This is a genomic window from Haemophilus parainfluenzae, from assembly GCF_003253005.1.
GTDB lineage: Bacteria > Pseudomonadota > Gammaproteobacteria > Enterobacterales > Pasteurellaceae > Haemophilus_D > Haemophilus_D parainfluenzae_M.
In genome coordinates, this window is record NZ_QEPZ01000005.1 from 1 (window position 1) to 57,671 (window position 57,671).

General features: G+C 39.7%; 56 protein-coding genes, 3 tRNA genes and 1 riboswitch (1 of these 60 running past the window's edge). Of the genes, 24 read left to right on the forward strand and 35 right to left on the reverse strand.

All coding sequences use genetic code 11. The features are described from left to right. The 4 genes from DPV97_RS06695 to rpsL all read right to left on the reverse strand — a co-directional run. The coding region (locus DPV97_RS06695; RefSeq protein WP_111382931.1) for a GTP-binding protein at positions 1 to 463 on the reverse strand (463 nt) is incomplete at its 3' end. Between the two features lie 65 nt (positions 464 to 528). Beyond that, the gene (gene fusA, locus DPV97_RS06700) at positions 529 to 2,631 is read right to left on the reverse strand and encodes an elongation factor G (protein ID WP_070713500.1); all 2,103 of its coding nucleotides are present in this window, start codon (positions 2,629 to 2,631) and stop codon (positions 529 to 531) included. Positions 2,632 to 2,715: 84 nt separating this feature from the next. Beyond that, entirely contained in the window at positions 2,716 to 3,186 is a 471-nt protein-coding gene (gene rpsG / locus DPV97_RS06705) for a 30S ribosomal protein S7 (RefSeq protein ID WP_005699184.1), read from the reverse strand. Positions 3,187 to 3,332: 146 nt separating this feature from the next. After that, complete coding sequence (gene rpsL / locus DPV97_RS06710; RefSeq protein ID WP_005543325.1) at positions 3,333 to 3,707, reverse strand: 30S ribosomal protein S12; 375 nt, start codon at positions 3,705 to 3,707, stop codon at positions 3,333 to 3,335. 258 nt (positions 3,708 to 3,965) lie between these two features. On the opposite strand from rpsL, the gene DPV97_RS06715 reads away from it, so the two are divergent. Then, the gene (locus DPV97_RS06715; protein ID WP_070713496.1) at positions 3,966 to 5,351 is read left to right on the forward strand and encodes a chloride channel protein; all 1,386 of its coding nucleotides are present in this window, start codon (positions 3,966 to 3,968) and stop codon (positions 5,349 to 5,351) included. A 3-nt stretch (positions 5,352 to 5,354) separates the two neighbouring features. Continuing rightward, on the forward strand, positions 5,355 to 6,341 hold the full coding sequence (gene dusA / locus DPV97_RS06720; protein WP_070713492.1) for a tRNA dihydrouridine(20/20a) synthase DusA: 987 nt from the start codon (positions 5,355 to 5,357) through the stop codon (positions 6,339 to 6,341). Between the two features lie 70 nt (positions 6,342 to 6,411). Here the strand turns inward: dusA and ribB are convergent, their stop codons facing one another. Further along, the gene (gene ribB, locus DPV97_RS06725; RefSeq protein ID WP_070713490.1) at positions 6,412 to 7,059 is read right to left on the reverse strand and encodes a 3,4-dihydroxy-2-butanone-4-phosphate synthase; all 648 of its coding nucleotides are present in this window, start codon (positions 7,057 to 7,059) and stop codon (positions 6,412 to 6,414) included. Between the two features lie 88 nt (positions 7,060 to 7,147). Continuing rightward, a riboswitch (FMN riboswitch) is annotated at positions 7,148 to 7,322 on the reverse strand. A gap of 97 nt (positions 7,323 to 7,419) precedes the next feature. On the opposite strand from ribB, the gene nadR reads away from it, so the two are divergent. After that, complete coding sequence (gene nadR, locus DPV97_RS06730) at positions 7,420 to 8,559, forward strand: multifunctional transcriptional regulator/nicotinamide-nucleotide adenylyltransferase/ribosylnicotinamide kinase NadR (protein WP_410002435.1); 1,140 nt, start codon at positions 7,420 to 7,422, stop codon at positions 8,557 to 8,559. Position 8,560: 1 nt separating this feature from the next. Then, positions 8,561 to 9,241 carry a metallophosphoesterase family protein gene (locus DPV97_RS06735; RefSeq protein WP_070713489.1) on the forward strand — a complete coding sequence of 227 codons (681 nt, stop codon included), beginning with the start codon at positions 8,561 to 8,563 and terminating at the stop codon, positions 9,239 to 9,241. A 52-nt stretch (positions 9,242 to 9,293) separates the two neighbouring features. On the opposite strand, the gene DPV97_RS06740 is transcribed toward DPV97_RS06735, so the two are convergent. The 7 genes from DPV97_RS06740 to waaA all read right to left on the reverse strand — a co-directional run bounded on the left by DPV97_RS06740 (position 9,294) and on the right by waaA (position 13,780). Further along, positions 9,294 to 9,370, reverse strand: a tRNA-Arg gene (locus tag DPV97_RS06740). A 53-nt stretch (positions 9,371 to 9,423) separates the two neighbouring features. Beyond that, positions 9,424 to 9,500 (reverse strand) — tRNA-Arg (locus tag DPV97_RS06745). A gap of 23 nt (positions 9,501 to 9,523) precedes the next feature. Then, a tRNA-Ser gene (locus DPV97_RS06750) sits at positions 9,524 to 9,617 on the reverse strand. Between the two features lie 159 nt (positions 9,618 to 9,776). Continuing rightward, the gene (rep, locus tag DPV97_RS06755) at positions 9,777 to 11,789 is read right to left on the reverse strand and encodes a DNA helicase Rep (protein ID WP_070713487.1); all 2,013 of its coding nucleotides are present in this window, start codon (positions 11,787 to 11,789) and stop codon (positions 9,777 to 9,779) included. A gap of 13 nt (positions 11,790 to 11,802) precedes the next feature. After that, positions 11,803 to 12,015, reverse strand: coding sequence for a lipoprotein (locus DPV97_RS06760; RefSeq protein ID WP_049364162.1), 213 nt, complete (start codon positions 12,013 to 12,015; stop codon positions 11,803 to 11,805). After that, positions 12,012 to 12,488, reverse strand: coding sequence for a pantetheine-phosphate adenylyltransferase (coaD, locus tag DPV97_RS06765; RefSeq protein ID WP_070713484.1), 477 nt, complete (start codon positions 12,486 to 12,488; stop codon positions 12,012 to 12,014). The genes DPV97_RS06760 and coaD overlap by 4 nt, the downstream gene beginning before the upstream one ends. Next, a complete protein-coding gene (waaA, locus tag DPV97_RS06770; RefSeq protein ID WP_070713481.1) occupies positions 12,485 to 13,780 on the reverse strand; it encodes a lipid IV(A) 3-deoxy-D-manno-octulosonic acid transferase in 1,296 nt (431 codons plus the stop codon). Before waaA ends, coaD begins: the two co-directional genes overlap by 4 nt. Before the next feature lie 61 nt (positions 13,781 to 13,841). Here waaA and DPV97_RS06775 point away from each other — a divergent pair, with 61 nt between their 5' ends. Next, a complete protein-coding gene (locus DPV97_RS06775) occupies positions 13,842 to 14,600 on the forward strand; it encodes a glycosyltransferase family 2 protein (protein ID WP_049374418.1) in 759 nt (252 codons plus the stop codon). Positions 14,601 to 14,685: 85 nt separating this feature from the next. Here the strand turns inward: DPV97_RS06775 and DPV97_RS06780 are convergent, their stop codons facing one another. Next, positions 14,686 to 18,960, reverse strand: a complete 4,275-nt coding sequence (locus DPV97_RS06780; RefSeq protein ID WP_111382932.1) for a YadA-like family protein — start codon at positions 18,958 to 18,960, stop codon at positions 14,686 to 14,688. A 306-nt stretch (positions 18,961 to 19,266) separates the two neighbouring features. Between DPV97_RS06780 and DPV97_RS06785 the strand changes: the two genes are divergently transcribed. Beyond that, on the forward strand, positions 19,267 to 19,590 hold the full coding sequence (locus DPV97_RS06785) for a DUF4298 domain-containing protein (protein ID WP_049381934.1): 324 nt from the start codon (positions 19,267 to 19,269) through the stop codon (positions 19,588 to 19,590). Positions 19,591 to 19,673: 83 nt separating this feature from the next. Here DPV97_RS06785 and tpiA read toward each other — a convergent pair whose 3' ends face one another. After that, positions 19,674 to 20,465, reverse strand: coding sequence for a triose-phosphate isomerase (gene tpiA / locus DPV97_RS06790; protein WP_049381935.1), 792 nt, complete (start codon positions 20,463 to 20,465; stop codon positions 19,674 to 19,676). 199 nt (positions 20,466 to 20,664) lie between these two features. Here tpiA and DPV97_RS06795 point away from each other — a divergent pair, with 199 nt between their 5' ends. Together DPV97_RS06795 and xerC are read left to right on the forward strand one after the other, a co-directional pair. Further along, positions 20,665 to 21,099, forward strand: a complete 435-nt coding sequence (locus DPV97_RS06795; RefSeq protein WP_049364169.1) for a GNAT family N-acetyltransferase — start codon at positions 20,665 to 20,667, stop codon at positions 21,097 to 21,099. Continuing rightward, positions 21,099 to 21,986 carry a tyrosine recombinase XerC gene (gene xerC, locus DPV97_RS06800; RefSeq protein ID WP_070713478.1) on the forward strand — a complete coding sequence of 296 codons (888 nt, stop codon included), beginning with the start codon at positions 21,099 to 21,101 and terminating at the stop codon, positions 21,984 to 21,986. The genes DPV97_RS06795 and xerC overlap by 1 nt, the downstream gene beginning before the upstream one ends. A gap of 81 nt (positions 21,987 to 22,067) precedes the next feature. Here the strand turns inward: xerC and lptD are convergent, their stop codons facing one another. From lptD to DPV97_RS06830, 6 genes are read right to left on the reverse strand one after another with little or no spacing between them, the layout of a single operon-like run. Next, positions 22,068 to 24,410, reverse strand: coding sequence for an LPS assembly protein LptD (lptD, locus tag DPV97_RS06805; protein WP_070713476.1), 2,343 nt, complete (start codon positions 24,408 to 24,410; stop codon positions 22,068 to 22,070). 46 nt (positions 24,411 to 24,456) lie between these two features. Next, entirely contained in the window at positions 24,457 to 25,014 is a 558-nt protein-coding gene (locus DPV97_RS06810; RefSeq protein ID WP_070713473.1) for a DNA-3-methyladenine glycosylase I, read from the reverse strand. Continuing rightward, entirely contained in the window at positions 25,011 to 25,829 is an 819-nt protein-coding gene (gene aroE / locus DPV97_RS06815) for a shikimate dehydrogenase (protein ID WP_070713472.1), read from the reverse strand. Before aroE ends, DPV97_RS06810 begins: the two co-directional genes overlap by 4 nt. 3 nt (positions 25,830 to 25,832) lie before the next feature. Then, positions 25,833 to 26,384, reverse strand: coding sequence for an L-threonylcarbamoyladenylate synthase type 1 TsaC (gene tsaC, locus DPV97_RS06820; protein WP_070713469.1), 552 nt, complete (start codon positions 26,382 to 26,384; stop codon positions 25,833 to 25,835). 15 nt (positions 26,385 to 26,399) lie between these two features. Further along, entirely contained in the window at positions 26,400 to 26,936 is a 537-nt protein-coding gene (locus DPV97_RS06825; RefSeq protein ID WP_046949393.1) for a DNA topoisomerase family protein, read from the reverse strand. A 9-nt stretch (positions 26,937 to 26,945) separates the two neighbouring features. Beyond that, positions 26,946 to 28,862: an ABC transporter ATP-binding protein gene (locus DPV97_RS06830; protein ID WP_070713466.1), complete on the reverse strand. Its 1,917-nt coding sequence runs from the start codon at positions 28,860 to 28,862 to the stop codon at positions 26,946 to 26,948. A 172-nt stretch (positions 28,863 to 29,034) separates the two neighbouring features. Between DPV97_RS06830 and DPV97_RS06835 the strand changes: the two genes are divergently transcribed. Further along, positions 29,035 to 31,719, forward strand: a complete 2,685-nt coding sequence (locus DPV97_RS06835) for a YadA-like family protein (RefSeq protein ID WP_070713463.1) — start codon at positions 29,035 to 29,037, stop codon at positions 31,717 to 31,719. A 71-nt stretch (positions 31,720 to 31,790) separates the two neighbouring features. Here DPV97_RS06835 and glpE read toward each other — a convergent pair whose 3' ends face one another. From glpE to ilvY, 3 genes are read right to left on the reverse strand one after another with little or no spacing between them, the layout of a single operon-like run. Then, positions 31,791 to 32,108, reverse strand: coding sequence for a thiosulfate sulfurtransferase GlpE (glpE, locus tag DPV97_RS06840; protein ID WP_070713461.1), 318 nt, complete (start codon positions 32,106 to 32,108; stop codon positions 31,791 to 31,793). After that, positions 32,109 to 32,987 (reverse strand): EamA family transporter RarD, encoded by an 879-nt coding sequence (gene rarD, locus DPV97_RS06845; protein ID WP_070713459.1) that lies wholly within the window; start codon positions 32,985 to 32,987, stop codon positions 32,109 to 32,111. 30 nt (positions 32,988 to 33,017) lie between these two features. Next, on the reverse strand, positions 33,018 to 33,896 hold the full coding sequence (ilvY, locus tag DPV97_RS06850) for an HTH-type transcriptional activator IlvY (protein ID WP_070713457.1): 879 nt from the start codon (positions 33,894 to 33,896) through the stop codon (positions 33,018 to 33,020). A 552-nt stretch (positions 33,897 to 34,448) separates the two neighbouring features. On the opposite strand from ilvY, the gene ilvC reads away from it, so the two are divergent. Further along, on the forward strand, positions 34,449 to 35,927 hold the full coding sequence (gene ilvC / locus DPV97_RS06860) for a ketol-acid reductoisomerase (protein WP_111382934.1): 1,479 nt from the start codon (positions 34,449 to 34,451) through the stop codon (positions 35,925 to 35,927). Between the two features lie 75 nt (positions 35,928 to 36,002). Continuing rightward, the gene (locus DPV97_RS06865; protein ID WP_410002437.1) at positions 36,003 to 36,716 is read left to right on the forward strand and encodes an rRNA large subunit pseudouridine synthase E; all 714 of its coding nucleotides are present in this window, start codon (positions 36,003 to 36,005) and stop codon (positions 36,714 to 36,716) included. A 2-nt stretch (positions 36,717 to 36,718) separates the two neighbouring features. Here DPV97_RS06865 and DPV97_RS06870 read toward each other — a convergent pair whose 3' ends face one another. Together DPV97_RS06870 and DPV97_RS06875 are read right to left on the reverse strand one after the other, a co-directional pair. Further along, positions 36,719 to 37,528: a hypothetical protein gene (locus DPV97_RS06870; RefSeq protein ID WP_070713450.1), complete on the reverse strand. Its 810-nt coding sequence runs from the start codon at positions 37,526 to 37,528 to the stop codon at positions 36,719 to 36,721. A 64-nt stretch (positions 37,529 to 37,592) separates the two neighbouring features. Then, positions 37,593 to 38,276: a 2,3-diphosphoglycerate-dependent phosphoglycerate mutase gene (locus DPV97_RS06875; RefSeq protein ID WP_070713449.1), complete on the reverse strand. Its 684-nt coding sequence runs from the start codon at positions 38,274 to 38,276 to the stop codon at positions 37,593 to 37,595. Between the two features lie 186 nt (positions 38,277 to 38,462). Here DPV97_RS06875 and envC point away from each other — a divergent pair, with 186 nt between their 5' ends. Together envC and DPV97_RS06885 are read left to right on the forward strand one after the other, a co-directional pair. Next, positions 38,463 to 39,695 carry a murein hydrolase activator EnvC gene (gene envC / locus DPV97_RS06880; protein WP_070713447.1) on the forward strand — a complete coding sequence of 411 codons (1,233 nt, stop codon included), beginning with the start codon at positions 38,463 to 38,465 and terminating at the stop codon, positions 39,693 to 39,695. Then, positions 39,695 to 40,537 carry a divergent polysaccharide deacetylase family protein gene (locus DPV97_RS06885; protein ID WP_070713444.1) on the forward strand — a complete coding sequence of 281 codons (843 nt, stop codon included), beginning with the start codon at positions 39,695 to 39,697 and terminating at the stop codon, positions 40,535 to 40,537. Before envC ends, DPV97_RS06885 begins: the two co-directional genes overlap by 1 nt. Positions 40,538 to 40,586: 49 nt before the next feature. Here the strand turns inward: DPV97_RS06885 and DPV97_RS06890 are convergent, their stop codons facing one another. Then, positions 40,587 to 41,216, reverse strand: a complete 630-nt coding sequence (locus DPV97_RS06890; protein ID WP_005694852.1) for a response regulator — start codon at positions 41,214 to 41,216, stop codon at positions 40,587 to 40,589. A 181-nt stretch (positions 41,217 to 41,397) separates the two neighbouring features. Continuing rightward, positions 41,398 to 43,902 (reverse strand): class I adenylate cyclase, encoded by a 2,505-nt coding sequence (locus DPV97_RS06895; protein ID WP_070713441.1) that lies wholly within the window; start codon positions 43,900 to 43,902, stop codon positions 41,398 to 41,400. A gap of 136 nt (positions 43,903 to 44,038) precedes the next feature. On the opposite strand from DPV97_RS06895, the gene hemC reads away from it, so the two are divergent. The 8 genes from hemC (at position 44,039) to DPV97_RS06935 (ending at position 51,461) form a co-directional block, all read left to right on the forward strand. Next, entirely contained in the window at positions 44,039 to 44,971 is a 933-nt protein-coding gene (gene hemC / locus DPV97_RS06900) for a hydroxymethylbilane synthase (protein ID WP_049366645.1), read from the forward strand. A gap of 9 nt (positions 44,972 to 44,980) precedes the next feature. Beyond that, complete coding sequence (locus DPV97_RS06905) at positions 44,981 to 45,742, forward strand: uroporphyrinogen-III synthase (RefSeq protein WP_070713438.1); 762 nt, start codon at positions 44,981 to 44,983, stop codon at positions 45,740 to 45,742. Positions 45,743 to 45,751: 9 nt separating this feature from the next. Further along, positions 45,752 to 47,050: a uroporphyrinogen-III C-methyltransferase gene (locus DPV97_RS06910; protein ID WP_070713437.1), complete on the forward strand. Its 1,299-nt coding sequence runs from the start codon at positions 45,752 to 45,754 to the stop codon at positions 47,048 to 47,050. 9 nt (positions 47,051 to 47,059) lie between these two features. Next, a complete protein-coding gene (locus DPV97_RS06915) occupies positions 47,060 to 48,346 on the forward strand; it encodes a heme biosynthesis protein HemY (RefSeq protein WP_070713434.1) in 1,287 nt (428 codons plus the stop codon). 173 nt (positions 48,347 to 48,519) lie between these two features. Then, on the forward strand, positions 48,520 to 49,179 hold the full coding sequence (locus tag DPV97_RS06920; RefSeq protein ID WP_049364192.1) for an amino acid ABC transporter permease: 660 nt from the start codon (positions 48,520 to 48,522) through the stop codon (positions 49,177 to 49,179). Further along, positions 49,169 to 49,837, forward strand: a complete 669-nt coding sequence (locus DPV97_RS06925) for an amino acid ABC transporter permease (RefSeq protein WP_049364193.1) — start codon at positions 49,169 to 49,171, stop codon at positions 49,835 to 49,837. Before DPV97_RS06920 ends, DPV97_RS06925 begins: the two co-directional genes overlap by 11 nt. 18 nt (positions 49,838 to 49,855) lie before the next feature. Continuing rightward, positions 49,856 to 50,620, forward strand: coding sequence for an amino acid ABC transporter ATP-binding protein (locus tag DPV97_RS06930; RefSeq protein ID WP_070713431.1), 765 nt, complete (start codon positions 49,856 to 49,858; stop codon positions 50,618 to 50,620). Continuing rightward, positions 50,604 to 51,461, forward strand: a complete 858-nt coding sequence (locus DPV97_RS06935) for a cysteine ABC transporter substrate-binding protein (protein ID WP_070713428.1) — start codon at positions 50,604 to 50,606, stop codon at positions 51,459 to 51,461. Before DPV97_RS06930 ends, DPV97_RS06935 begins: the two co-directional genes overlap by 17 nt. 53 nt (positions 51,462 to 51,514) lie before the next feature. On the opposite strand, the gene DPV97_RS06940 is transcribed toward DPV97_RS06935, so the two are convergent. After that, the gene (locus DPV97_RS06940) at positions 51,515 to 51,913 is read right to left on the reverse strand and encodes a pyrimidine dimer DNA glycosylase/endonuclease V (RefSeq protein ID WP_070713425.1); all 399 of its coding nucleotides are present in this window, start codon (positions 51,911 to 51,913) and stop codon (positions 51,515 to 51,517) included. 157 nt (positions 51,914 to 52,070) lie between these two features. Between DPV97_RS06940 and DPV97_RS06945 the strand changes: the two genes are divergently transcribed. Then, entirely contained in the window at positions 52,071 to 52,559 is a 489-nt protein-coding gene (locus DPV97_RS06945; RefSeq protein WP_049364198.1) for a YbaK/prolyl-tRNA synthetase associated domain-containing protein, read from the forward strand. Positions 52,560 to 52,626: 67 nt separating this feature from the next. After that, the gene (locus DPV97_RS06950) at positions 52,627 to 53,028 is read left to right on the forward strand and encodes an HI_0559 family membrane protein (protein ID WP_049364199.1); all 402 of its coding nucleotides are present in this window, start codon (positions 52,627 to 52,629) and stop codon (positions 53,026 to 53,028) included. Here the strand turns inward: DPV97_RS06950 and DPV97_RS06955 are convergent. From DPV97_RS06955 to fkpA, 5 genes are read right to left on the reverse strand one after another with little or no spacing between them, the layout of a single operon-like run. Further along, the gene (locus DPV97_RS06955; protein ID WP_049364200.1) at positions 53,023 to 53,310 is read right to left on the reverse strand and encodes a DsrH/TusB family sulfur relay protein; all 288 of its coding nucleotides are present in this window, start codon (positions 53,308 to 53,310) and stop codon (positions 53,023 to 53,025) included. The genes DPV97_RS06950 and DPV97_RS06955 overlap by 6 nt on opposite strands. Positions 53,311 to 53,318: 8 nt before the next feature. Further along, entirely contained in the window at positions 53,319 to 53,678 is a 360-nt protein-coding gene (gene tusC, locus DPV97_RS06960) for a sulfurtransferase complex subunit TusC (RefSeq protein ID WP_049364201.1), read from the reverse strand. After that, a complete protein-coding gene (tusD, locus tag DPV97_RS06965) occupies positions 53,675 to 54,055 on the reverse strand; it encodes a sulfurtransferase complex subunit TusD (protein WP_049364202.1) in 381 nt (126 codons plus the stop codon). The genes tusC and tusD overlap by 4 nt, the downstream gene beginning before the upstream one ends. Next, entirely contained in the window at positions 54,055 to 54,720 is a 666-nt protein-coding gene (locus DPV97_RS06970) for a helix-turn-helix transcriptional regulator (RefSeq protein WP_080349560.1), read from the reverse strand. The genes tusD and DPV97_RS06970 overlap by 1 nt, the downstream gene beginning before the upstream one ends. Positions 54,721 to 54,779: 59 nt before the next feature. Then, positions 54,780 to 55,502, reverse strand: a complete 723-nt coding sequence (gene fkpA, locus DPV97_RS06975; RefSeq protein WP_070713420.1) for an FKBP-type peptidyl-prolyl cis-trans isomerase — start codon at positions 55,500 to 55,502, stop codon at positions 54,780 to 54,782. Between the two features lie 94 nt (positions 55,503 to 55,596). Between fkpA and DPV97_RS06980 the strand changes: the two genes are divergently transcribed. Further along, entirely contained in the window at positions 55,597 to 55,818 is a 222-nt protein-coding gene (locus DPV97_RS06980; protein WP_049364204.1) for a SlyX family protein, read from the forward strand. A gap of 70 nt (positions 55,819 to 55,888) precedes the next feature. On the opposite strand, the gene DPV97_RS06985 is transcribed toward DPV97_RS06980, so the two are convergent. Together DPV97_RS06985 and DPV97_RS06990 are read right to left on the reverse strand one after the other, a co-directional pair. Further along, the gene (locus DPV97_RS06985; protein WP_070713417.1) at positions 55,889 to 57,274 is read right to left on the reverse strand and encodes an SLC13 family permease; all 1,386 of its coding nucleotides are present in this window, start codon (positions 57,272 to 57,274) and stop codon (positions 55,889 to 55,891) included. A gap of 155 nt (positions 57,275 to 57,429) precedes the next feature. Next, on the reverse strand, positions 57,430 to 57,671 hold the 3' portion of the coding sequence (locus DPV97_RS06990) for a hypothetical protein (RefSeq protein ID WP_049375130.1). The gene runs 175 nt beyond the window's last position; only the last 242 of its 417 coding nucleotides appear in the window; its start codon lies off the right edge, out of view; it ends in the stop codon at positions 57,430 to 57,432.

The window sequence follows — 57,671 nt, forward strand, 5'->3', positions numbered from 1 at the left end:
GAACTTCCATTTCTACTAATTCTAATAACTCTTCGTCATCTACCATGTCGCATTTGTTTAAGAATACGATGATGTAAGGTACACCTACTTGGCGACCTAATAAGATGTGCTCACGAGTTTGTGGCATTGGACCATCTGTCGCTGCTACTACTAAGATAGCACCGTCCATTTGCGCCGCACCGGTAATCATGTTTTTAACATAGTCCGCGTGTCCTGGGCAGTCAACGTGTGCGTAGTGGCGAGTTGGAGTATCGTATTCAACGTGTGAGGTGTTGATGGTGATACCACGCGCTTTTTCTTCTGGCGCGTTATCGATTTGGTCAAATGCACGAGCTGCACCACCGTAGTGTTTTGCTAATACGGTTGTGATTGCTGCTGTTAAAGTTGTTTTACCGTGGTCAACGTGGCCGATTGTACCCACGTTTACGTGCGGTTTTGTACGTTCAAATTTTTCTTTAGACATTTGTTTAGTTTCCTAGAAAATGCTCTATAAGCCATTCGACTTATAGAGCGGATTGTTACAAAAAATTATTTTTTACGCGCTTCAATTACTGCAGCAGCAACACTTGTTGGAGCTTCAGCATATTTTAACGGTTCCATTGAGTATGATGCACGACCTTGAGTTTGTGAACGTAAGTCAGTTGCATAACCGAACATTTCAGAAAGTGGAACTTCTGCATCGATTTTAACAACGAATTCGTTCGCTTCTTGACCGTTAACCATAGCACGACGACGGCTTAAGTCACCGATTACATCACCAACATACTCAGGTGGCGTTTCTACTTCAACTTTCATGATTGGCTCAAGTAGAACTGGGTTTGCTTTAGCGAACGCTGCTTTAAATGCTAAAGAAGCCGCTAATTTAAACGCTAATTCTGATGAGTCAACATCATGGTATGAACCGAAGTGTAAACGTACACCAAGATCTACTACTGGGTAACCCGCTAATGGACCAGATTTAAGCTGTTCTTGGATACCTTTATCAACTGCAGGAATATATTCACCAGGGATTACACCACCTTTGATTTCGTTTACAAATTCGTAACCAGGACCTTCTGGATCTAATGGATATAAGTCAATAACAACGTGACCATATTGACCACGACCACCAGATTGTTTTGCGTGTTTACCTTCCACATCGTTAACACGAGTGCGAATAGTTTCACGGTAAGATACTTGTGGTTTACCGATGTTAGCTTCCACTTTGAACTCACGTTTCATACGATCAACGATAATGTCTAAGTGTAACTCACCCATACCAGAAATAATGGTTTCACCAGATTCTTCATCAGTGTGAACACGGAATGAAGGGTCTTCTTGAGCAAGACGACCTAATGCAAGACCCATTTTTTCTTGGTCAGCTTTAGTCTTAGGTTCTACTGCTACAGAGATTACTGGCTCTGGGAATTCCATACGCTCAAGGATGATTGGTGCATCGACAGCACATAATGTATCACCCGTAGTTACATCTTTTAAGCCGATTGCTGCGGCGATATCGCCCGCACGAACTTCTTTGATTTCTTCACGTTTATTAGCGTGCATCTGTACGATACGACCAAAACGTTCACGTTTTTGACGTACAGAGTTTAATACTGTATCACCAGAGTTAATTACACCTGAGTACACACGGAAGAAGGTTAAGTTACCTACGAATGGGTCAGTTGCAATTTTGAATGCTAATGAAGAGAATGGCTCATCATCGCTTGCGTGACGTTCACCTTCAGTTTCATCTGGATTGATACCTTTGATTGCTGGAATATCAGTCGGTGCTGGTAAGTATTCAACAACCGCATCAAGCATTGCTTGAACACCTTTGTTTTTGAATGCAGAACCACAAGTTACCAAAATGATTTCGTTTGCTAATACGCGTTGACGAAGACCTGCTTTGATTTCTTCTTCGCTTAACTCTTCACCACCAAGATATTTTTCCATTAATTCTTCAGTTGCTTCAGCTGCTGCATCAACAAGGTTTTGACGCCATTCTTCACAAGCTGCTTGCATATCTGCAGGAATATCTTCATAAGTGAAAGTCATACCTTGGTCTGCTTCGTTCCAGTTGATCGCTTTCATTTTGATCAAATCAACAACACCAGTGAAGTTTTCTTCTGCACCGATTGGAAGTTGAAGAGGAATAGCATTAGCACCTAAACGAGTTTTAAGTTGTTCAACAACACGTAAGAAGTTAGCACCAGTACGGTCCATTTTGTTTACAAACGCGACACGTGGAACTTGATATTTGTTAGCTTGACGCCATACAGTTTCAGACTGAGGTTGAACACCACCAACCGCACAGTAAACCATTACCGCACCATCAAGAACACGCATAGAACGTTCTACTTCAACAGTAAAGTCTACGTGTCCCGGGGTATCGATAACGTTGATACGGTGTTGTGGGAACTGTTGTGACATACCAGACCAGAATGCGGTAGTTGCCGCAGAGGTAATGGTAATACCACGTTCTTGTTCCTGTTCCATCCAGTCCATTGTCGCTGCACCATCGTGTACTTCACCAATTTTGTGACTTACACCAGTGTAGAATAAGATACGTTCAGTGGTAGTAGTTTTACCAGCATCAATGTGCGCACTAATACCGATATTACGATATCTTTCAATAGGGGTTGTACGAGCCATTATTATAACCTTGTTAAGTTTAATATCTGTTTATATAAGGGTAAGGCTTCATCGAGGATGAAGCCCTTAGATTTTAAAAGCGTATTACCAACGGAAGTGAGCAAATGCTTTGTTAGCTTCAGCCATACGGTGAACGTCTTCACGTTTTTTCACTGCTGCGCCTTTGTTATCTGATGCATCAGATAATTCATTTGCAAGACGTAAAGCCATTGATTTATCACCGCGTTTACGTGCCGCTTCAACGATCCAACGCATACCTAATGCGTTACGACGAACTGGACGTACTTCAACTGGCACTTGGTAAGTAGAACCACCAACACGACGAGATTTAACCTCAACAGTTGGGCGAACGTTTTCAAGTGCAATTTCAAATGCTTCTAAAGGTTCTTTACCTGTGCGTTCTGCAAGTTTGTCTAACGCACCGTAAACGATGGTTTCAGCAACGGATTTTTTACCGTCTACCATTAATACATTAATAAATTTTGCAAGTAACTCTGAACCGAACTTCGGATCTGGAAGAATCTTGCGTGGTTCAACACTACGACGACGTGGCATTGCGAATTTCTCCGTATATTTAATCTTCAGGATATCCAAAACTCTATAAAAATTAACCGCACTTTAAAGTGAGCTAATGTGATACTGGAGTTTCTGATTTAAATTTTTACTAATTTAGACGTTTGGCCTTACTTAACGGAGTTCCATTAAGCTTTAGGACGTTTAACGCCGTATTTAGAACGACCTTGTTTACGATCTTTAACGCCTGCACAGTCTAATGCGCCGCGTACAGTGTGGTAACGCACACCTGGTAAGTCTTTAACACGACCACCACGGATAAGCACAACACTATGCTCTTGAAGGTTGTGACCTTCGCCGCCGATGTAAGAAGTTACTTCAAAGCCATTAGTTAAACGAATACGACATACTTTACGTAATGCTGAGTTCGGTTTTTTAGGTGTAGTTGTGTATACACGAGTGCACACACCACGTTTCTGCGGGCAAGCCTCTAATGCAGGAACGTTACTTTTTACAACCTTTTTCACACGCGGTTTGCGTACTAGCTGGTTGATAGTTGCCATTAAAAAAGCTCCAGTTTAAATGTTATTCATAATAGAATGTTTGTTACAAAATCTATCCCTCCATCCAATAGACAGAAGAAATAGACGCTGAATTCTAATGGTTTCACCTCATATTGTCAATATTTAAACAGAAATAGGATCGCAAAGGATCGCTTAGCAAAAAATCCAGATGAAATAGACCGCACTTTGTCAAATCAATTGCCTGTATGTAGCCAGGGTTTTATAATTTCAAGCAGAATTATTCTGTTGGCAATCATTATGTTACGTTCATTCATTTTTCATTTACGTTATTTCTACCATAAAAAACTTCGACAAACCCATCGTATCTCTCATAAAACACTCGAATTTGTATGTTTACTGATTGGTGCGACATTTGTTGCCCTATTTTCCTTTGGATTTGCGAAACTCGCCGACATGGGGCTTGAATTTAATGCCTATTGGTCTGCTAAATATCCTCTCACCGTTTGGATCATTTTACCGCTTGGTCTTGCTTTTCTCACCTGGTTTACCGCCAAATACACACCTTATGTTGGTGGCAGCGGTATTCCACAAGTTATTGCCTCCATTAATCTTCCTTACAATGGCTATAAAACGAAACTTGTTAAATTTCGCCAAACCATTTGGAAAATTCCACTTACTTTCTTTGCAATGGTTATCGGTGCGTCTGTTGGACGTGAAGGACCTTCTGTTCAAGTGGGTGCAGCGGTTATGCTCGCTTGGGGAAATTTCTGTCGTAAATATAACTTCGCTTTCCGTGGCTTAAGTACGAATGAACTCATCGCAACGGGTGCAGCAGGCGGTCTTGCTGCCGCCTTTAATGCCCCTTTAGCTGGAGTCATTTTTGCCATTGAAGAACTTGGTCGTGGCGTGATGTTACGCTGGGAACGCCGTGTGTTGCTCGGTGTATTAGCGGCCGGTTTTATTTTAGTGGCGATTCAAGGCAATAGCCCTTACTTTCCAGCCTATAAAGGTGCGACTTCTATTCCTTATTTATATCTTTGGCTTGCCATTTGTGGCATCGTCTGCGGTGTACTGGGTGGTATATTTGGACGACTCCTTGCCAAAGGGCTCGCGGGACTTTCTCCACTTAAATGGCGTGACTGGATCCGCAAACACCCAATTTACATTGCTTTATTACTCGGTTTAGTACTTGCCGCAATGGGTACCTACAGCGAAGGGCAAACTTATGGAACGGGCTATAATGTGGTTGCAAGAGCATTAGAAGGACAACTCGTTTCACCTGAAGTGGGAATACTAAAACTCTTCGCAACGGTTACGACTTATTGGAATGGCATCGCGGGCGGAATTTTTACGCCATCTCTCACTACTGGTGCGGGTATCGGCACTATGTTATGGGAAATCAGTAACGGCATGGTCGATCAACGTTTCTTGGTCATTTTATGTATGGCAGCCTTTTTAGCTGGAGGCACACAATCCCCTGTGACAGCCAGCGTAGTAGTAATGGAAATGACCGGGGCTCAACCCGTGCTAATTTGGCTCTTGATTTCCAGTATCATTGCCTCCATAATTTCGCGCCAATTTAGTCCGAAACCTTTTTACCACTTTGCGGCTGGGCGTTTCCGCCAACGAATGCAGGAACAACAAGCAGAAGATCTTCGCCGTAACGAGATTCAAGAGAAATAAAATATGTCAGAAAACCAACCGCACTTTTATCGTGGCCGCTTTTCCGTTGCGCCAATGTTAGATTGGACAACACGCCATTGTCGCTATTTTCATCGTCAATTTAGTAAAAATGCCTTGCTTTATACCGAAATGGTTACGGCTCCCGCCATTATTCATGCCAAATACGATCATTTAGATTTTGATTTGCAAGAAAACCCGGTTGCCTTACAACTTGGTGGAAGCGATCCCGCACAGCTTAAACATTGTGCCAAATTAGCGGAAGAAAGAGGCTATCATGAAATTAATCTGAATGTGGGCTGCCCTTCTGATCGCGTGCAAAATGGTATGTTTGGTGCTTGTTTGATGGCAAAAGCAGATTTAGTAGCAGAATGTATTGCAGAAATGCAACGTGTCGTGAATATTCCTGTCACCGTGAAAACGCGTATTGGCATTGATGGTTTGGATAGCTATGAATTTCTCTGCGACTTTATCGAAAAAGTCCATTATGCAGGCTGCCAAGAATTTATTGTTCACGCAAGAAAAGCCTGGCTTTCAGGATTAAGCCCAAAAGAGAATCGCGAGATTCCCCCTTTGGATTATGATCGTGTTTACCAATTAAAGAAAGACTTCCCGCAGTTGACTATTGCAATTAATGGTGGCATTAAAACCATCGAAGAAATTAAACACCATTTGCAATTTGTGGATGGCGTGATGGTTGGGCGTGAGGCTTATCAAAATCCGTCATTGTTGGGCTATGTTGATCAAATGCTTTTTGATGCCAATGCGGATATCGTCACGCCAAGACAAGCGGTGAAAGCCATGTTCCCTTACATTGAAAAACAGCTGAGCCAAGGTGTCTATTTAAATCATATCGTTCGACATATGCTTGGTGCATTCCAAAACTGCAAAGGGGCAAGACAATGGCGACGCTATTTAAGTGAAAATGCCTTTAAACAAGGCGCAGGAATTGAAGTGGTTGAAACGGCATTAAGCTTTGTGGAAACGAATTAAGCCTAAAATGCAAAGTGCGGTCAGAATTTAAACGATTTTCTGACCGCACTTTTGTTTTCTGAGTATTTAATTAGCACTGATGTTTTTGACGATATGCTACCAAATCTTCTATTGTTAGTACTACATAACCAAATTTTTTCGCAAATTTAATAATTTCTGGTGCACGAGCCATAGAGCCATCATCATTCGTGATTTCACAAATCACACCCGCTGGTTTAAAACCACTTAAGCGAGCTAAATCAACTGAGGCTTCAGTATGGCCACGACGTGCTAAAACACCACCTTCTGCCGCTCGTAATGGGAAAACATGTCCAGGACGGTGAAGATCAGTGGGTCTTGCCTGATCTGCAATCGCAGCTTTAATGGTTGTTACTCGATCTTGTGCTGATACACCTGTTGACACACCTTCTGCTGCTTCAATCGTCACGGTAAACGCGGTTTTATTCACGCTATTGTTATGCTCAACCATCGGCGGCAAATCAAGCTGTTTGCACTGTTCATCGGTGATACATAAACACACGATACCGCTGCCATAACGAATAAGTTTTGCCATTTGTTCTGGAGTAATGGTTTCCGCAGGGAAAATTAAATCGCCTTCATTTTCGCGATCTTCATCATCCAACACTAATACGCCATTACCTTGTTTGAATGCATTCAATGCGTTAATTACCCGTTCTTCGCCGGTCGCACCAAATGCAGATAAAATTGACTGATTCATCGTAATTTCCTTTGTTGTTACGTTAAAATTAACCAGAATCAGGGCTGAGAAATGCAAATAAATAGAACGGAATTGGGAACCCAATCCGTTTTATTCTCTTTCATCCAGACTATACTGTCGGCTTTGGAATTTCACCAAATCTGCTAACCTTAAAAGTACAAAGCGAAACAATTTTGTAAAACGCAATCAAAATTGACCGCACTTTTAAGTGCTCGTGGGCTGTCACCACCGGTAGGGAATTTCACCCTGCCCTGAGAATGCAGGTAGTAGTATAACGTAAAATGTCGCTGTAAAAAATCATTCAATGAAAAATGTTTTTATTTGCACAAAGATTGCATAAAATAGGGCTATACTGCCACTATGCGGTGGCCATTTAGCGAAGGATACATTATGTCGAACAAACACGATAAAAAAGTGGGTGTGATTTTTGGGAAATTCTACCCTGTTCACACCGGCCATATTAATATGATTTATGAAGCATTTAGTAAAGTGGATGAGCTTCACGTGATTGTCTGTAGCGATACTGAACGGGATTTAAAGCTGTTTTATGATAGTAAAATGAAACGCATGCCGACGGTACAAGATCGCCTTCGCTGGATGCAGCAAATCTTTAAATATCAAAAAAATCAAATTTTCATTCATCACTTAATTGAAGATGGCATTCCAAGTTACCCAAATGGGTGGCAAGCTTGGAGTGACGCAGTAAAAAATCTATTTGAAGAAAAACAATTTACCCCAACGATAGTATTTAGTAGTGAGCCACAAGACAAAGCACCATACGAAAAATACTTAGGACTTGAAGTTTCTTTAGTGGATCCTGACCGCTCTTTCTTTAATGTATCTGCAACGAAAATTCGTACTACACCTTTCCAATATTGGAAATTCATTCCGAAAGAAGTCCGTCCATTCTTTGCGAAAACCATTGCCATTTTGGGTGGTGAAAGCAGCGGTAAAAGTGTGTTAGTCAGCAAACTGGCTGCCGTATTTAATACTACTTCGGCATGGGAATATGGCCGGGAATATGTCTTTGAAAAATTAGGTGGTGATGAGCAAGCCATGCAATATTCTGACTATCCACAAATGGCATTAGGTCACCAACGCTATATTGATTATGCCGTGCGTCATGCCCATAAAGTCGCGATTATTGATACTGACTTCATTACCACGCAAGCTTTTTGTATTCAATACGAAGGCAAAGCCCATCCGTTCTTAGATTCCATGATCAAAGAATACCCGTTTGATGTCACCATTTTATTGAAAAACAATACAAAATGGGTAGATGATGGCTTACGTAGTCTAGGCAGCCAAAAACAACGTCAACAATTCCAACAGTTATTGAAGAAATTGTTAGATAAATACAAAGTACCTTACATTGAAATTGAATCGCCAAGTTATTTAGACCGTTATAACCAAGTGAAATCTGTTGTGGAAAAAGTGTTAAATGATGAAGAACTTGAAGGTTTACCACATACTAAACGCACATTGACCAACGAGAAATAAGATGATTTTATTCGCAGGCGATCCGCACGGAAGTTACGAACATCTTTATCCTTTCGTGCAAGACAATGACAACGTTGCCCTGATTATTTTGGGTGACTTGCAACTTTCTTCGCCTGATGAATTAGATAAACTCGCAAAATATTGTGATATTTGGTTTATTCACGGCAACCATGATAGCAAAACCGTCGCCGCATTTGAGGCGATTTGGGGGACACATTGGAAATCACGTAATTTGCATAATCGTGTTGTTGAAATTCAAGGACAACGTATTGCTGGCTTAGGTGGCGTATTCCGAGGACAAATCTGGATGCCCCCCAATAAACCAATGTATTTTGACCCTATCCATTATTGCCAATATAGCCCTCAAGAAAAAATTTGGCGTGGCGGTGTACCATTGCGTCATCGCACGTCTATTTTCCCTTCTGATATCGAAGCCATTGAAAATGAGCAAGCCGATATTCTAATTTGCCATGAGGCACCGAAGCCTCATCCAATGGGATTTCGTGTGATTAATCAACTCGCAGAAAAATTAGGGGTAAGGCACGTTTTCCATGGGCATCACCACGATAACGTCGAGTACAAGACAAATTTTCCTTATAAAATCACGAATGTCGGTTTTAGAAGTGTCACAGACATACACGGAAATTATTTATTAAAAACTATTGATGATCGAGAAAAATAACTAAATAAAGCGTTAATTGTTTTTGATAAAAAGAAAGTTTGAAGAGAGAAGATGGCGCACCCGAAAGGATTCGAACCTTTGACCGCTCGGTTCGTAGCCGAGTACTCTATCCAGCTGAGCTACGGGTGCGTAGTGATGTTTTATTCTTCGTGACCATTTTAACTGATAGAGTCGATTTAAAATGGCGCACCCGAGAGGATTCGAACCTCTGACCGCTCGGTTCGTAGCCGAGTACTCTATCCAGCTGAGCTACGGGTGCAGAATAATAAAACTAAAAACAAATGGCGGTGAGAGAGGGATTCGAACCCTCGATGGAGTTTTTGACCCCATACTCCCTTAGCAGGGGAGCGCCTTCAGCCTACTCGGCCATCTCACCACAATCGGTTTGTGGGCGGTATAATACGTTTTTTTGAAAATAAGTCAAATCATTTTTTGTAAAAGCCGTTTTGGTTGCTTGATTTATCTACATTTTGCATAAATAAAGTGCGGTTGAAAAACAAATAAATTTCCGACCGCCCTTTAACATAAATTATCTCTAACCTTTTAAAATTGCCCGTAGACGATCGAGCTGACTCGATGTTTGTTGTTGCTTCTGTTCTACCGTTAATTTTGGCTTATCTTTTTCCCATTGCACATCATCTTGTGGTAACTCTGCCAAGAAACGGCTCGGCTCTGGGCGAATCAACTCACCAAACTGACGTCGTTCACGACAAAGAGAAAAAGTCAGCGTTTGTTGTGCTCGAGTAATGCCCACATAGGCCAAACGGCGTTCCTCTTCCACATTATCTTCATCAATACTGGTTTGATGAGGCAAAATCCCCTCTTCCATACCGATTAAATACACATGGGGGAACTCTAAACCTTTAGAGGCATGCAATGTCATTAATTGCACTTGATCACTCTCGTCATCGTCTTCGCCGCGTTCCATCATGTCGCGTAAAGTTAAACGAGTGACCACTTGGTTTAAAGTCATCGGCTCATTCACCTCATCGCCTTTGAGCATATCCTCTACCCAGCTAAACAAGGTTGCCACGTTTTTACTCTGCATTTCAGCAGCTTTCGGACTGGTGGCATACTCATACAAATATTCTTCGTAATGCAAGGAAGAAAGTAACGAACGCACAGCGGTTTCAGGATCGGAACGTAAACTTTGATCGTTCAACTCCACAATCCAACGACCAAATTTTTGCAATGCATCATAGGCTTTTGGCGTGACTCGTTGCATGAGTTCAAACTCAAAAATTGCCTCAAATAAGCTGATATGTTTTTCCTGTGCCAACTCACCTAATTTTTGTAGAGTTGCTGTACCAATTTCCCGTTTCGGTGTATTCACAATTCGCAAAAAGGCCGCATCATCATCTTGATTCACCAACAAACGCAAGTAAGCCATCATGTCCTTAATTTCAGTGCGAGAGAAAAAAGACGTTCCACCAGATATTTTGTACGGAATACGGTTTTGCATCAGTACTTTTTCCAATAGACGGGATTGATGATTCCCCCGATACAAAATCGCATAATCCTTGAATTTAGTTTTACGGCTAAAACGATGGGCGATTAATTCCGCCACAATCCGTTCGGCTTCATGTTCTTCATTTTTCGCTTCAATGACTTGCAGTTTTTCACCTTCGCCCAAGTTGGAAAAAAGCTTTTTGTCGAATACGTGCTCGTTGTTATCAATCAAAATATTGGCACAATGCAAAATACGATGAGTGGAGCGATAATTTTGTTCCAATTTGATAACTCGCAAATGCGGAAAATCATCACGTAAACGCACCATATTTTGTGGACGTGCACCTCGCCAAGAATAAATGGATTGGTCGTCATCACCCACTACGGTAAAACAAGCTCTCTCGCCAACGAGTAATTTGATGAGTTCATATTGGCTGGTATTAGTATCTTGATATTCATCCACCAACAGATAGCGAATTTTCTCCTGCCATTTTGACCGCACTTCTTCGTTCTGTTTGAAGAGTAAGGTCGGCAACATAATCAAATCATCAAAATCCAACGCATTATAAGCACGGATTTGCGCCGCATAACGCTCATAACATTTTGCAAAGGTTTGATATTTGGCATCTTTTGCTAAGGCATAAGCCTGTTTTGGCGAAACCAAATCATTCTTCCAGTTGGAAATAACGGAAATTAATTCACGTAATAAGTCTTTATCTTCCTGGAGCACATCTGCCGTCAGTTCTTTGAGTAAAGCAAGTTGATCGTGCTCATCAAACAAGGTCATATTCGATTTAAAGCCTAAAGCTTTATATTCCCGTTTGATAATGTCGAAACCTAAGGTATGGAAAGTGGAAACAATCAATCCTTTGGATTTTTCTTTACCAATGGAATGGGCTACACGCTCTTTCATTTCACGAGCGGCTTTGTTGGTAAAGGTTACGGCGGCGATCTGTTTAGGTAAATAACCACAGTGTTCAATCAAATGAGCAATCTTATTAATGATCACGCGCGTCTTGCCAGAGCCTGCGCCTGCCAGCACCAAGCAAGGCCCACTGACATATTCAACAGCCTGTTGTTGTTGAGGATTGAGTTTCATATCTTAATGCAAATTAATTTGACCACGCATAAGGCAACAATGCGGTATCTAATAAAAATGACAGTGGCAAATCTAAAATAGGTAAGCCCCATTTTTGTGCCATCTCTAAATCATAAGCCGCACCTGCGTAAGGTATGTATTTTTCCGATGGATCAATTAATTTCACCACCGTACCACAACCAGTTAACGCTAAAAGTGCGGTTAAAATCAGAAGTGTTTTTTTCATTCACGACGTGCTTTTAAGGCTAAATAGACGGCTTCCGGCACCAGTTCTTTCACATCGCCATGATGCAAATAAATTTCTCGTACAATCGTGGAAGACACAAACGCCCATTTTTCATTTGGTGGGAAAAATAAACTATCCACACCATCGGTTAATAAACGGTTTAACGCAGCCAATTGTAATTCGTATTCAAAATCCGTCGTTGTACGCACGCCACGAATAATGGCGGTAATCTTTTTCGCTTTGATTTCATTTGCGAGTAAATCAGAGAATCCAAATACTTCCACATTGGGTAAATGAGCGACCGATTGACGCACGAGTTCAACGCGTTCTTCTAATGAGAACAATGGCTTTTTGCTCGGACTATTCGCCACCGCGACAAAAACTTTCGGAAAAATGACCGCACTTCGCGCAATAATATCTAAATGCCCGTTAGTAATCGGGTCAAACGTTCCAGGGTAAATTACGCTTGTCATTTATGGTTCTCCGAAATATTGGTTAAATAAGGATGAAGCAAATCTAAAAGACGCTGTAATGCACCACGATTTTCGATTAATACTTCATAGCCTGCATTGCCTAAACGTTGACGTGCTTCTTTTGAATTCAATAACTTATCAATAATCTCTGCCAACGCTTTCTCTGTGGAGTTGATTTGTAACACACCTTGTACTTCTAAGAGCGAGGTAAAAACTTCAGGGAAATTGAAGGTATACTTTCCACTCACAACGGGTAATTTAAATGCCAAAGGCTCGAGAGGATTATGTCCCCCATGTTTGACCAAACTTCCACCGACAAACGCAATATCTGAAATACCATACATCAACATCAACTCGCCCATGGTATCACCCAGAATCACTTGGGTATTATCTGAAGGAATCTCTCCCGTTGAACGACGAATAAAGTTAAAGTTGGCTTTTTCTATTAAATCCGCCACTGGATTAAAACGCTCAGGATGACGTGGCACCAGCAATAACAGTAAATTTGGATGTTTTTTCAGTAACAAATGATGCGCTTGTAAAATGAGTTCTTCTTCTCCTTCGTGCGTACTCGCGGCAATCCAAATCTGACGGTCTTTCGCCCAGCTCTCATGAAGCGTTGCAATGTCTTTGAGTAACTCATCACTGACCACAAGATCATATTTAATATTGCCAGTTAATTGAAGGCGATCTTTCTCATAACCTAACTCTAAATAACGCTTTCCACTGATGCTATCTTGCGGTGCAATCAGGCTAATTTGAGAGAACATTCTTTGTAAGCGTTTTTTTACCTTGCCATAACGTCTGGCTGAACGTGCAGAAAGGCGTGCATTGGCGACAATGAAAGGAATATCTCGACGAGCCAAACAATCAATCAAATTTGGCCAAAGTTCCGTTTCAATCACAATGAATACTTTAGGTTGAATAAAATCAATAAAACGATTGATGACACAAGGTAAATCGTAAGGCAAATAACAATGCACCACAGTTTCCCCGAACGCCGCTTTTACTCGTTCAGATCCTGTTGGTGTAACCGTTGTAAATGTGATCGGTAAATTCGGGTATTCCTTCTGAATACGTTTTACTAGCGGCGTAGCAGCAATCACTTCCCCTACCGATGCAGCATGAATGACGATCCCATCTTGTGTAGGCTTAGCAAGATTCGCATAAATACCATATCGCTCGCCTAAACGCTTACGATAATTAGGGGCCTTAAGACTTCGTAGCAACATGAAGAACAGCACAAAAGGCTGAATTAGATACATCAGGCAGGTATAAAAAAAACGCCACATAAAATAAATTCGGTTATACTTACAAAAACTTCGGCTAGTATAGCAAAAAAAGGATCAAAATATGCCAACAATTAGCGTCGCCATGATTGTCAAAAATGAAGCGGCAGATCTTGCTCAATGTCTTGATACGGTAAAAGATTGGGTAGATGAAATCATTATTGTCGATTCAGGCAGTACTGATAACACCCAAGAAATCGCGGAACAATATGGTGCAAAATTTTATTCACATCCTGATTGGCCTGGTTTTGGCAAACAACGCCAACGTGCACAACAATATGTCACCAGTGATTATGTTTTGTGGTTAGATGCCGATGAACGTGTCACACCGAAACTGCGTGAATCCATTCAACAAGCCGTTCAACAAGATGCACCAAATACGGTTTATGATATTCCTCGTGTGAGTGAAGTGTTTGGACGTGAAATCCGTCATTCAGGTTGGTATCCGGATTATGTGGTGCGTTTATATCGTACAAATTATACGGGCTATAATGATTCACTCGTACATGAAAAAGTGGTTTATCCTGAAAACACGAAAGTACAGAAATTAGCTGGAGATCTAGAGCATTTCACCTATAAAAGCATTCATCACTACTTGGTGAAATCCGCGGGCTACGCCAAAGCTTGGGCTGATCAACGCCAAGCTAAAGGTAAAAAAGCAACATTGTGGCAAGGTATCAGTCATGCCATTGGGTGCTTTGTCAAAATGTACATTTTAAAAGCAGGGTTCTTAGATGGAAAACAAGGTTTCCTGCTGGCAGTACTTTCAGCCCACTCCACCTTTGTGAAGTATGCTGATTTGTGGGAACGCGATCAACACTAATCAAAAACAAAAAGTGCGGTGAATTTTCACCGCACTTTTGGGATTTATTCATGATGGGAAAATCCCATCATAAACGATTACGCTATTACCATTGGTAACCTACACCAACTCCGGCACCCACATCACCACTGGTGTTTGCGTTACCTTGAAGTTTTAAGATTACTTTACCGTTATCACTAATACGAGAATAACCTACAGCTAAAGCGTTTTGACCTTTGAAGGTACCCGCTGCTGCTGCCACCATTGCTCTACCCGGAGTATAAGCTTGTGGTAATGCTGCCGCCGCATTCGCACCTGCAATACCTGCACGCGCTTGTTTGCTGTGTTTGTTTACTTTTCTATTTAGGTTATCAATAGCGCCAGCTTGACGATTAACAACACTATTTAGGTTATTAACAGTTGTACCTAAATTCGCTACTTTTTCGTTTGTAGCATGTAATTGGCTACCATTCACAGCTTGTTTAGATGTTGAATTAAGATCCGCATCTTTCACATTATTGATATTGGTTGCTGCACCATTTTTACCTGCAAGATTTAAACCTTTATCATCAGAGGTAATTGTAGTTGCATTATCACCACTACCGATAGTAACGCCATTTTTTGCTTTTACGCTATTCACATCAATATCTTGTGCTAATGCATAAGTTACAGATTTTCCATCACGTTTTACTTTTAAGTTTTTACCAGCAGTGTGAGTAACCGTATCGCCAGATTTAACTGCAACTCCGTTATCATTAGCAGTTGAAGTTGTGATAACCTCTTGTGAGTCAGCTACTTTCACGAAAGTTGCTGCGCTGTTAATTGCCTTAGCAACTGTATCAACTGTCGCTAACTTACCTTTATCAGCATCAGAAACTGTCACTTTACCTGCATTAGCTGCTTTAGGATCTGTTGCAGCTTCTTTAATAGAACCTTTATTATTATTAATAACAGAGGTTGCATTTACAGAAAAGTTAACTTTCGCATTACCATCTTTATCCACAGTTGGGGTAATCGTTACTGAATTATCATCACTCGCAAAATCAAGACCTTTACCATTAGTTATAGCCGCAGCCTGATTTCCATTAGTTTTTAAATTCCAACCTGCATTTAACACATCATTAACTGTAGCTGCTTCTTTTTTCTCTGCATCGGTTAATATAGGCGTTTTAACTTCAGTTGCATTAACTACATTACCACCAGTCACTTTAGCTGGTGCAGTTAAATGATCATCTAAGTTAGTTACTTTACCATTTTCAACAGTTGTTCCTTTATCTTCTTCACCAGCTGCTGGTTTAACAGTAATTTTTGAAACTTCGATCTTATCGGCTAAACCGTAAGTAAATACTGTGTTATCACCTGTTGTTGTTTGGTTGGCAACCAAGTTCTTACCTGCAACAAATGCTACATTTGAACCCGCTTTAATAGTTGCATTTGCACTGTTATCAGCAGTTTTTACAACTTGCTTGTCATTATTTTCAACACGAGCAGTCCAGAATGAGCTGTTAATTGCATCTTTTACTGTATCAACTGTTGCTAACTTACCTTTATCTGAATCTGCAACCGTTACTTTACCAGCGTCATCACCATCAACTTTAGCTGCTGTTACGTTACCTTTAACACCATTAACCACGTTTGTAGCATTTACAGAAAAGTTAACTTTCGCATTACCATCTTTATCCACAGTTGGGGTAATCGTTACTGAATTATCACCACTTGCAAAATCAAGACCTTTACCATTAGTTATAGCCGCAGCCTGATTTCCATTAGTTTTTAAATTCCAACCTGCATTTAACACATCATTAACTGTAGCTGCTTCTTTTTTCTCTGCATCGGTTAATGTAGGCGTTTTAACTTCAGTTGCATTAACTACATTACCACCGGTCAATTTAGCTGGTGCAGTTAAATGATCATCTAAGTTAGTTACTTTACCATTTTCAACAGTTGTTCCTTTATCTTCTTCACCAGCTGCTGGTTTAACAGTAATTTTTGAAACTTCGATCTTATCGGCTAAACCGTAAGTAAATACTGTGTTATCACCTGTTGTTGTTTGGTTGGCAACCAAGTTCTTACCTGCAACAAATGCTACATTTGAACCCGCTTTAATAGTTGCATTTGCACTGTTATCAGCAGTTTTTACAACTTGCTTGTCATTATTTTCAACACGAGCAGTCCAGAATGAGCTGTTAATTGCATCTTTTACTGTATCAACTGTTGCTAACTTACCTTTATCTGAATCTGCAACCGTTACTTTACCAGCGTCATCACCATCAACTTTAGCTGCTGTTACGTTACCCTTAACTTTATCAATCACTTTTTTCGCATCAACATCAACAGAAACTGTTGTTGTATCTACACCATTCTCGTCACGTTCAGTTTTGACTTTGACTACAGTGCCATCACCATCTGCAAAGTTAACTACATCGTTTGGCGTTACTTTTTCGGTGTCTGATACCTTATCAGAGCTAGTTTTACCATCTAAAGTAGACTTACCATTTTGCTGAACATAGAAACCTGATTTATTCACGGTTTGATCTAACTGATCTTTATTTACAGCTTGATCTGGTTGTGTAGCCCAGCCCACATTATTTAACTGAACACCATTTTTCCCTGCGGTAATCTTATCCTTAGATTCTGGTTTAGTTTTATCATAACCAGTGGCAGTAATATTGCCTTCGTCATCATAGGTATAGGCATTACCTTTCTCATACGGATGATTTTCTGTATCAGAGTCAGTTAATTTAGCGCCTTTTTTATCAATTTTAGATGCTTCAACTGGCTGAGCATTCTCTTTAATGTCGCCATTTTCATCTACTGGATACCATTTACCATCACTCGCTTTAGCTACATTTACCGTTTTACCATCAGGTGTTGTTGTTGTGCTTGCGTAGTCAAGAGGTGAATCTACAGAAATATTTACGGTACGCACACCATCAATTGTAGAACCATCTACATCTACATTGCCTGTACCAACAAAGTTAACAGTATGTCCAACTGACACATTTTTCTCATAGTTATTACCAGATGCAGTAATGTTCCAACCAGCATTAACATAATTATTTAAATTAGTAAGCGCAGTTTTTACATCTCCTGCAGCAGGAGGTGCAGTATAATTGCTACCTTCAGCAGTAGTTAATGGTTGTGAGAATCCACTTAACGTACCATCTTTATTTAAAGTAACACCCAAAGCATTAGCTGTTTGGTTTGCTGCCTTACCTAAAGTTTCAGCCACTCGGTAAAGTTGTGAACCATTAATTGCATCAGTTGAGTCTGCTGTAATTTCACCAGCTGCAATATGTTTAATTTGACGCTCTCCGCCATTCGCTGAACCTACAGAAACGAAGTTTCCTTGTTTACTTGCAGCTTTATTATTTGTTCCGGTTTCATCTTTTCCACCTAAATTACCGGCAAAACCAGAATAAACTAATGGAGAGCCTTCAGCTGTAGTTGAGTTTACAGCAATAACTTTAGTTGTATCTGCTCCAGCATCACTACCATGACCTAATACAACAGCACCATCACGGCCTGCGGCTACAGTTATATTTGAACCTAATGCTGAAACATTATTACTGGATATTTTTGAATTTGCACCTACAGTAGCAATGTTTGTACCTGATAATACTGAGTTACTACCCACATTAATAGAATTCGCCCCAGATACTGTTGAAGCACTACCAACAGTAATGGAATCCCAAGAATTAGCTGTAGCGCTTTGCCCCATAGCAGTAGAGTAAGTTCCCAAAGCTTTTGATTGTGCACCAGTTGCAGTAGCTCGCTGAATTGCCTGTGCCTGTTGACCGACAGCAGTTGATGACTGTCCTTTCGCCTGAGCAACTTTACCTACTGCGGTAGAGTCCAACTCATTTGCAACAGCGTGGGCACCAAGTGCAGTACTGCCTTGACCAGTAGCTAATGAATATGCCCCTAATGCAACCGCTGCATTTTGAGCGTTTGCACCATCACCAACCTTACCATTTGCAGTATTACCAGTTGCTTGAGACATTAAACCTATTGCGACATGTGCATTACCGGCTGTACCAGAATTAGAACCAGAAAGAGCACCATTACCAATTGCAATACCATCGTAAGCATTTACTTTTGCACCAGCCTCATTCTTACTTAAACCTGTTTTAGCTGTATAGTCTGCAGATCCATAAAACTGATCTGATACTGTAGTCGTTCCAATTGCTAGTCCGCCTCTATCTTCCGCTTTATAAACTACTTCTGCAGCTTGTACTCCACCTGCCACAACAGCTAAAAGTGCGGTAGAAATTGCGGCTAATTTTACAGATTTTGATTTACCTTTTGCGGACGCTAATTCACCTACAGCAGTCCAAGTTTGGGTTGCGTGATTCCAAATTACTTTAAAAATGTTGTTCATTCAGGTTTTCTCCTAGTATTAAAACAGATAACAGCGGCTATTCGCTGTCGAGCATAACGAATAGATAAACAACCTTGTTTATCAGATTAACGTCTTTTATAACAAATCTGTCTATAAAATACGTCGTTTAAATTTCGTGCGAATTCTACAGGCAATCAAAATAAATGAAAAGTATCTTTACCAAACTTTACAATCTTTACATCGTAAATCATTACTTTACATTCAATCTCTGTGAATAAAGGATAACTTTATAACGTAAGTGCGGTAAAATCCACTCCGACCACACTTTATAAAATGAGAGAAAATATGCTATCAAAAGAACGTTTATCCCAACTTGCCGAAATGGAAAGTATTTTAGATGAAGCAAATAGTTTTCTTGCCGAGGCAGAACAATTTTTGGAAAAATGGCAGGCGTTTTTGCCCAAAATGAAACGCTTAGAACATTATTACTTCGAAGGCGATTGGCGAGAGAATTTCGAGGCTTACGAAAATGGCGAAGTACCAAAAGACCAACCTTGCGGTGTACTTTCCGAAGACTTAGTTTTTAACGCCAGTGTTGCACAACAAGGCTTGGCGATTGAGTATTTGAAAGTAGTGACGAAAATTCTTGATCAAACGAATGGGCAGTAATTGGCGATGCAGTTTGCTTGAATTCATAAACAAAGTGCGGTGAAAATTCACCGCACTTTGTTGTTATTCTAATTAACTAAAAATTAATTTTTCGCTGCTGCCGCTGCTTTTACAATTACTGCAAATGCTGGGGCTTTTAATGATGCGCCACCTACTAATGCACCGTCGATGTCTGGCTGAGTAAATAATTCAGCGGCATTTGCATCATTTACAGAACCTCCGTATTGAATGATCACTTGATCTGCTACAGCTTGTGATTTTGCAGCGATGTGACCGCGGATAAATGCGTGAACGGCTTGTGCTTGTGCTGGAGTCGCAGATTTACCCGTACCGATCGCCCAGATTGGTTCGTATGCGATCACTGCACCGTTGAATGCTTCTACGCCTAATGCATTGATGACTGCATCAATTTGACGCGCACATACTTCTTCAGTTTTACCTGCTTCGTTTTCAGCTTCAGTTTCACCGATACATAATACTGGCACTAAGCCTGCTTCTTTTAATGCACCAAATTTTTTTGCTACAAATTCGTCGCTTTCTTTGTGGTAAGTACGACGCTCAGAGTGACCGATAATGATGTATTTTGCACCAAAATCTTTTAACATTTCGCTAGAAATATCACCAGTAAATGCACCGTTCACATTGATATCTACGTTTTGCGCACCTAATTGAACCACACTTTTACCGCCACAGCTGCAACCACAACTAGAAAGTGCTGCTTCAGCCGTACCTAAATACATAACGGGGGGAGCAATTGCTACATCACAACCTGTTACATCATGTAATTCCGCTTTTAATCCCTCGATTAATTCTTTGGTGAACGCTTTGGAACCGTTTAATTTCCAGTTACCCATCACTAAAGGACGACGTGCCATTTTTGTTTCTCCATATTGAATAAATAAAAAGTGCGTTTACTATACCAAACTTTGGGCAGATTTCTTTGTGCAAAATCACATTTTGAAAATTTTTTTGGGTAAATGATGATTATTTTGTGCTAAAAAGCTACAATCTACTGTACGGAACCGATAAAAAATAACCAATTTTATAAATAAACGGAAAATAGGTCTGGTAACAATGAAAATTTTCAAAGCCGAACAATGGAATATAGAAGTGCTTGCTCCACTCTTTGAAGCCTATCGACTTGCCAACGGAATGAGTGAAAATCCTGACCGCACTTTAACCTTTTTAACGAATCGTATACGTTTTAATGAAAGCATGTTTTTTGTTGCTGTAAACGAAAACTCACAGGCGATTGGTTTTATTCAACTTTATCCTCGCTTATCCTCTTTACAACTACAACGCTATTGGCAATTAACCGATATTTTTGTAAAAGAAGACAAACATCAAGCCGAGATTTATGCTGCCCTTATTTCTAAAGCGAAAGAGTTTGTCCGTTATACACAATCTAATCGTTTAGTGGCGGAATTGAGTCAAGCTCAACAGAATATTTTAGAACGCGAAGGATTTAAGCTAAACACGAAAAAAAGTTTGTTTGAATTAACTCTCTAATGCATACACTCCTCAATCAATATTGGGATTACTTGCGAATTGAACGCCAAGTAAGCCCACATACGCTCACCAATTATCAACATCAACTGGATGCGATTTTAGCGATTTTGGCTGAAAAAGGTATTCAGCACTGGCAGCAAGTGAATCCTAGTGTGGTTCGTCTTATTTTGGCGGAAAGCCGTAAGCAAGGTTTAAAAGAAAAAAGCTTAGCATTACGTTTGTCTGCTCTTCGTCAGTTCTTCAGCTATCTTGTGCAGCAAGATCAAATGAAAGTAAATCCGGCAACGGGGATTTCAGCACCGAAACAAGGCAAGCATTTACCGAAAAATATTGATGCTGAACAGGTCCAAAAATTGCTTTCAAATGATAGCAAAGATCCCATTGATTTGCGTGATCGTGCGATGATGGAATTGATGTATAGCTCAGGGCTTCGCTTATCTGAATTACAAGGATTAAACCTCAATAGTATTAACACTCGTGTACGTGAAGTCAGAGTGATTGGTAAAGGAAACAAAGAACGTATTGTGCCCTTTGGACGTTATGCTTCTCATGCAATTCAACAATGGTTGAAAGTACGCCCTTTATTTAATCCAAAAGATGAAGCCCTTTTTGTAAGCCAACAGGGAAATCGCCTTACTCATCGCTCTATTCAAAAGCGAATGGAAACCTGGGGCATTCGCCAAGGATTAAATAGTCATCTCAACCCACATAAACTACGTCACTCTTTTGCAACGCATATGCTGGAAGCAAGTTCAGATTTGCGGGCTGTTCAAGAACTTTTAGGGCACAGCAATTTGTCCACCACGCAAATTTATACGCATTTAAATTTCCAACATCTTGCAGAGGTCTATGACCAAGCTCACCCACGTGCAAAACGAAAAAAATAAAGTGCGGTCAAAAAATCATTATGTTTTTTAACCGCACTTCTAAACAAAAAGGCGACCTTTCGGTAGCCTTTATTCATTTCACTATAAGCTAAACGCTTGAATATAAGGAAGTTTACCTTTCTTCAGCATGTCTTCGATACCGCTTTGGTGATCATTTTCACCTAAGCCGCGTAATTCAAAGGTAACGCCAACACTGTTATCATAAAATACCTGATCGTTACGTTGATTCTGACGGCTCGTTACATAACGTCTCGCCCCAACACCAACAGACCAACAGCATGAGTTATATTGCACACCCACATATTGCTCAACCGGTTTTTTCAATGCAAGATCTTGATAGTATTTTCCGACAAGCGCCCAGTTATCCGAGACTTCCCATGCCGCTACGACACCGACCTGTTTAATATCTTGTTGGTAACGGTTAGCAGACGCACCTAAATTTTGGTTGATATACTCTTTACTTGCGTAACGATAATTTAATTGAATCAGATTGTTCTTCATCGGATTAAATTCTAAACTGCTATTCGCTAACGAGGCTTTATCTAGCAACGTATCATATTGGTAGCTACCGCGCCAATTCCATTTATCGCTAATTTTCCAGTTAGATTCCAACGCCCAAGAAGAAGAGGATTTTGGTGTGCGATTACTCGGGTTATCGTCAATTCTGGAGGCTGTTAAATAATAAATTTGCCCTGCAGAGAAATTAAAACGTTCATCGGCATTTTTATCATAAAAACGGGTTGTTCCCCCAACTGTCACCTGGTTTGCTGATGAAATACGGTCTAAGCCACTATAACGACGATCTCGGAACAAAGAATAATAATCTTGTTGAACTAATGCGGAATCATAACCAAAACCAAGGTAATTATTGACACGTTTTGAACCAATATTACTTTGATCTTTATATGGTCGATACAAATATTGAACATGAGGTTCAAGTGTTTGCATGTAACCATCAAATAAGGTTTTGTTGCTCGCTAAAACCGTTTGCAAATCTACTTTTAATTGCGGCAATACACGATTTACTGATTTTTGTACATCTTCCGCCGAAGAAGAAGAGCCTTTTTTCTGGTTATAATGGGTCGCGTAAAGTTTAGTCTCAATATTCAAGCTACCATATTTATTTGACATCGCGCTTGCCAAACTTGGTTCAACATGAAAACGCCATGCTGTCGGCATCAAGGTACTATCATTATCAAAACGTACTGCTTGTGAGAATAACTTGAAATCTACCCAACCGTTCGCCAAATCATTTTTGTAATAATTGAAGTCGATTTGTGGCATGGCACGGTAAGGTCCCACAGAAACTTCATCAAAAATTTGGAATTGACGTGCTGAAATCGCAAAGTTGTAATTCGGTTTGTAGTAAGCAATACGAGCATATTGGTTCGCATAACCATCAGTACTGCTACCATAATCAGAATCAAAATCGGTGAAATAACGTTTATCGCTCACTTTTGTGTAATCGATATTTAAACGCCAGTTTTCAAGAAAAGAAGAATGATGTTTCCAATAGAATAAATGACGCTTACGGCTATCGCTGGTATATTCATCGTAGCGATCACGTCCTAAATATTCACCCGCCAGTTTACCTTCACCAACGGGTGTTAAATAACGAAACTCACCATTTAATTGCCAGCCACGACGAGACATATATTTTGGTGAAAATGTGGCATCGTAATTTGGTGCAATATTCCAATAAATCGGTTGTTTATACCAATAACCATCACGGCTAGAATGACCGACTGTTGGCATTAATAAACCTGAACGGCGGCGATCACCTATCGGTAATTGCAGATAAGGAGTATAAAATACCGGCACACCTAATACTTTAAAACGTGCATGCCAAAATTCGGCATATTCTTCTTTGATGTGCTGACGAATCTCAGAAGCATCTACCGCCCAAGCATTATCATCTGGTAAACAAGAGGTAAATGTCGCATTTTTCATTAAACGGTAATTATCACCTAACTCAATTTCCTGAGCTTTACCACGACCTTGACGTCCTACAAGTTGATAGTCTGCATCGGTTACGTTACCATTTTTACTATCTAAATTAAAACTCGCATCATTACCTAATAGGTTGATTTGATTGTCTTTATAATCAAATCCACCTCGTAAATAAGCCCAACGTTGTGCTTGTTTGCCTTTACCTGTTTGTTTAACCTCAACTGAATTTCCAACCAGATGGCGGTTTCCTTGTTTCAAATCCACATTACCTTGATAAATCGCCTGAGTTGGCTGATTAATCTCTGCTTTATCTGCTTCAATATAAACCGGCAAATTATTAACATCACCTTTCACAACCTCACCAGTAAAATGAGGCACGCCAAGTAAACACTGAGAATGCAGATCTGCCAAACTTTGTTGACTATAAAGTGCGGTCAGAATTGAGATTGAAATTAAGGTATATTTTTTATTCATAATTCAGTTCTTATTCAGATGAAATTAGGGGGATTATACTGGAATATTACTTACAACAACAGCCATTTATATGGTCGTTGACTAACCCCACTGATTGCATAAAAGCGTAGCATGTCGTTTCGCCAACAAAGACAAAACCACGCTTTTTCAACGCTTTTGACATTGCTTTTGAGGTTTCAGTTCTGGCAGGTACTACAGAAATATCCGGTACATCATTGATAATCGGTTGATGATTCACGAACGACCAAACAAAATCACTGAAATTTTCACCGCACTTTTCCATGGCTAAATAGGCTTTGGCATTTTTCACAATTGCTTCCAGTTTTGCTCGATGACGGATAAGTCCGGTATTCTCCATGCAACGATCAATATCTTGCTCGGTTATTTGCGCAACTTTAATAGGATCAAATTGATGGAATGCAGCCCGATAGGCTTCACGTTTTTTCAATACAGTAATCCAGGAAAGCCCCGCCTGTTGTCCTTCTAAACAGATTTTCTCAAACAGTTTTTGGCTATCAAATTGTGGCTTGCCCCATTCCTTATCGTGATAGTCTATGTAAATCGGAAGTTTGCCCACCCAAGGACATCTCGTATTTGTACTCATACCATATCCTTTTTTAGTTGTTCATAGATTACGACAAAATCAGGCATCACCCCACGCCATAAATGGAATGAATGAGCCGCTTGAGCTACCAACATACCAAAACCATCGCTGACATTATTCAGACCTAAGGATTTACAATAGGCAATAAAAGGCGTGTCTGTGCCTTTCGCATATTGCATATCGTAAAAAGCCGAGCCCAATTTTAAAGTTTCAGCATCAACTGAAGCTGTTCCACCACGTAATCCAGCGGAAGTTGCATTAATCACTACATCATAAGTTTGTAGCGGAATCGCATCCATTGAGGCGGCTTGAATATTGCCGTAAGGCTGAAATCTTTCAGCTAATTCTTTTGATTTCGAAAAAGTGCGGTTAGCAAGCACAATGTTTTGTTGAGCTTGTAAAAGTGGCAATAATACGCCTTTTGTTGCCCCGCCCGCTCCTAGAATTAATATACGTTTGTTTGGATGAAGCCAATTTAAACGTGCTAAATCCGTCACCAAACCGATCCCATCGGTGTTATCCGCATAAAGTTTTCCATCATCGAGTTTTTTTAGCGTATTGCAGGCTTCCGCCAGTTTTGCTCGTTCGCTATGTTCTTCAGCAAGCACATAGGCGCGTTCTTTAAATGGTGCAGTAATGTTGCAACCTTTTGCACCCTCATCGAAAAATGCCAAAAGCTGTTGCTCAAAAGCATCAAGATCACCTAATTTTGCAATATATTCCATTATTTGATGCGTTTGCTCTGCTAACTTACTTTGAATTAATGGCGATTTACTTTGCGCAATCGGATTGCCCCACACAGCATAAAGATCCATAAATTATCCCTGTCTAAAAAGTTGATTTGTGCGCAAGTCTCGAATTTCGGATGGATTATGCGCCCCGCCTACCCTTTCATCCAATACAGGAAAATCTGCCCCGAATTGTGACCGCACTTCATCGGCGGTGCGACAAGGTGGCTCACCAGTCAGATTGGCGCTAGTCGAAGTTAATGCAAACCCCGTGAGTTCACATAAGGCTTTTACGGAAGGGTGATCGCACAAACGTACCGCGATGCTATCAAATTTTCCTGTGAGAAAATGCGGGGTGGTCGATTTAGCTGGCACAATCCAAGTGGTTGGACGTTCATATTTACCTTGCAGGCGAGAAAGCTGCTCATCTTTAATCTGGTCAAAATCAACAAAAGGACGGAAAAAATCCAAGTTAGGCGCCACTAAAATCAACCCTTTTTCCACTGGACGTTGCTTTAAATCAAGTAATTTTTTTACCGCACTTTCGCTTTGCGGATTACAGCCCAAGCCAAATACAGCTTCAGTGGGATAAGCGACCACTTGATTTTGTCGAAGGACCTCGGCGATTTGTTCTCTATTCATTTCACTCTTTTACTTTTATTGCTCAAAAATATGACGGCAAGTTTTATTTGCACACTGGAAAATTTGTTTTTCCCCATCTTCGCTTTTTAACAAGGAAAGTGGGAAATGGCACGTTGGACAAGGCACGGTATAAGGCTTGGCGGGCAAAGAAAATTTACATTTAGGGAAATTATCACAGCCGTAAAAAATTTTTCCTTGGCGACCTCGACGAGAAATCAAATGCCCCATTTTACATTCAGGACAAGCAATTTTTTCCTCAGATTCAGATTCTTCCCGCACAACAAAATCGCATTCAGGATAATGGCTACAACCAATAAACATCCCAAAACTACCTTGTTTCAACTGCAATAAATTACCGCACTTCGGGCAAATTTCATCAAGTGTTTTTAATACTTTATGCTCCGCCCGTTGCAAAGGACGCAAATAATCACATTCAGGATAAGCAGAGCAACCTAAAAACAGCCCTTTTTTGCCTTGTTTAATTTGCAAAGGCGCTCCACATTGAGGGCAATATTCCTGTTGTTTGCTATGATGAAAAAGGCTTTGATTCATAATCTATCCTTATGCTTGTAGCATTTCTTCCAATTCTTCCTGTGCAGTCATCCATTCCGTTTCGACATCATCTAATGCTTTCTTCACATCCACTTGTTGAGCCAAAAGTGCGGTCAATTTTTCTTTATTTTCGGCATTATATAATTCGGTATCGGCCAGTTGATTTTCTATGTTCGCAAGCTCAGAAGAAAATTTATTCATTTTTTCTTCTAATTGCGTGATTTTTTTACGTAATGGCGCAGTTTGTTGGCGTAACTCTGCTTCACGGCGTTTTTGTTCCTTGCGGTTTTGCATGGAATTTTCATTGTCGCCAACGTTTTCTGAGTCTTTATTTTCAGATGTGCTGTTTTGTTCACTCAGCCATTTTTGATAGTCTTCTAAATCGCCTTTAAATTCTTCCACTTTTTTATCGTGAACCAAATAAAATTCTTCCACGGTATTGCGTAATAAATGACGATCGTGAGACACCACCACCAAAGAACCTTCGTAATCCACCAATGCTTCCGTTAATGCCTGACGCATATCCAAATCCAAATGGTTAGTTGGTTCGTCGAGCAGTAATAAGTTTGGACGTTGCCAAACAATTAGCGCAAGTACCAAACGGGCTTTTTCCCCACCGGAAAAGGCTTTCACCGCTTGATTCACTTTGTCACCGTGGAACGCAAAACTGCCCAAATAATCTCGAACTTGTTGCTCCGTTTGTTCTGGGGCAAGTTTTTGCATATGCCACAGGGCAGATTCATCTGCGCGCAAAGTATCTAATTGATGCTGAGCAAAATAGCCAAGCTGCACGCCTTTTGCCAACTGCACTGTGCCTGAAAGTGCGGTCAGTTCTCCCGCTAGAAGTTTAATCAAGGTTGATTTTCCCGCACCATTTTTCCCGAGTAAACCAATGCGCGAACCCGGCACTAAATTCAACTTAATTTTACCTAAAATTTCTACCGCACTTTCTCCACTACCATAACCCGCACTCGCCTGCTCAATCATCACTAACGGATTAGGCAAGGATTGTGGTGGACGGAATTCAAAAGTAAAAGGATTATCCACATAAGCAGGCGCAATCAGTTCCATACGCTCTAAGGCTTTCATACGGCTTTGTGCTTGTTTGGCTTTGGTCGCTTTCGCTTTAAAGCGGTCGATATATTTTTGTAAATGAGAGATCTTTTGTTGTTGCTGACGATACATCGCCGTTTGTTGTGCCAGTTTAGTGGCTCGTTGCACTTCAAAGGAAGAATAATCGCCCGTGTATTCGTTGAGTTTCTGATTTTCGATATGGAGAATTTTCGTCACTATCGGATCGAGAAAATCACGGTCGTGAGAAATTAATACCAAGGTGCCTTGATATTGCACTAACCAACGTTCTAACCAAATAACCGCATCCAAATCCAAATGGTTAGTCGGCTCATCCAGTAACAATAAATCCGATGGACAAAGCAATGCTTGCGCCAAATTCAAACGCATCCGCCAACCACCCGAAAAGGCTTTCACTGGCTGAGTTGTTTCTTCTTGGCTAAATCCTAAACCATGCAATAAAGAAGCTGCTCGAGATTGAATTGTCCACGCATCCAAGGTTTCTAATTGCCCATGAATACGCGCAATGGCGTTACCGTCATTGCGTTCATTTGCCTGCTCAAGCTCTTGCTGCAAGCGACAATATTCACGATCTCCTTGAATCACATAATCAATCGCTGAAATATCCAATGCCGGCGTTTCTTGATTCACCCAAGATACCCGCCAATTTGACGGATAATTTACCTCGCCGCCCTCTGGCGTTAATTCTTTTTTTAATAGGGCAAAAAGAGACGACTTACCGCAACCATTCTTCCCCACCAAGCCGACTTTTTGCTTGGGATTAATCGTAGCAGAAGCATTTTCGAGAAGTTCCGTTTGCCCTCGTTTTAAGGACAGATTACTAAATACAATCATTGTTTAAATATATCTTTATTTACATCTATTTGGTTACATTCTACTCAAAATATAAAAAAAAACACAAGCAAGATCACAAAACAGATAATTTTATCGATATTTTAATTTTAAAAATCATATAATCTCAAACCAATTATACATGTAACCTAACATTATCATCCTGGGGGATATTTTGAAAACACGTACTGCTTTAACTACTGCAAAAAGTTCAGTAGCCTTATTACTCTTTACATTGCCTTTATCTTCTAACCTTGCCTATTCTGCCCCGTCCACAACGGGTGAAGGAAACATTGTCACAGGCAATCATGGCGTTGCAACTGGCTATAACAATGCTGTAACCGCTAAATATGGTTTAGCACAAGGTAATAATTCTGTTGCAACTGGTGGCAATATTTCTCGTAAAGAATTTGATGAAAAATTAAACGAAGGAAAGCAAACGATTGCTAATAAAAGCAAAGCAGAAAATGAACTTTCTGATATAAATAAAAAAATTGAAGCCAGTAATAAAACTGCAGAAGATCTGAACAAAAGAATTAATGAAATAACAGACTTAATCAAACAATCTAACGATAAAAAAAATCAAGTTGTTACTTCGCTGAATAATGATTTGGCTAATAAACAAAAAGAATTAGCCAAATTAAACAAAGAGCGGGAAGAGGCTAAAGAATACGCTAGCCATTATCCTTCAATCTATTCAGAGGATGAAAGTGTTTCGATAAAATTCCTGAAGCAACTTAAAGAACTTGATTGGAATAAACTTTCGGACAATTCTGCAGGAACAACAGGAGTACAAAAACTAGCAAAAGACCTAAAAGAGCGAGTTGAGGCTGATTACCCTAATGTTTCTGCAATTAAAAAATTCGGTATAGATAAATATGAAGTTATAGTTAATGGATATGATAACGCTAGAGGATCATTTGAATATAACAAAGAAAATATAGAATCTATGATTAGATCTAGAAACCAACAATACTTATTTTCCCACGGAGCTGGAAGAGATCTAAGTTCATACGCCTCTGAGCATGATGGCATTACCGATTTACTAAAAAATGTAACTTCTGTAGAGCCTGTAAAAATTGCAAGCATCGATAACATACCAAGCCGAATTACAGATGACTTTTTTTCATCCCAAAAACAAGAGCGTTATGTGCAATTTTCTACCCTACTGAAAATGATAAGTGAAAATAATGTCATAAGTGATTTAAGTAAAGCTTATAAGCTTAATGAAATAGATGCTAATAATTATTACAAACCAAATTACGTAGCGAATACTGTATTTTATCTTCCACCAATAAAAGCTAGTGATGCTCAAGTAAATCACAGTAATTTTTTATTAACTAGACACCATTATAATCCAAGTGATTTTGATGACATAAATTACGGTGAGGATAATCATAAAGTCGAGCATAGATTTAACGAAGAAGCTGAGAAAACAAAGTATTATCTTTACTATGGTCAAACGCAAAGATTTTTTGATGAATTTTTTGACGGTGTACAAACTAACGAGCCTAAGGATGTTAAGCGTTTAAAAGAATGGGTAGATACATTTTATAATGGCTTTGATAATCTAATTGATCGTGAAGCACCTGAGGAAAAATGGCTTTTTGATAAAGATAGCTTTCTTGAGCAACTTAAAAGTGTAGAAAGTTTTGCGAAGAAAATTTCAGAATATATAACAGTTTATAATAAGTCAATCGCTGACCCAACTCCAGAAAATAGAGCGAAACGAAACAGCTTATATGAAGAAATTGCTAATCTAAAAGACAATCCTAAAAATTATTATGAAAATATTGAATTTAAATTTAAGGAATCAACCAAAGATTTATGGAATGACTATGCTAGAAAGACAGCAACAGAATTAACTGATTGGGCTAAAAAATTGAAACTTTATGACCCATACAATGAAGTTGTTAAGGGAATAACAGAGGAATCTGAAAAAGCCCAAAATGCCTTAAATGAAGCTAAAATAAAATTTGAGGATAAGGAACGGGAAATAAAGGATCTCAAAGCTCAAATTGACAAACTACAATCAGCTTCAGATTCAAATAATTCAAATGAGTTAAAACAAAAACAAGAAGAACTTGCAAAAAAACAAGCAGAAAAAGAAGAGTTTGAAAAAGAGCGAGCCAAAAAGGAAAAAGCATTAAAAGAGTTAGAGGAAAAACTAACACGTCATTTTTCTAATATTGGTGAAAACTCAATTGCTGCAGGGAAAGAATCCTTTGCGAGCGGTACAAACTCAATTGCTATCGGTACAAAAAATGAGGTAACTGGTAATAATTCTGTAGCGATTGGTGCAGGGAATAAAGTTGCATCACATAATGTGATGGTGTTAGGCAATAATGTTACTGTTGATGCAGGGTTTGATGGTGCTGTGGTATTGGGTAATGAATCTACACCTAGTAAACCGATGCCTGTAGAAAGCATCACGATTCAAGGCACAACTTATCGATTCGCAGGTACAAATCCAACATCAACTGTCAGCGTAGGTGCCGAAGGTAAAGAGCGTCAAATTACGCATGTTGCAGCAGGTCGTATTACCAGTACATCAACGGATGCGATTAACGGCTCTCAACTTTATTCTGTTGTTGAGGCTATTAATCAAAAAGTTACCCAACATAATAAAATGCTGAAAGCGGGGATTGCTGGCTCTGCTGCAATAGCTGGATTACCACAAGTGCGAGGTAATGGTAAATCTATGGTTTCTGCGGGTGCAGGAAACTTCAAAGGACAAAATGCTATCGCAGTGGGATATAGCCGCTCAAGTGACAACGGTAAAGTGTTGTTCCGTTTAAGCGGAAGCACCAATACGCAAGGCGATGTAGTGAGCTCCGTTGGCGTAGGCTACGAATGGTAAGCTAAGAAACACAAAAGTGCGGTGAAATTTCACCGCACTTTTTTCATCAAATCAATTTTATTTAAAACACATTAATAAGCTGTATCAATTGGTAATTCTGCTCGACACCAGCCATCAAATCCACCAATAATACTAAACACATTTTCATAGCCTTGTTCCACTAGAAAAGTTGCTACATTTTTACTGCTTACGCCATGATAGCAACTCACAATAATAGGGGAGTCAAAATCGACTAACTCTTCAAATTGCAAAAAACTTTGATTCGTTAAATGAAAAGCACCTTTAGGGTGCGAGAGGGTAAAGCGGGCATTATCGCGAATATCGGCTAATACCGCCCCTTGTTGAACCATTTCCCACGCTTGTTGTGGCGTAATTTCTTTAAATGACATTTATAAACTTCCTTTTGCGTGCTGTTTGTACACGCCATCAATCACAACAAGAATCATAGCGAGCACTAAACAAATAAAAAGCGGGTAACTTTCAGCGTCAATTTGTTCACCGATAAAAAACGATACGAAAATCATCATAATGGTTTCCACATAGCCAAGTAGGCCAAGCAAATTCATTGGTAGCATATTGCTAGCGATCACATAAGCAATCAATGCCGTGCCGCTAATTAATCCAAGCAATACAAGCAGCCCCCAAATATTAGGATTACTTTGTTCGACCACAGCAAAATCTGTTTGCAAGGCAAAATAAATGCTAATTGGGATTAGGCTCAACATCTCTAAACAAAAAGAGGCAAGATCACTATTTTTTAATGCTTTTCGAACGGAAAAATAGGTAGTATAGCCAACACAAATCACAATGGCTTCCCAAGAAAGCCCACCTTTTAGCACAATATTAGAAATCACTCCCAATGCGGCAATCATGACTGCAATAAATTTGAACGTTGAAATGCGTTCTTTAAAAATTAAGCGACCTGCCGCTACCATCACAATTGGTAAAAGCAAATAACCAAAAGACACGCTCAACGAACTGCCATTATTCGGCGCCCAAAGAAAAAGCCACATTTGAAAACCCATTAATAAGCCACAAAACAGATAGGGTAATGCCAAGTGCGGTTGTTTTTTGATGAGTTTTAAGCGATGAATCAACGCATTTCTCTGCTTAAACATAAACACGGAAAGGACAACAAAGGGAAACGTAAAAATCATCCGATAACCAAAAATATCCGTGCCACTCAAAGGTTTCAGCAGTGTAGAAAAATAATACATATAGCCAAATAAAAATGAGGCAAGTAATGAAACGAGAATACCTTTAAACATAAGAATCCTTATTCTAAACAGCCAATCATTCTATTCTAACATCGCCCAAAATGCACGGATTAAGGGTTGTTCGAGATTCCTTTTTTGGGTACAAATAACCAATTCAAAAGGCTCAATAGGCTTATCGAGATTAAGTCTGGAAATTTGGTTATTCATTGGGCTATTGTCAATGACCACATCAGGCAACATCGCTAATCCTAACCCCAATCCTACCATCGGAACAATCCCTTCATGCCCTGCAACAGTAGCATAAATTTTCGGATGTTTAATATGTTTCTCCCGTAGCCATTGCTCAATCCGTTGCCGAGCATGCCCTTCAACGGGGAAAATAAAAGGCATTTGCTGCCAATTAATGGTTTTTTCTTGCAGTAATTGTGTCGCCAAACAAGCCACACGTGGTGCAATTAAAGACAATCTAATATCATCAATTTTATGAAATGCCACACTGGATGGCAGATTATTCGGCTTACCCGCAATAGCGAGGTCAACTTGTTGGGTTTGAATCAACTCTAATGCAAGCGCTGGATCCCCCGTCGTCAGCTGAATTTCCACTTTAGGATAACGCTGGCGAAATTCTTTAAGTACCTGCGGAAGATGGCTATAAGATGCAGTGACAGAGCAAAAAAGTTTAATTTCACCGCAAAGTTCATCGGATTCATCTTTAAGTTGTTGTTTAAATTGTTGCCAGTTTTGCCATTCTGTTTTAGCAAATTGCAAAAATTTCTCGCCATATTCAGTAAGTTTGACTTGACGATTGTCACGAATAAAAAGTGTTTTCCCTAGCTCGTCTTCCAACCGTTGAATTTGACGGGAAAGGGTGGAAGGGGACATATGGTTTTGGGTGGCAGTTTTAGCAAAGTTTTTTGTGTCACTAAGGTAGATGAATATTTGTAGGTCGTTAAATTCCATAACTTTTTTATCTATAGTAAAAATTAATTTCTTCGTTTTTTTATACTGCCAAATCTCCCCTACCCCTCTTTGCTAAAGAGGGGATTGTTCTTTACAGAACACAAAGATCAGCGTTTTATCTTTACAGTAATTAACATTAAATATGCTAATGACGGTGATAAATAATATAACTAAATCAGTTATCATCAATTGGCTAAAATTCCTTTTATATTAAAGGAAAACTTAATTCTTTTTTGAGCTTTAAGGTAACTAAATATGCCAATAAATAACAATAATTAAAAATATGAATGAGTCACTTCCTAGCAATTAAATAAAGAATTCCCCTCTTTAGCAAAGAGGGGTAGGGGAGATTTGGCACTACAAAAAAACGAAGAAACTCATTAATAAAAGCCCAATCCCTATTTGCAACCTAATAATTGCTAAAATCGCAACATTACATTCCCATAATATCACTTTACGCAACAACAAAAAATCCTATAATCAAACCACAACAAAAAAATATGCAAACACAACATCATACAATTATTCACCTTACACAATTAAGGACAAAAAATGGCTAACTATTTCAACACATTAAATTTACGTCAAAAATTAGACCAATTAGGTCGTTGTCGTTTTATGGATCGCGAAGAATTTGCAGATGAAGCAAACTTCTTAAAAGGCAAAAAAATCGTTATCGTGGGCTGCGGTGCACAAGGTTTAAACCAAGGTTTGAATATGCGTGATTCTGGCTTAGATATTAGCTATGCCTTACGCCCTGAAGCGATTGCAGAAAAACGTGCATCGTTCCAACGTGCGACTGAAAATGGTTTTAAAGTTGGTACTTATGAAGAATTAATTCCAACTGCAGATTTAGTCGTAAACTTAACGCCAGACAAACAACACTCTAAAGTGGTTGCTGATGTGATGCCTTTAATGAAAAAAGACTCTGCATTTGGTTATTCACACGGTTTCAACATTGTTGAAGTTGGCGAAGAAATTCGTAAAGACATTACAATTGTGATGGTTGCGCCAAAATGTCCAGGTACAGAAGTACGTGAAGAATACAAACGTGGTTTCGGTGTGCCAACATTAATCGCGGTTCACCCTGAAAATGACCCGAAAGGCGAAGGCATGGCAATCGCAAAAGCATGGGCTGCTGCAACTGGCGGTCATAAAGCGGGTGTTTTAGAATCTTCATTCGTGGCAGAAGTAAAATCTGACTTAATGGGTGAGCAAACTATCCTTTGCGGTATGTTACAAGCAGGTTCTATCGTATGTTATGACAAATTAGTAGCAGACGGTAAAGATCCAGCATACGCAGGTAAATTAATCCAATACGGTTGGGAAACGATTACCGAAGCGTTAAAACAAGGTGGTATCACATTAATGATGGATCGCTTGTCAAACAGTGCAAAATTACGTGCATTTGAACTGGCTGAACAAATAAAAGAAAGCCTTGGTTTCTTATATTACAAACACATGGATGACATCATTAGCGGCCACTTCTCTGCAACAATGATGGCAGACTGGGCAAATGGCGACAAAGACTTATTCGCATGGCGTGAAGCAACAGGTAAAACAGCCTTTGAAAATGCACCAAAATATGATGGCAAAATTAGCGAACAAGAATACTTTGATAACGGTGTATTAATGATCGCAATGGTGAAAGCGGGCGTAGAATTAGCTTTTGAAGCAATGGTTGCTAGCGGTATTTATGAAGAATCAGCTTACTACGAATCACTTCACGAATTACCATTAATTGCGAACACCATCGCACGTAAACGCTTATATGAAATGAACGTGGTAATTTCAGATACTGCAGAATATGGCAACTACTTATTCTCTAACGTAGCAACTCCAATTCTTGCAAAAGAAATTATCCCTAACCTTCAAAAAGGCGACTTAGGTGAACCTACTCCAGCAGTGGAAATCGATAACATCACCTTACGCGATGTAAATGATGCAATCCGTAACCACCCGGTTGAATTAATCGGTCAAGAGTTACGTGGCTATATGACTGATATGAAACGTATCGCAGTTGCGGGTTAATACTTAAACCTATAAAATTTCGAGCCGATTTGCAAAACAAATCGGCTTTTCTTATTTTCAGTTAATGTTTATAAAATTAATAATTTAGGTAGTATTTTTTTGAAAAAAATCTCAAAAACGAAAACATCTTTTTCATCAAACACTCCTCAGAAAAAAAGTCATAGGGGAACATATCGTCTACGTGCACTTTCTATCGCTGAAAGTCAGGTCATTTTATTTAACAAACCGTTTGATGTACTGACACAATTCACCGATGAAAATGACCGAGTTACGTTAAAAGATTTTATTGCTATTCCTAATGTGTACGCGGCAGGACGATTGGATCGTGATAGCGAAGGGCTGCTGATTTTAACGAATAATGGTGAAGTGCAACATCGTTTGGCTGATCCTAAGTTTAAAACAGAAAAAACGTATTTTGTGCAAGTGGAAGGCATTCCTGATGAGTCTGACTTAGACAAGCTTCGTCAAGGGGTTGAATTGAAAGATGGGATGACGAAACCAGCAAAAGTGCGGTTGATTTCTGAACCGGATTTTCTCTGGCCTCGCAATCCACCTATTCGTGAACGTCAAAGTATTCCAACGAGCTGGTTGGAAATTAAAATTAGTGAAGGGCGTAATCGACAAGTGCGTCGAATGACCGCACATATCGGCTTTCCTACATTACGACTTATCCGTTATCAAATGAGCCATTTGACACTTGATGGACTAAGTAATGGTGAATATCGCTGTTTGAATGAAGAAGAAATGCGTGCGTTATTCAAACAACTTCATTTGAACAACGCACATTAAGATTAGAAACGTTGAGCGGGTTGTGCGTTTTCAACTTGCACGAAGAAGCCTTTATCATTCAAGATAATGCTGTAATCAGTGACATATTTAACGCCGTTGGTTTCCACTATCGCATTACAGCTGCGAATGCCTTGTTGTGGATAAGATTGCGTTTCACGGGCTTGCGTGATTTGTTTCACTGTCATTTGGGTGTTAGTCGCAGCACCTTGTTTTTTAAAGGCATCAGATAATACCGCAAAAACTTTTGAATCATTACATCTTGGTACGACAACGGATTTTGTCACCATACTCGCTGTTTTTTGTGCGACAGCATCGACTTTCTTTTCAGTCACTTTTTCAACAGCTTTTGGTTCCGCTTTCTTCACTTCGGTTTTAACTGCGGGTGTTTTTTTAGCAATCACTTTTTCAGGTTTCGCTGATTCTTTAACGGCACTTTGTTTGCTTTTCACTACCGTCTTTTTGTCTTTTACTGCCGTTTGCTTAGTTTTTTCTACTGACTGTTTGCCTTTCGTTTTTGTCGGCTCTGCTTTAGCGGCTTTATTTGTCGTTTTATTTTTTATTTTTTCTTTTTTTGTTACCGCTTTTTTCGCTTCGACAATTTTAGCTGGCTTTTTCGCTTCTGCTTTTTTGGCATCGGCTTTCTTTTTAGCTGTTTTAGCTACGGTTTTAGACGTAGTGGCTTTTTTTGCTTCTACTTTTTTAACTGCCGTTTTCACTGACTTGGTTTGAGTTGATTTTGCCGTATGATTTGGCGATGCTGCAAAGGCCAAAACAGGTAACAAGGCAAAAATCACCGCGAGTAATTTTTTCATCCGTTATTCTCCTTAAACAAAAAGTGCGGTCAAAATTAACCGCACTTTGAAATTCATTTATAAATTAAAGATAGTAGTGTTCTACGTAGTTTAATTTATCGTCAAGTTTTAACACTAACGGTTGACCGGTTGGGATTTCAAAATCCATAATTTCCGCATCAGAAATACCGATGATGTGTTTTGCTAATGCACGAAGTGAGTTACCGTGCGCCACCACTAAAACACGTTTACCAGAAAGCATTGCTGGAGCGATTTGATCTTCCCAGAATGGTAATGCGCGTTCTAAGGTTAATTTTAAGTTTTCTGCATTTGGTACGACATCAGATGGGATGTTTGCATAACGACGGTCGTTATGTGCAGAATTAGGATCTTTCGGGTCTAAATCTGGAGGAGAAATATCATAAGAACGACGCCAGATATGAACTTGTTCGTCACCGTATTGTTCTGCGGTTGCTTTTTTATCTAAGCCTTGCAATGCACCGTAGTGACGCTCATTTAAACGCCAGTTTTTCACTTGAGGAATCCATAATTGGTGAGATTCTTCTAACACGATGTTACAGGTTTTGATTGCACGAGTTAAAACAGAAGTGAAGGCAATATCAAATTCATAGCCTTTCTCGAACAATCTTTTACCCGCAGCTTTTGCTTCTTCTACGCCGCGCTCGGTTAAATTCACATCACGCCAACCGGTGAATAAATTTTTCGCGTTCCACTCACTGAAACCGTGACGAATGAATACTAATTCCATAAGGATCTCCTAAGTATTAATAAAAAATGAACGGCTCTTTTATAGCAAAAAATCGTTATGTTTAAAAGTAAAAAGGCGGTATTTACTGATCTTTCGCAAAAAATCGCCTGTAAACTTTTAGCCACTCAAAAATAATGCTAGTATTTAAGCTTTATTCGTCCCTTAATTTCTCTGAAGTTTAGATGTATGCAGCAAAGCAATTGTAGAAAAAAAATCTTAGCAAAACTGACCGCACTTTTGGCTTGCGGTCTGCTTGGCTTTTCATCTTTAGCGCAAGGCAACGATCTCAATCAAATTCAAAAACAAATTAAACAACAAGAGTCGAAGATCGCCGAGCAAAAACGCGCACAAGCTAAACTCCAAGCCAGTCTTAAAGATCAAGAAAGCAAAATTAATAGCGTTGTCGGTGAATTACGTGAAACAGAACTAAGTTTGCAAGAAATCCGCAAACAAATGGCGGAAACCGAAAAACAAATCAAACAATTAGAAAAACAAGAACGCGTGCAAAAAGCGAAGCTCGCGCAGCAAGTCGATGCTATTTATCGTTCAGGGGTAAATCCTTCTACCTTGGAAAGAATGCTTTCGGAAGATGCGAAAAAAGCGGAACGCATGAAAGTGTATTATCAGCACTTAAACCAAGTTCGCATTGATATGATTAACAATCTAAAAGCAACACAAGAGAATCTCGCGAAACAACGCGAAGCGATTTCAGGGCAACAAAAAAATCATCGTGATCAACTTTCTACGCAAAAGAAACAACAGCAAGAATTACAAAAAGCGCAACAAGAACGCCAATCTACGTTAAATGAACTCAACAAAAGCTTAACAAAAGATCAGAACAAGCTGGAAACATTGAAAGCGAACGAAAATGCCCTTCGCCAAGAAATTCAACGTGCTGAACAAGCTGCTCGCCAACAAGAACAACGTGAGCGTGAAGCCCTTGCTCAGAAAAAACAAGAAGAAGAAAAACGAACCTCAAAACCTTATCAACCAACTGATCAAGAACGTAAGTTAATTAATAGCACCAGTGGCTTAGGTACGGCAGCTCGTCAATACAGTCGTCCAGTTTCGGGCCCGACGTTGTATTCTTTTGGTTCAATCCAAGCGGGCGAAGTGCGCTGGAAAGGTATGGTTATCGGTGCACCAACGGGTACCGCGGTAAAAGCTATTGCAAGTGGTCGAGTCATTCTAGCGGGTCATCTTAATGGCTATGGTTATATGGTGATTGTGAAACACGGCGATAGCGACTTGAGTTTGTATGGTTTCAACCAAGCGGTATTTGTAAAACAAGGTCAGTTGGTATCTGCGGGACAAACCATCGCACAAGTGGGAAATACGGGTGAGATCTCTAAACCGGCACTTTACTTTGGAATTAGCCGTAAAGGAGTGCCTGTGAATCCGGCTGGGTGGATTAAATAATGGCAAGGTTCTTTCAAAGTGCGGTCAAAAATACGATCATTTTTTCAACCGCACTTTTCTCTGCCTTTACTTTTGCACAAGGCAAACTGGCTATTGTAATTGATGACATTGGCTATCATCTGAAAGAAGATGCCGAGGTTTTAGCCATGCCAAAAGAAATCTCCGTTGCGATTATTCCTGCTGCGCCCTATGCCAAAATTCGCAATCAAGAAGCGAAAGCACAAAATCACGATATTCTCATTCATATGCCGATGCAGCCTGTCAGCAATATTAAAATTGAAGAAGGTGGTTTGACTTTAGGCTTGTCTGAAGCGCAAGTGAATGAGAGAGTGAAAAAAGCCAAATCTATTGTGCCAAATGCCATCGGAATGAATAATCATATGGGCAGCGCAGCCACAGCCGATACCACATTAATGACCTATTTAATGACTGCACTTCGTGAGCAACATTTATTCTTTTTAGATAGTCGTACGATTGGAAAATCAGTCGCAGGAAAAATAGCAAAAGAACAAGGCGTACGTGTATTAGATCGCCATGTATTTTTAGATGACAGTGATAATTTGGCGGATGTGCAACGCCAATTTCAAAGTGCAATTCAATATGCACGTAAACATGGCACTGCCATTGCTATTGGGCACCCTCGCCCAAATACTGTGGCTGTATTAAAAGCGGGAATAAAAAATTTACCAGATGATATTCAATTAGTGAGCATGGGAAGTTTATGGCGAAATGAAAAAATCTTGCCTCCTAAACCATTTATCTTACTTTTTAATGATATTCCTGCGCCAACCTCAATCGCACCGTTTGAGCCAATCCCTTTATTACGGGGTGTACCAAGATAACAAAAAGAGCGGTTAAAAAACCGCTCTTTTTTTATCGTTTTAAACTTGCCTATCGACCATTGCGTTCAAAGAACAAGACAGTTGCTGCAACGCGTGAGTGAACGTTGAGCTTACGGAGTAAGTTACGAATATGTACTTTAACCGTCTCTTCAGAAATAAAAAGTTGGCCTGCAATTTGTTTGTTAGATAACCCTGTCGCAATTAAACGTAACACATCCATTTCACGGTCAGTCAGCGAATCCATTGGATCAACGGTATGTTTGCGTTCTAACAGTAAATTTTTGATCGAATCACTTAAAATCACTTCGCCTTGTGCAATACGTTTAATTTGCTCAAGTAGCACATCTGGCTCGGTATCTTTTAATAGATAACCGTCAGCACCCGCATCGATGAGAGTGAAAATATCATTTTTCGCATCAGAGACAGTTAAGATCAAAATTCGTGCATCAACGCCTTCCGCACGCAAGCCTTTAAGGGTATCTAAACCGGAAAGGCCTTTCATATTCAGATCTAAAATGATTAAATCCGGGGATTCTTGAATCGCAATGGAAATACCTTCTGTACCGCTTCCTACATCGGCAACGACTTCAAAATTCTCTTCTAATTCAACTAATTGTTTGATACCACGACGCATTAATGGATGGTCGTCGATAATTAATACTTTTAACTTTTCTTGCATAATTTTCTCCAAGAGATGAGAGGACGCACATTCTATCGCCTGAAGGCGAAAACGTCCACAGCCTTAGATTATTTCTCAATAGATTTTCAAAAGAAGGGATTCTATCGGGATTTTGCCTATCTTCCAATGCATATTTGTAGATATACTTCATTTATCTCAAACAATACTTGTTTTGATTTAGCTAGTCGCAACTCCTTTTGCTTTTAAATTTGAACGGCATGATATGCATACCGCTTTCTGTCAGATGCAATTGATAAAATTGCGGGTAATTAAAATTCCGCTGCACCATTTTATACGGATTTTTACAACCTTTCGAGCCGAGTGATTGATAAATCTGATTTACTTCACGGACCTTGTCATCTTTTGAACCTTCACATTGACGATAAATTTCGAGACGATTCTTTTCATCTAACAAATAGACGTTAAAGCTATTATCGGCATTATCTTCAAAGAAAAATTGTAAAAAACCTTCACTGGCAAACAAATCAATTTCAGGTGGATATCGGCGTCCCTCAGGGATAATTTCTTTCTCTTCCAATTGAGTTGGCAAAACGTCTTCAAAATTGACCGCACTTTCTTTCCCACCGTCAATAGGCTGCAAACTGATCCCTTTCTCTTCAAAAAAGAATTGCCAGTTTTTCCCAGCCACACGTAAACGGGAATGCGTTGTTGGACGACTATCCCCTAATTGAATACTGATACAACGGTTTACGAGTAAACTCACTAAGTTTCGCAATGTACGGTTGTAGTGTTTACTGTAACAAAAAACCTGTACAGAATGTGGTTTATTTACGCCTTGATCAATTTTATTAGAAAGCACTTTTAAGGCAAGCAAAATCGCATTCTGCCCTTCAAAATGTAAAGTTCGAATTTCATTCCACACATTACGGTAAGTGAAATCAATGCTGCCGACCAAGCTCTGTTCTAATTGACCAAAACTGAACAAATCACTCGGCGAGATATTTGATTTAAGTTCTTCAACTTGTGCTGTCGGGTCATTTACTAAGTTCACTGCAATAAACAAATCTCGGATTTCACACTGCGAAGAAAGTGCCTCATTTGTAGGAGCTTGACCATTTGTATGGGGGAAAAACAATCGCAAATCAGCGACAAAATTACGTAAAGTGAGCTGGTCGATATTTTGACTGATTAGATGCAAACGAGTTTCAGCTGTCAGCAAACGATTAAAATAAGCCCATGCGACGACTTTATTTAAACTTTCCCCATATTCAATCACACGTTCTTTTGAGAACATAATATGATGTGGCGGCTGATTCACCATATACCACCCATCTTTAAAACGCTTATTACCATGAACTTCGATGAATGTGAGGTGGTTTTCCGCTAAATTATGTGAAATTTGTGGGTTGAGTAATGTAATTTTACCTGGCAGCTCTTCAAATACGGTATAAAGCTTACGAGAAAGTACCGTAATATCTTGCGGAATTACGCTAGAATTAATTTTATGTTTACGCGCAAAATCCACTAGATTTCGATAACTCATCATCAAGAAATTCACCAAATTATTGTGACTTTCTTTCACCCGTTTGATTTTCCAATTTGGACGCTGATCTAATTCTTCAATACGTTCTTTTGACCAACCCCATTCTTGGGCCATCATTTTCATATAAGAAATACGCCAGTTTGAGGCGTGATATAACGCAAAGTCTTCCGTCGCCTTCACATAAAAACAAGAGCGTACAAAATCAAGGCGCTTAAATTCTGAATGTGCGGTCAAATATTGGCTAATTCTCTCTAGAATCGCAATATAAGGGTCAAAATGATGTGCAGCGGTACTACGACCGGAAAGTAAATCTTCTTTAAATTGACGAGCAATTAAATGGGCATTTGGGTATTCTTGGGCATAGGTTTCCAACAATAAGATTTTCATCACCGATTTATACGGTGAATCGATACCTTTATACAGTTGCCATAAGCTCGCACCAAAATATTCACTGGCAGAAAATTGCCCTAACCCGCCAAAATCAACCCAATCATTTGGATTAAGCTCACCTTCCGCCACTAAACGCGCAACTTCGGCTTCATATTGTTTTTCATCTTCCACCCACAAGTGGAGCCACAATAATGGCTTACCCGCAAGGCGTACAGCGGAACGATAAAACTCTTCCAATAACAACATATATTGGGCAGAACCACTGTTTTCTTTGGTTAATGGATCGGAATAACGCTCATTACGGAAGCGTTTTTGCGTCATCAAATAAAAATGCATTTCCACATGAAATGTGGATGCCCATTGGGTGATTTTCTTCGTTTTTTCCGCTAAGCGCTGCTGATCTTGCTCAGATAAATCATCTTGATGGCAGATCCAAATATCCAAATCTGAAGCTGAAGTTTGGCTAATGGAGCCAAAACTACCCATCACATAAATACCCAAGATCGGTGCAAAAACAGCATCAGAATTGACCGCACTTTGCACACTTGCTGCAAGTTCAGGATGTTCTTTTGAGAGAAAACCTTGCTGATAATTGGAAAGGATAAAATCAGAAATGCCTACTGGAGCATCTTCCACATAACCCGGCAAAGCTGAATGATTAAGATGCAACAACAGAGGCAACAAAGAGACGATGTGTCGGAATGCATCACCAGAGCCCAGCAATGCTCGATCAAAACGACGTTTATCTAGCGTTTCAATACATTTTCGGGCTTGAGTGAGATCGTATTTCAAGGCTTCCTACCTATCACCAAATAACTGGCGTTACTGTACCACTTACCTACTCAGAAATCAAAAATTTAAATGATCTGACTTTTTGCCCTAAAAATGGTAGCATAGGGCATAATTCTATTTAAAATCAGCGGTATTTATGGCAGTACTTAAAACCTTAAAAATAGCGACTCGTCAAAGTCCTTTAGCACTTTGGCAAGCTAATTTTGTGAAAGATCAATTAGAAAAATTTCACCCAACACTTTCTGTTGAATTAGTTCCTATGGTAACAAAAGGCGATGTAATCTTAGATTCACCTTTAGCTAAAATTGGTGGAAAAGGCTTATTTGTTAAAGAGTTAGAAAACGCTTTACTCGAAAAACGTGCCGATATTGCTGTCCATTCAATGAAAGACGTACCGATGGAGTTTCCAGAAGGTTTAGGATTAAGTGTGATCTGTAAACGCGAAGATCCACGTGATGCTTTCGTATCCAATACATACCGCTCATTAGATGATTTGCCCCAAGGTGCTATCGTTGGAACATCAAGCTTACGTCGTCAATGCCAATTAAAACAATTACGCCCAGATCTTGATATCCGCTCTTTACGTGGCAATGTGGGAACCCGATTAAGTAAATTAGACAATGGCGAATACGATGCCATTATTTTAGCCTCGGCCGGCTTAATTCGTTTAGGGCTAGCAGAACGTATTGCCTCATTTATTGAAGTGGAACAATCTTTACCAGCAGCTGGACAAGGTGCGGTAGGTATTGAATGTCGTGTTGATGACGAAGAGGTGAAAGGATTACTTGCGCCACTTTCAGATGCGACTACGACGACTTGTGTTTTGGCTGAGCGTGCAATGAATACCCGATTACAAGGCGGCTGCCAAGTACCAATCGGTGGCTATGCCATTGAGCAAAATGGCGAAGTTTTCTTGCGTGCACTCGTCGGAGAAACCGATGGCTCTGCGATTATTCGAGCTGAAGGTAAAAGTGCGGTTGAAAATGCCGAAGCATTAGGTGTGAGCATTGCAGAACAACTTCTAGCACAAGGCGCAGATAAGATTCTGGCGAAGATTTACTCAGCATAGGAAATCACCATGGCCGTACTAGTCACTCGCCCCGATGAACGAGGGAAAGCCCTAGTTGAGCAGCTGAATCAAGCTGGTGTGGTTGCCTTGCATTTGCCTTTGCTTTCTATTGAAGCGGGAGCCGAGTTGGCACAATTACCGACAAAACTTAATCAGCTAAAAAGTGGTGATTATGTGTTTTTGGTTTCAAAAAGTGCGGTCGATTTTGCGGATAAAACCCTGACAGATATTGGCTTTAGCTGGCGTCAAGATTTACAATACTTTACAGTTGGACATAGAACGGCACAGCATTTTTCCTGTCAAACTGAATGTACTGTTCGTTATCCAATCACGTCGGAAAATACGGAAGGCGTGCTAAATTTACTGCAAATGGCAGAATTGACAGATAAAAACTTGTTAATTTTACGTGGCAACGGCGGACGAGAATTACTGCGCGAACAAGCCACGCTACGCGGTGCAACTGTTGAGACAGTCGAATGTTATCAACGCACACCGATTAGTTATAATAACGAAGAACAAACCAGTATTTGTATTCGTTCTGGTGTACAAACCCTTGTGGTCACGAGCCTTGAAATTTTGCAGGCATTAATCGAATTTGTGCCTGAAAATGAACAAAATTGGCTAAAAAATTGCTGTTTAGTCACGGTAAGCCAACGCATTGCTGATGTTGCAATACAACAAGGTTGGCATAATGTGGTGGTTTCCGCGGGTGCGGACAATCAAAGTTTACTTAATACCTTACTTAATGAAGTAACTCCCCTTTCTCACTAAGGAAAAGATATGGCGAAAGAGAAATTAACCCCTGAAACGACGGATGAAATCCAAGCAACTGATGCAGTGAAAATTCAAACTGAAGATCGCGAGCCTGTTGCGCCACGTACACAAACCGTTGTGAAGAAAAGTGGTACTGGATTAAGTTTATTGGCCATTCTCATTGCACTTGGCATGGGTGGTGCAGGTTATTATTTTGGTCAACAACAAGTGGATGAATTCCAACAAAAATTGACCGTACTTGAAGCTCAAATCAATAATAAAACGGTGGTTTCAGCACCTGCTAAAGAAGTAAAATTTGATACTACACAGCTTGCTCAATTAGAGTCTGCGAATAAAGCAACGCAAAACAAAATTGCGCAAGTAGAAGAGCTAATCAATGCCAAATCACATGAGTTAGTTGGCTTACAATCACAAATTAATAAAGTGAGCGCACAAGCTAATGCTCAACAACCTGCAGATTGGTTATTCTCAGAAGCAGATTTCTTGCTCAACAATGCATTGCGTAAATTAGTGTTAGATAATGATGTGGATACAGCGGTTTCACTCTTAAAACTCGCTGATGAAACTCTTGCTAAAGTGAATAACTCACAATCTGCAGCTATCCGTAGTGCCATTAATCAAGATCTGAAACAACTTCTCTCCGTAACTGGCGTGGATCAAAATGCGGTCATGCAAAAATTATCGCAATTAGCTAATACGGTTGATGAACTACCTGTGTTAGATGTGAATTTCGGTGATGACCAAAATGCAACAAAATTATCAGATTCCCTGTCTGACTGGGCGGAAAATGCAGAAAAAAGTGCGACCTCATTCTTGAATCACTTTATCCGTATTTCACCGAAACATGGTGCGGATCGCAAAGAATTATTAGCGCCAAACCAAGATATCTATTTACGTGAAAACATTCGTTTACGCTTACAATTAGCGATTATGGCAGTACCTCGTCAGCAAAACGAACTTTATAAACAATCTTTAGAAGCCGTTGCATCTTGGATTCGTAGCTATTTTGATACCAATGCTGAAGTGACTCAAAGTTTCTTAAAATCAGTGGATGAATTATCTGAAGTATCCATCTATGTGGATGTGCCAAGCCAATTACAAAGCTTAAGTATGCTTGATAAGTACTTAAATCGTACACCTTTAGATGTGCAGAAAGTGGAAATTGAAGCAGAAAAAGCGGTTGATAATTCACCAAGAAAAGAAGAAGTAAAACCAGCACCTGAAGCGAAAGCGGAAGAGCCAAAAGCTGAAGAAAAACCCGCTGAAGCACCAGCTGCACAACCGGCAACTGAACCCCAACAATAAGGATAGATAATGTTTAGAGTTCTCTTTTTAATGATCGCCTTACTTGCCGGATTGATTGCAGGGCCTTACCTCTCCGGTCAGCAAGGTTATGTCAGAGTTGAAACGGCAAACACCGTATATGAAATGTCACTCACCACATTAGTGATTCTCTTTGTGGTCACACTTGCAGTGATTTATTCGTTAGAGTGGTTGGTGACCCGTTTCTTCCGTTTAAGTAGTAATACCTATAACTGGTTCTCTCTCCGTAAACGAGTGAAAGCACAGCGTCAAACCCTTGAAGGCTTGATGAAAATGAATGAGGGCGATTATGCCAAAGCAGAAAAACTCATTGGTAAAAACGCGAAACATTCTGCAGAGCCAGTATTAAATCTGATTAAAGCCGCTGAAGCTGCACAGCAACGCGGTGATGAATTCAGTGCAAACCGTTATTTAATTGAAGCGACGGAGCTTGCTGGCTCAGATAACCTAGTCGTCGAAATTGCTCGCACCCGTATTTTATTACAACAAAATAAATTACCGGCTGCGCGCAGTTCGGTTGACAGTTTGCTTGAAATGTCAGATCGCAACAAAGAAGTATTAAAACTTGCTGCTGAAATTTATAGCCGCTCCAAAGCTTATCAAGCTCTTGATGGCATCTTAGATTTAATCGAAGGTTCTGGATTATTCTCAGCTGAAGAATTTAAAGCGCTTCAACAAGAAACAGAAAATGGCTTGTTAGATGAGAAAATGAATGAAGAAGGCGTTGAAGGTCTGCTTGCATGGTGGGAAGCTCAACCACGCCGTCGTCGCAATGACTTAGAGTTAAAAACAGCTTTAATTCAGCGCTTAATTGATTGTAACGATCATGAATCAGCTTATGAATTCACGCTTGAAATCATGAAAAAATTGGGTGATAACACCCCAATTAACCCTGAACTTTGCACGCAAATCACTCGTTTACAAGCAGAAGATAACAGCAAACTACTCAAGTTAGTGGAAAAACGCGCAAAACGTGCGGATGAAAGCCAACGTTGTTGTCTCAATCGTGCATTAGGCTATCTTTATGTGCGTAATAACGATTTCGCTAAAGCAGCAGAAGCATTTAAAGAAGTCACTGCTTGCCCAACTCAGCTTCAACCAAATGATGTCATGATGGCATCTTATGTGTTCGAACAAGCTGGCGACAAAGCAGCAGCGGAAAAAATTCGTCAAGACAGTTTAAAATCAGCCATGTCTATTCAAGATAAACCTGCTGAAATACAAGATGAACCAAAAACAGACGAAGAACCAACCGCACTTATTGCGAAACGTGATTAAAATAAACAAAGACGGGGCTGAATAAAGCTCCGTTTTTTATTCTTTCTCTCTTGCAGATCTTATTTGAAACATATCTCTTATTACATTTCATTATAAATAATGCATTTCCATTCTTTTCTCACCGATTCAAAATTTTTTACTATATCGTTACGCAAACGATCAAATTATAAAAAATGAATTGGGATTATATTTTAAGCGTCACCCCACGTTTTATTCATGCCACGCTGATGACGCTTCATCTTGCCTTTTGGGGCATTTTATTGTCGCTAGTGATTGGTGTGATTTGTGCGGTGATTACCACCTACAAAGTCAAATCATTAACTTGGTTAGTAAAAGGCTATATTGAACTTTCTCGTAATACGCCTTTATTAATTCAAGTATTTTTTCTCTATTTTGGGCTGTCTAAAATCGGCCTAAAATTAGATGGATTTACTTGCGGCATTATCGGCCTGGCATTTTTAGGTGGAAGCTATATGGCAGAAGCCTTTCGTGGTGGTCTGGAAGCAGTATCAAAAGGACAAATTGAATCAGCCTTAAGTATTGGTCTAACCCCTTTTCAAGCTTTTCGCTATGTGATTTTTCCGCAAGCCTTTGCGATTGCCACACCTGCAATCGGAGCAAATTGCTTGTTCTTAATGAAAGAAACCTCAGTGATCAGTGCCGTTGCCGTAGCCGAACTGATGTTTGTAGCGAAAGAAGTCATCGGGCTCGATTACAAAACCAATGAAGCCTTATTTTTATTAGTGGTGTTTTATTTGATCATTCTATTACCGATGTCTCTGTTCATCGGTCATTTAGAACGCCGTACTCGGAGAGCAAAATATGGGGCTTGAGTTATTATTCCAAGGCAGCAACATTGAACGCTTGCTCAACGGTTTATGGGTAACAGCTGAAATTGCATTCGTTTCTGTCTTCTTCGCCTGTATTTTAGGTGTGATTTTTGGCGTAATCATGACAAGCAAAAATCCCATTATCAAAGCCATTTGCCGCTTTTATTTAGAATTTGTACGTATTATTCCATTATTAGCCTTACTTTTTCTCGCGTATTTTGGTTTGGCAAAATGGTTTGATATTCACTTAGATGGCATTTCTGTATGTATTTTGGTGTTTATTTTCTGGGGAACAGCAGAAATGGGGGATTTAGTGCGTGGCGCATTAACTTCCATTGAAAAACATCAAGTGGAATCAGCCTACGCTTTAGGTTTAACGCCGTTTCAAACCTTTGTGTATATTTTACTTCCGCAAAGTTTAAAACGTGTAACACCAAGTGCTATTAACCTCTTTACCCGCATGGTAAAAACCAGTTCCTTGGCAATGTTAATCGGTGTAGTAGAAGTGATAAAAGTCGGTCAACAAATTATTGAGCATTCATTATTTAGTAATCAATCGGCGGCGCTTTGGATTTACGGTGTCATTTTCGGTTTATATTTTGTGATTTGTTACCCGCTATCCTTATTTTCCCGTTATTTAGAAACCCGTTGGGAAAGTTAATTTTTATTAGGAAAACACATGGCGTTATTAGAAATTAAAAACCTCGTCAAAAATTACGGTGATGTAGAAGCACTCAAAGGCATCAATCTTTCTATAGAGAAAGGCGAAGTTGTCGTTATTTTAGGTCCATCGGGTTGTGGTAAAAGTACTTTTTTACGCTGCCTAAATGGATTAGAAGAAATAAAGAGCGGTCAGATTTTGCTGCAAAATGCTGGAGAGTTAGGTAAAGACATTCCTTGGGTCAAAGCACGTCAACGCATTGGGATGGTATTCCAAAGTTATGAACTATTCGCTCATTTATCAGTGATTGACAATATTTTGCTCGGCCCTTTAAAAGTACAAAAACGCGATCGCGCAGACGCTGAAAAACAAGCCGATGAGTTACTTAAACGTGTAGGTCTATATGACCGAAAAAATGCCTATCCACGTGAATTATCAGGTGGACAAAAACAGCGAATTGCCATTGTACGTTCACTTTGCATGAATCCTGAAATTATTCTATTCGATGAAGTGACCGCCGCTCTTGACCCTGAAATGGTACGTGAAGTACTTGATGTAATTTTAGGTCTCGCCAAAGACGGTATGACAATGCTTATCGTTACCCATGAAATGAACTTCGCCCGTCAAGTAGCCAATCGCATCGTGTTTATGGATAAAGGGCAAATCATTGAACAGGCAAAACCGGAAGATTTCTTCACGAATCCAACCACGGATCGTGCGAAAACATTCTTAAATATCTTGAATTATGAACCGAGAGGGACAAACTATGAAGAAAACATTTAAAACATTGACCGCACTTTTAGCTACTGCCACCTTAGCATTTGGCTTAACCGCGTGTAATGATAAAGAACCAGCTAAAGACGGAGTAAAAACGGTTTCAAGCCTTGAGCAAATACAAAAAGATGGCAAAGTGCGCATTGGTGTATTTAGCGATAAACCACCATTTGGCTATGTGGATGCGCAAGGTAAAAGCCAAGGCTTTGATGTCGAAATTGGTAAAGCGATCGGTAAAGACTTATTAGGTGACGAAAACAAAGTAGAGTTTGTTTTAGTGGATGCCGCAAACCGTGCTGAATACTTACTTTCTAAGAAAGTTGATATTATCTTAGCTAACTTTACTGTGACACCAGCACGTAAAGAAGTGGTAGATTTTGCTAATCCATATATGAAAGTAGCACTCGGTGTCGTTTCAAAAGATGGCTCAGTCATTACTGATCTTGAACAATTAAAAGGCAAAACTTTAATTGTAGATAAAGGCACTACTGCTGATATTTTCTTCACCAAAAACTATCCAGATGTGAAGTTATTGAAATTTGAACAAAATACCGAAACCTTTGAAGCTTTACGTGATGGTCGTGGTGATGCATTATCTAACGACAATACCTTCTTATTCGCTTGGGCAAAACAAAATCCAGGTTATACCGTGGGCGTAAAAAACTTTGGTGATCAAGATGTTATTGCACCAGCTGTTCGCAAAGATGCACCTGAATTATTAAATTGGTTAAACAACGAAATCCAAACCTTAGGCAAAGATGGTCGTTTAAAACAAGCTTACGAAAAAACTTTATTGCCAGTTTATGGTGATACCGTCAGCGAAAGCGATATCGTGGTTGAATATAAATAATTTAACCCCATTCACTTCCCCTATAATTTCCCCACAGGGGAAGTGAAAACTCCTTATTTTTTACCACTCTTTGGAAGATGCGGTGTAAATCTCGCCTTTAATGGCATTCTTTCCTGAATACGTTCCCGATTAATCTGTAACGCTGCCTCTGTGGCTTCATAGTCCAACCATAAACTTGGATCATCGGGTAACGTTTCATTCCAAATATACTGTACGTTAAAGCCTCGCGCCTTACATTCCGCATGCAATGCATCATACCGTTTCTTTAAAAACGCCAATTTATTAAAGAAAAAACGTACATGCCCTTCACCTAACTTATATTCTGCAGGCTGCCCTTTTAAGTGATATTTACCTTTCGCCACGGCGTTAGGAATTCGGGTTAATTCACGATGCTCAGCTAAAAGATGCTGATCACAAAGTTCCGCTGGCGAAACAAGATTAATTCGAGTCATAAGTCATACCAAAGAAAAAGAAACATAGTACGGGGCGTAAAGGTATTTGTCTATCTCATAATAAATATGACTCAAAAGATGAATTCTTTTTCTTTGATTTTCACATGAATCAATCCTTGTTAAACTCATTAAAAATATCGCTATTGAAGGAACCCTCATGTCTGTCAAAACATTTGAAAAATTGACCGCACTTTTAGATAAACATCAAGCAAGCTATCGCGTGGTTGAGCATCCGACAGCAGGAAAATCAGAGGAAGTGGCTAAAATCCGTGGTACAGAATTAGGGCAAGGGGCAAAGGCGTTAGTATGCAAAGTGAAAGGAAATGGCGTAAAACAAGCGGTATTAGTGATATTGCCGGCCGATCAACAATCTGATTTAAGTAAAGTAGCGGCCTATTTAGGTGGCGCGAAAACCTCGCTTGCCAGCCCTGCAGAAGTAGATACCTTAACTGACTATGTATTTGGTGCAATTCCACCTTTTAGCTTTCATCCTGATTTGTTATTAATTGCTGATCCTAGCTTACTGTCTCGTTATGATGAATTAGCATTTAATGCAGGTACGTTAGAACGCTCTATTATTCTCAATACACGAGATTATGTCTCAATCGTTCAGCCCACATTAGTGGATGTAATAAAAACCGAATAGAGAAAAGATTGGTTGTCTTTCATTTGATTGATACAATACTTCCGTTTTTCTATTAATTGGACATCTCATGAAAAAATATCTTAAAGCATTTATTCTTTTTCCGTTAATTATTCAAATTATCGGCACTGTCGCCTTAACATTCTCGAATAATGATACTGATCAAATTCAGAGCTCAGTGCTTTCTGTCTTTATTGTGGCTACAGTGCCAACTTTTCTCATTACGCTTTGGGCGGCATTTCACCGTTATGCAAGCTACAACGTGAAAGCTATTGCATTAATTGCAGGATTAATTGGATTTAGTTACACAGTCGTGGCAGGATTCTTTTATGCCACACTCATTAATGACATGGGATTTGGCGAATGGTTACGCGCAGGAGGATTAGAAATTACCTGCTTAATGGCCGCTGGTTTGGCACTTTATTCCGTTATGGTATTACCGCTCTTGTTACCTAAAGAACGCCCACTATAAGGCGATTTGAGGCGAATATTGAGCAGTTAAATCTACCAAATCTGCTAATGAAATTGACCGCGCTTGATTGTTTTCTGGCAAAAGTGCGGTTAAATTTCGGGCTAAAATATCCTGCTCCAACACAAAACATTGCCCTTTGCATTGAGTAAACATTTCCCCATACTTCACAGCCAACAACACGCCATCTTGCCATAAAACCACCGCATCATTTTCCGTGATTTCAGTCAAATAACGTTGAAGGTCTGTCTCAGAATAATGAGTTTGAGAAAAGGTATAAAGCATAATATTCCTTAAAACGTAAACACTTTTTCTGCTTGGCTAAGTTTCTTGATCAACGAAGTGCGGTCAATTTTTTCAGCAGAAATAATGAGCTGTTCTGTTTGCAAATTATATTGGTCAAGCGAATCTGCGCAGACAAAGCGCTGTTCAATATCGTATAAATCCAATAATTTAAAGGTACGAATAAAGTCTTTTTGTAACAATAACTCAGGATTTTGCCCATCGAGTAAATTTAATACGCCATCATCAATAAAAAAGACACCGATTTCCTCTTCATCACAAAATGCTGTCGCCGCAAGCAAAGCATCTAAACCTTCACGAGAAATCGCATTTCCATGTGGTGCGGTACGAAATAAGAATGCTAGCTTCATAATGTCACCACCCGATCTGCTTTTAATGCCATCGCCATAAACTCACCTAAGCCAGTAATCTCAAAACCTTCTGCCAGATTAGTTTTATCAGTCTCTTTTGCCGTAAGCACATCCACTACGCCACGACGTTGTGAAGCAGCTACACATAAATGCAAAGGGATATGATGCTGCGCTGAAAAGGCTTGCCAAGCTTGCGTGAGATTAAATTCATCATTGGCAGGATAAACTAAGCCATTGCCATTACTCACACCGTCTTGGAAAAAGAAAATTTGACTAATGGCATGTCCTTTTTCGAGTAAAGCTTGGGCAAATTGATAGGCAAGAAAAGCCCCTTGTTTTCCATAAACGGGACTTTTCACGGCGAGAACATAGTTCATTACTCTTGCTCTTGTTTGATTTGACGAATATACAAATACACGGTGTGGCGAGAAATCACGAGGCGATCAGCCACTAAATTGATCGCATCTTTAATATCAAAAATGCCTTTTTCGTAAAGTGAAATCACAATCTGACGGTTCTTATTATTATTCGAAACCGAGCGATCTGCATTCACTTCTTCAATGGTTTTTTCTACCGTTTGTGCCACCAATTCTTCCACTGAACTTGCAAAATTGACGGAAGAGGTTTCATTTTGTTCCTGCGTTGGCATAAAGGCCTGCATAAATTGAGAAACCGGCACATCCAAATTAATATTGATACAAAGTAAACCAATAATACGTTGCTTGCTATTTCGAATGGCGATGGTCACAGACTTCATCAACACATTACCTTTCGCACGCGTGAAATAAGGCTTAGAGACACTCTCGCTTTGCATATTACGCAAGGATTTCAGAGCTAAATCCGTAATCGGTGAACCCACTTGGCGATTGGTATTATGCCCATTGGCGATGCAAATGGCGGAATGCTCAATATCTTCCAAAGAATGTAATACGATTTCACAATGCTCGCCAATCAACGCGCTCACGCCATCAACTACTGCTTTATAGGAAATCAGAATAGCACGATCTTCATCGGTGAAAGGTTGTCTATCGGTTAGTATCATTTTTCAAATCTGGTAGGGAAAATGACCGCACTTTAGACAAAGTGCGGTTAAATTAAGGATTATTTTTTAGGATTAACGTCTAATACTTCAACGTCGAAGTAAAGTGTTGCATCAGGTGGAATTGAATCGCCTGCACCTTGTTTGCCATAAGCTAATTCAGGTGGAATCACTAATTCGATTTTACCGCCTTTCTTCACTAACTGAAGGCCTTCAGTCCAACCTTTAATCACTTGGTTTAATTTAAACTCAACCGGTTGACCACGTTCAACAGAGCTATCAAATACTTTACCATCTGGTAATTTACCGGTGTAATGTACTTTCACAGTATCTGTTGCTTTAATCGCGTCACCTTTACCCGCTTCAGTGATTTTGTAAAGTAAGCCATCTTTGGTGCTTTTCACGCCATCTTTTTTCGCAAATTCAGCGCGGTATTTATCACCTTCTTCTTTTGCGGCTTTCGCTTGTTGTTCTACTTTTGCTTTAGCAGCGGACACTAATTGCTCTTGAATGCCCTCTAAGGTCTTTTGAATTTTTTCGTCTTTACGAACATCAACTTTACCTTCTAATGCATCTTTTAAGCCATCTAAAATACGCGCATTATCGTATTGAATGACTTCTTTTTGAGCATCCACCAAATCTTTTACTTGGTTACCCATTAACGCACCCACAGCATAAGACGCATCACTTGCGCTTGGCGCTGCTTTATCTTCTGCAAAAACAGAACCTGAAACAACCGCACTTACTATAAGTGCAGCAAGAGAAAGCTTTTGAATTTTCAACATTTTGCTTGATCCTTTATAATAGAAACAGAATAGCGAATAGGTTAAATCGGATTGACCGAATTCACAACATTTTTTTAAAAATTAGAGAAATTTTATGCAAAATCAACAAATTTTAGACGATCGCATCGCTGAACTTGAAATGAAAATTGCTTTTCAAGAACAACTTTTAGACGAACTCAACCAAGCATTAGTTCAACAACAGTTTGATATGGATAAAATTCAACTTCAACTCCGCTATCTCGCCGGAAAATTAAAAGATATGCAACCTTCTAATATTGCTAGCCAAGCAGAGGAAACTCCACCTCCGCATTATTAAACAATAAACCGCACGTTAACATGCGGTTTACTTTTATAGGCTAATAAAGTGCGGTCTGTTTTAACCACATTTACAACCAAACAAAATAAGTCATTCCACCGATAATGGCGATACAGAATAGATTGAGAATTAAACCGACTTTAGCCATATCGAGTTGTTTCACATTTCCTGTTGCAAATACGATAGCATTTGGCGGTGTAGCGATTGGCAACATAAATGCACAACTTGCCCCACAAGCGATAATTGCTGCTAAAGCGATAGGCGGTAAATTCATAGATTGTGCCACTGAAATCACAATTGGCATAATCAATGCAGCACTGGCTGTATTCGATGTAAATTCTGTTAAGAAAATAATAAATGCCGTCATTACAAAGCAAAGTACCCAAAGTGGTTTTGTTTGCACAAACTGAACGATACTATCCGCCATAATCTTACTGGCGCCAGAATCTTTCATCACGATACTGAGTGTTAAACCACCACCGAATAAAACGAGCACGCCCCATTCAACACGCTTTTGAATTTCTTTCCAACTCGCGACACCTGAAACACAGATAAAGATCACAACGCATAGCGCAATTACCGTATCAAAATTTTCGATTTTTTTCGGTAATTCAAGAAAAGCACTAATCCATGGGTTTAAGAGAGAACTGAAAAGCAACATAATCGCCATACTGATAAAGATCATTAAGGTAATGATATTTTTTCGATTAAAGCTGACTTTCTCAAGTGATGGATTAAAATCTACAGAAAAATCTGGACGTAAAATCACCCATAAAGAAAAAATCATTGAAGGCACAAGTAATACCATCACTGGGAAACCGTAACCTAACCATTCCGTGAAGGTCACTTGTATTTGAGACGCCAAAATGGCATTCGGCGCACTTCCCACTAATGTACCAATACCGCCGATGCTGGCACTAAATGCCATGCCTAATAATACGAAAGCGTACAATCGATGATTTTTCTCTGCATTGATACCTTTTAACATCCCCATAGTAAGCGGTAACATCATCGCTGCTACGGCGGTGTTGTTAATCCACATAGAAAGGAATGTGGTTGCAGTAAACAGATAGGTGATAGAAAGTTTTAAGTTTCCTTTCGCCAAACGAATAATGTAATTCGCAATAATCTTGTCTAGATTCTGAATTTGTAACACCGCAGCCACTACAAATCCACCAAAGAACATATAAATAATTGGGGTAGAGAATGGTGCAAGGGCTTTTTGTGTATTAATCAAGCCTAATCCTATGGCCACGACAGGCACCATAAGGGACGTCACGGTAATATTAAAGGCTTCCGTTAACCATAAAATACCAATAAAAATCAGCAAGGCTAGCCCGCGATTCTCTTGAGCAGAAAACGGCAGTATTTTGATTAACACCAACATGAAGACAAAGTCTAAGGCAAGAATAATGAGACTTTTATATTTAGAGAGAAAGGCTTGTTGAGTTTGCATATACAATCTCCTATAAAACGATAGGGGAGATTATTAATTAGCATTTAAGCGAAAAAATTGAAACATATTTTTAACAAATTTGTGACACGCTTCAAACTATTTTTGTATAAACAACAAACCGCACCTAAAAGTGCGGTCTGTTTTGCTTTCGTTTTTTATCGTTGCACACGTGCTTGAATACGTTCTGGCAATCTTAATCCAACGAGAGCAACAAGGACAATTGTCCAGAATAAGGTCACATACACAAGGGCTGAACCAAGTCCGACTCTTTCACTAAGTGCGGCGGCAATCACAGGAGCCCCACCACCACCGATCGCAGCGAAGTTATAGATGAAACCAATACCTGTGCTTCGCATTTCAGCTGGGAAGAAAGTCGCCATATATTTTGGCACTAAAC

What these genes read in the sequence shown, in the direction of transcription:
- DPV97_RS06780 (WP_111382932.1), bottom strand. Translation starts at nt 18,960, where the DNA reads ATGAACAACATTTTTAAAGTAATTTGGAATCACGCAACCCAAACTTGG.
- DPV97_RS06920 (WP_049364192.1), top strand. Translation starts at nt 48,520, where the DNA reads ATGAATTGGGATTATATTTTAAGCGTCACCCCACGTTTTATTCATGCC.
- dusA (WP_070713492.1), top strand. Translation starts at nt 5,355, where the DNA reads ATGTCAGAAAACCAACCGCACTTTTATCGTGGCCGCTTTTCCGTTGCG.
- xerC (WP_070713478.1), top strand. Translation starts at nt 21,099, where the DNA reads ATGCATACACTCCTCAATCAATATTGGGATTACTTGCGAATTGAACGC.
- ilvC (WP_111382934.1), top strand. Translation starts at nt 34,449, where the DNA reads ATGGCTAACTATTTCAACACATTAAATTTACGTCAAAAATTAGACCAA.
- DPV97_RS06905 (WP_070713438.1), top strand. Translation starts at nt 44,981, where the DNA reads ATGGCCGTACTAGTCACTCGCCCCGATGAACGAGGGAAAGCCCTAGTT.
- DPV97_RS06810 (WP_070713473.1), bottom strand. Translation starts at nt 25,014, where the DNA reads ATGAGTACAAATACGAGATGTCCTTGGGTGGGCAAACTTCCGATTTAC.
- rpsG (WP_005699184.1), bottom strand. Translation starts at nt 3,186, where the DNA reads ATGCCACGTCGTCGTAGTGTTGAACCACGCAAGATTCTTCCAGATCCG.
- DPV97_RS06910 (WP_070713437.1), top strand. Translation starts at nt 45,752, where the DNA reads ATGGCGAAAGAGAAATTAACCCCTGAAACGACGGATGAAATCCAAGCA.
- DPV97_RS06915 (WP_070713434.1), top strand. Translation starts at nt 47,060, where the DNA reads ATGTTTAGAGTTCTCTTTTTAATGATCGCCTTACTTGCCGGATTGATT.
- ribB (WP_070713490.1), bottom strand. Translation starts at nt 7,059, where the DNA reads ATGAATCAGTCAATTTTATCTGCATTTGGTGCGACCGGCGAAGAACGG.
- DPV97_RS06760 (WP_049364162.1), bottom strand. Translation starts at nt 12,015, where the DNA reads ATGAAAAAAACACTTCTGATTTTAACCGCACTTTTAGCGTTAACTGGT.
- rpsL (WP_005543325.1), bottom strand. Translation starts at nt 3,707, where the DNA reads ATGGCAACTATCAACCAGCTAGTACGCAAACCGCGTGTGAAAAAGGTT.
- DPV97_RS06925 (WP_049364193.1), top strand. Translation starts at nt 49,169, where the DNA reads ATGGGGCTTGAGTTATTATTCCAAGGCAGCAACATTGAACGCTTGCTC.
- DPV97_RS06795 (WP_049364169.1), top strand. Translation starts at nt 20,665, where the DNA reads ATGAAAATTTTCAAAGCCGAACAATGGAATATAGAAGTGCTTGCTCCA.
- waaA (WP_070713481.1), bottom strand. Translation starts at nt 13,780, where the DNA reads ATGTGGCGTTTTTTTTATACCTGCCTGATGTATCTAATTCAGCCTTTT.
- nadR (WP_410002435.1), top strand. Translation starts at nt 7,420, where the DNA reads ATGCGGTGGCCATTTAGCGAAGGATACATTATGTCGAACAAACACGAT.
- DPV97_RS06775 (WP_049374418.1), top strand. Translation starts at nt 13,842, where the DNA reads ATGCCAACAATTAGCGTCGCCATGATTGTCAAAAATGAAGCGGCAGAT.
- DPV97_RS06830 (WP_070713466.1), bottom strand. Translation starts at nt 28,862, where the DNA reads ATGATTGTATTTAGTAATCTGTCCTTAAAACGAGGGCAAACGGAACTT.
- lptD (WP_070713476.1), bottom strand. Translation starts at nt 24,410, where the DNA reads ATGAATAAAAAATATACCTTAATTTCAATCTCAATTCTGACCGCACTT.
- DPV97_RS06945 (WP_049364198.1), top strand. Translation starts at nt 52,071, where the DNA reads ATGTCTGTCAAAACATTTGAAAAATTGACCGCACTTTTAGATAAACAT.
- fkpA (WP_070713420.1), bottom strand. Translation starts at nt 55,502, where the DNA reads ATGTTGAAAATTCAAAAGCTTTCTCTTGCTGCACTTATAGTAAGTGCG.
- tpiA (WP_049381935.1), bottom strand. Translation starts at nt 20,465, where the DNA reads ATGGCACGTCGTCCTTTAGTGATGGGTAACTGGAAATTAAACGGTTCC.
- DPV97_RS06955 (WP_049364200.1), bottom strand. Translation starts at nt 53,310, where the DNA reads ATGCTTTATACCTTTTCTCAAACTCATTATTCTGAGACAGACCTTCAA.
- DPV97_RS06825 (WP_046949393.1), bottom strand. Translation starts at nt 26,936, where the DNA reads ATGAATCAAAGCCTTTTTCATCATAGCAAACAACAGGAATATTGCCCT.
- envC (WP_070713447.1), top strand. Translation starts at nt 38,463, where the DNA reads ATGCAGCAAAGCAATTGTAGAAAAAAAATCTTAGCAAAACTGACCGCA.
- tusD (WP_049364202.1), bottom strand. Translation starts at nt 54,055, where the DNA reads ATGAACTATGTTCTCGCCGTGAAAAGTCCCGTTTATGGAAAACAAGGG.
- coaD (WP_070713484.1), bottom strand. Translation starts at nt 12,488, where the DNA reads ATGACAAGCGTAATTTACCCTGGAACGTTTGACCCGATTACTAACGGG.
- DPV97_RS06735 (WP_070713489.1), top strand. Translation starts at nt 8,561, where the DNA reads ATGATTTTATTCGCAGGCGATCCGCACGGAAGTTACGAACATCTTTAT.
- DPV97_RS06885 (WP_070713444.1), top strand. Translation starts at nt 39,695, where the DNA reads ATGGCAAGGTTCTTTCAAAGTGCGGTCAAAAATACGATCATTTTTTCA.
- DPV97_RS06970 (WP_080349560.1), bottom strand. Translation starts at nt 54,720, where the DNA reads ATGATACTAACCGATAGACAACCTTTCACCGATGAAGATCGTGCTATT.
- DPV97_RS06870 (WP_070713450.1), bottom strand. Translation starts at nt 37,528, where the DNA reads ATGAAAAAATTACTCGCGGTGATTTTTGCCTTGTTACCTGTTTTGGCC.
- DPV97_RS06930 (WP_070713431.1), top strand. Translation starts at nt 49,856, where the DNA reads ATGGCGTTATTAGAAATTAAAAACCTCGTCAAAAATTACGGTGATGTA.
- hemC (WP_049366645.1), top strand. Translation starts at nt 44,039, where the DNA reads ATGGCAGTACTTAAAACCTTAAAAATAGCGACTCGTCAAAGTCCTTTA.
- DPV97_RS06940 (WP_070713425.1), bottom strand. Translation starts at nt 51,913, where the DNA reads ATGACTCGAATTAATCTTGTTTCGCCAGCGGAACTTTGTGATCAGCAT.
- DPV97_RS06715 (WP_070713496.1), top strand. Translation starts at nt 3,966, where the DNA reads ATGTTACGTTCATTCATTTTTCATTTACGTTATTTCTACCATAAAAAA.
- glpE (WP_070713461.1), bottom strand. Translation starts at nt 32,108, where the DNA reads ATGTCATTTAAAGAAATTACGCCACAACAAGCGTGGGAAATGGTTCAA.
- tsaC (WP_070713469.1), bottom strand. Translation starts at nt 26,384, where the DNA reads ATGAATAGAGAACAAATCGCCGAGGTCCTTCGACAAAATCAAGTGGTC.
- fusA (WP_070713500.1), bottom strand. Translation starts at nt 2,631, where the DNA reads ATGGCTCGTACAACCCCTATTGAAAGATATCGTAATATCGGTATTAGT.
- DPV97_RS06985 (WP_070713417.1), bottom strand. Translation starts at nt 57,274, where the DNA reads ATGCAAACTCAACAAGCCTTTCTCTCTAAATATAAAAGTCTCATTATT.
- DPV97_RS06950 (WP_049364199.1), top strand. Translation starts at nt 52,627, where the DNA reads ATGAAAAAATATCTTAAAGCATTTATTCTTTTTCCGTTAATTATTCAA.
- ilvY (WP_070713457.1), bottom strand. Translation starts at nt 33,896, where the DNA reads ATGGAATTTAACGACCTACAAATATTCATCTACCTTAGTGACACAAAA.
- DPV97_RS06935 (WP_070713428.1), top strand. Translation starts at nt 50,604, where the DNA reads ATGAAGAAAACATTTAAAACATTGACCGCACTTTTAGCTACTGCCACC.
- DPV97_RS06875 (WP_070713449.1), bottom strand. Translation starts at nt 38,276, where the DNA reads ATGGAATTAGTATTCATTCGTCACGGTTTCAGTGAGTGGAACGCGAAA.
- DPV97_RS06980 (WP_049364204.1), top strand. Translation starts at nt 55,597, where the DNA reads ATGCAAAATCAACAAATTTTAGACGATCGCATCGCTGAACTTGAAATG.
- DPV97_RS06890 (WP_005694852.1), bottom strand. Translation starts at nt 41,216, where the DNA reads ATGCAAGAAAAGTTAAAAGTATTAATTATCGACGACCATCCATTAATG.
- tusC (WP_049364201.1), bottom strand. Translation starts at nt 53,678, where the DNA reads ATGAAGCTAGCATTCTTATTTCGTACCGCACCACATGGAAATGCGATT.
- rarD (WP_070713459.1), bottom strand. Translation starts at nt 32,987, where the DNA reads ATGTTTAAAGGTATTCTCGTTTCATTACTTGCCTCATTTTTATTTGGC.
- rep (WP_070713487.1), bottom strand. Translation starts at nt 11,789, where the DNA reads ATGAAACTCAATCCTCAACAACAACAGGCTGTTGAATATGTCAGTGGG.
- aroE (WP_070713472.1), bottom strand. Translation starts at nt 25,829, where the DNA reads ATGGATCTTTATGCTGTGTGGGGCAATCCGATTGCGCAAAGTAAATCG.
- DPV97_RS06785 (WP_049381934.1), top strand. Translation starts at nt 19,267, where the DNA reads ATGCTATCAAAAGAACGTTTATCCCAACTTGCCGAAATGGAAAGTATT.